This is a genomic window from Barrientosiimonas endolithica (genome assembly GCF_030296655.1).
Classification (GTDB): domain Bacteria; phylum Actinomycetota; class Actinomycetes; order Actinomycetales; family Dermatophilaceae; genus Barrientosiimonas; species Barrientosiimonas humi.
On record NZ_AP027735.1, the window covers coordinates 1,410,480 to 1,466,891 of the forward strand.

47 protein-coding genes, 1 tRNA gene, 9 pseudogenes and 1 other annotated feature (2 of these 58 running past the window's edge) are annotated in these 56,412 nt (G+C 72.2%); of the genes and pseudogenes, 33 read left to right on the forward strand and 24 right to left on the reverse strand.

The genetic code is table 11. The annotated features are described in order from the left end of the window. Together dxs and QUE40_RS07140 are read left to right on the forward strand one after the other, a co-directional pair. Positions 1-465 carry the 3' portion of a 1-deoxy-D-xylulose-5-phosphate synthase gene (gene dxs, locus QUE40_RS07135; protein WP_289232722.1) on the forward strand. It extends 1,410 nt beyond the left edge of the window, so only the last 465 of its 1,875 coding nucleotides appear in the window; its start codon lies off the left edge, out of view; its stop codon occupies positions 463-465. A gap of 516 nt (positions 466-981) precedes the next feature. After that, a complete protein-coding gene (locus tag QUE40_RS07140) occupies positions 982-1,494 on the forward strand; it encodes a phosphotransferase (protein ID WP_289232723.1) in 513 nt (170 codons plus the stop codon). 61 nt (positions 1,495-1,555) lie between these two features. On the opposite strand, the gene QUE40_RS07145 is transcribed toward QUE40_RS07140, so the two are convergent. Beyond that, positions 1,556-1,909 (reverse strand): hypothetical protein, encoded by a 354-nt coding sequence (locus QUE40_RS07145; protein WP_236022289.1) that lies wholly within the window; start codon positions 1,907-1,909, stop codon positions 1,556-1,558. 209 nt (positions 1,910-2,118) lie between these two features. Between QUE40_RS07145 and QUE40_RS07150 the strand changes: the two genes are divergently transcribed. Both QUE40_RS07150 and QUE40_RS07155 read left to right on the forward strand, forming a co-directional pair. Further along, the gene (locus QUE40_RS07150) at positions 2,119-3,408 is read left to right on the forward strand and encodes an HNH endonuclease signature motif containing protein (RefSeq protein WP_289232724.1); all 1,290 of its coding nucleotides are present in this window, start codon (positions 2,119-2,121) and stop codon (positions 3,406-3,408) included. A gap of 15 nt (positions 3,409-3,423) precedes the next feature. After that, positions 3,424-4,667 (forward strand): IS3 family transposase gene (locus tag QUE40_RS07155; protein ID WP_289232390.1). Its coding sequence is split into 2 segments (ribosomal slippage): positions 3,424-3,712 and positions 3,712-4,667, totalling 1,245 coding nucleotides; the frame shifts between segments, so codons are not numbered across the junction. Further along, positions 3,711-3,839, forward strand: a sequence feature (AL1L pseudoknot). It overlaps the preceding gene by 129 nt. A 250-nt stretch (positions 4,668-4,917) precedes the next feature. On the opposite strand, the gene QUE40_RS19025 is transcribed toward QUE40_RS07155, so the two are convergent. The 5 genes and pseudogenes from QUE40_RS19025 to QUE40_RS07175 form a co-directional block, all read right to left on the reverse strand. Then, positions 4,918-5,103 (reverse strand): glycerophosphodiester phosphodiesterase family protein, encoded by a 186-nt coding sequence (locus tag QUE40_RS19025; RefSeq protein ID WP_350227093.1) that lies wholly within the window; start codon positions 5,101-5,103, stop codon positions 4,918-4,920. Between the two features lie 226 nt (positions 5,104-5,329). Continuing rightward, positions 5,330-5,656: pseudogene (locus QUE40_RS19030) on the reverse strand (glycerophosphodiester phosphodiesterase); the annotation flags it as partial. 84 nt (positions 5,657-5,740) lie between these two features. Beyond that, positions 5,741-7,270, reverse strand: coding sequence for a helix-turn-helix domain-containing protein (locus QUE40_RS07165; protein ID WP_142005065.1), 1,530 nt, complete (start codon positions 7,268-7,270; stop codon positions 5,741-5,743). Positions 7,271-7,503: 233 nt separating this feature from the next. Then, positions 7,504-9,609: a 3-hydroxyacyl-CoA dehydrogenase NAD-binding domain-containing protein gene (locus QUE40_RS07170; protein WP_289232725.1), complete on the reverse strand. Its 2,106-nt coding sequence runs from the start codon at positions 9,607-9,609 to the stop codon at positions 7,504-7,506. Beyond that, entirely contained in the window at positions 9,609-10,901 is a 1,293-nt protein-coding gene (locus QUE40_RS07175) for a thiolase family protein (RefSeq protein ID WP_289232726.1), read from the reverse strand. Before QUE40_RS07175 ends, QUE40_RS07170 begins: the two co-directional genes overlap by 1 nt. Before the next feature lie 166 nt (positions 10,902-11,067). Here QUE40_RS07175 and QUE40_RS07180 point away from each other — a divergent pair, with 166 nt between their 5' ends. Further along, positions 11,068-11,652 (forward strand): NADPH-dependent FMN reductase, encoded by a 585-nt coding sequence (locus tag QUE40_RS07180; RefSeq protein ID WP_289232727.1) that lies wholly within the window; start codon positions 11,068-11,070, stop codon positions 11,650-11,652. Between the two features lie 4 nt (positions 11,653-11,656). Here the strand turns inward: QUE40_RS07180 and QUE40_RS07190 are convergent. The 3 pseudogenes from QUE40_RS07190 to QUE40_RS07200 form a co-directional block, all read right to left on the reverse strand. Beyond that, positions 11,657-12,861: pseudogene (locus QUE40_RS07190) on the reverse strand (HRDC domain-containing protein). A 274-nt stretch (positions 12,862-13,135) separates the two neighbouring features. Further along, a pseudogene (locus QUE40_RS07195) lies at positions 13,136-13,724 on the reverse strand (DUF3000 domain-containing protein). 69 nt (positions 13,725-13,793) lie between these two features. After that, positions 13,794-16,174, reverse strand: a pseudogene (locus tag QUE40_RS07200) (ATP-binding cassette domain-containing protein). 94 nt (positions 16,175-16,268) lie between these two features. Between QUE40_RS07200 and hemE the strand changes: the two are divergent. Continuing rightward, positions 16,269-17,314 (forward strand): annotated as a pseudogene (gene hemE / locus QUE40_RS07205) (uroporphyrinogen decarboxylase). 133 nt (positions 17,315-17,447) lie between these two features. Here the strand turns inward: hemE and yczE are convergent. Next, positions 17,448-18,122: a membrane protein YczE gene (gene yczE, locus QUE40_RS07210; RefSeq protein ID WP_289232730.1), complete on the reverse strand. Its 675-nt coding sequence runs from the start codon at positions 18,120-18,122 to the stop codon at positions 17,448-17,450. Between the two features lie 61 nt (positions 18,123-18,183). On the opposite strand from yczE, the gene yczR reads away from it, so the two are divergent. The 3 genes from yczR to hemQ are packed head-to-tail and all read left to right on the forward strand — an operon-like array spanning position 18,184 to position 21,805. Continuing rightward, positions 18,184-19,605 carry a MocR-like transcription factor YczR gene (gene yczR, locus QUE40_RS07215; protein ID WP_289232731.1) on the forward strand — a complete coding sequence of 474 codons (1,422 nt, stop codon included), beginning with the start codon at positions 18,184-18,186 and terminating at the stop codon, positions 19,603-19,605. A 57-nt stretch (positions 19,606-19,662) separates the two neighbouring features. After that, on the forward strand, positions 19,663-21,048 hold the full coding sequence (gene hemG, locus QUE40_RS07220) for a protoporphyrinogen oxidase (protein WP_289232732.1): 1,386 nt from the start codon (positions 19,663-19,665) through the stop codon (positions 21,046-21,048). Positions 21,049-21,070: 22 nt separating this feature from the next. Continuing rightward, on the forward strand, positions 21,071-21,805 hold the full coding sequence (gene hemQ / locus QUE40_RS07225) for a hydrogen peroxide-dependent heme synthase (RefSeq protein WP_289232733.1): 735 nt from the start codon (positions 21,071-21,073) through the stop codon (positions 21,803-21,805). A 78-nt stretch (positions 21,806-21,883) separates the two neighbouring features. Here the strand turns inward: hemQ and msrB are convergent, their stop codons facing one another. From msrB to QUE40_RS19830, 4 genes and pseudogenes are all read right to left on the reverse strand, one after another. Then, positions 21,884-22,309 carry a peptide-methionine (R)-S-oxide reductase MsrB gene (gene msrB, locus QUE40_RS07230; RefSeq protein ID WP_142005076.1) on the reverse strand — a complete coding sequence of 142 codons (426 nt, stop codon included), beginning with the start codon at positions 22,307-22,309 and terminating at the stop codon, positions 21,884-21,886. Between the two features lie 82 nt (positions 22,310-22,391). Beyond that, the gene (locus QUE40_RS07235) at positions 22,392-23,243 is read right to left on the reverse strand and encodes a serine protein kinase RIO (protein ID WP_289232734.1); all 852 of its coding nucleotides are present in this window, start codon (positions 23,241-23,243) and stop codon (positions 22,392-22,394) included. 196 nt (positions 23,244-23,439) lie between these two features. Continuing rightward, positions 23,440-24,066 (reverse strand): endonuclease/exonuclease/phosphatase family protein, encoded by a 627-nt coding sequence (locus QUE40_RS07240; protein WP_289232735.1) that lies wholly within the window; start codon positions 24,064-24,066, stop codon positions 23,440-23,442. Between the two features lie 434 nt (positions 24,067-24,500). After that, positions 24,501-25,826 (reverse strand): annotated as a pseudogene (locus QUE40_RS19830) (DUF8508 domain-containing protein); the annotation flags it as partial. Between the two features lie 154 nt (positions 25,827-25,980). On the opposite strand from QUE40_RS19830, the gene QUE40_RS07250 reads away from it, so the two are divergent. The 12 genes from QUE40_RS07250 (at position 25,981) to QUE40_RS07305 (ending at position 35,373) form a co-directional block, all read left to right on the forward strand. Then, positions 25,981-27,324, forward strand: coding sequence for an MFS transporter (locus QUE40_RS07250; protein ID WP_289232736.1), 1,344 nt, complete (start codon positions 25,981-25,983; stop codon positions 27,322-27,324). 10 nt (positions 27,325-27,334) lie between these two features. After that, a complete protein-coding gene (ligD, locus tag QUE40_RS07255; RefSeq protein ID WP_289232737.1) occupies positions 27,335-28,360 on the forward strand; it encodes a non-homologous end-joining DNA ligase in 1,026 nt (341 codons plus the stop codon). Between the two features lie 70 nt (positions 28,361-28,430). Beyond that, positions 28,431-29,324 (forward strand): tyrosine-type recombinase/integrase, encoded by an 894-nt coding sequence (locus QUE40_RS07260; protein WP_289232738.1) that lies wholly within the window; start codon positions 28,431-28,433, stop codon positions 29,322-29,324. 503 nt (positions 29,325-29,827) lie between these two features. Continuing rightward, complete coding sequence (locus QUE40_RS07265; RefSeq protein WP_289232739.1) at positions 29,828-30,109, forward strand: hypothetical protein; 282 nt, start codon at positions 29,828-29,830, stop codon at positions 30,107-30,109. Continuing rightward, on the forward strand, positions 30,106-30,387 hold the full coding sequence (locus tag QUE40_RS07270; protein ID WP_289232740.1) for a hypothetical protein: 282 nt from the start codon (positions 30,106-30,108) through the stop codon (positions 30,385-30,387). The genes QUE40_RS07265 and QUE40_RS07270 overlap by 4 nt, the downstream gene beginning before the upstream one ends. Then, positions 30,387-30,728, forward strand: a complete 342-nt coding sequence (locus QUE40_RS07275) for a hypothetical protein (RefSeq protein WP_289232741.1) — start codon at positions 30,387-30,389, stop codon at positions 30,726-30,728. The genes QUE40_RS07270 and QUE40_RS07275 overlap by 1 nt, the downstream gene beginning before the upstream one ends. Further along, entirely contained in the window at positions 30,725-31,087 is a 363-nt protein-coding gene (locus QUE40_RS07280; RefSeq protein ID WP_289232742.1) for a hypothetical protein, read from the forward strand. The genes QUE40_RS07275 and QUE40_RS07280 overlap by 4 nt, the downstream gene beginning before the upstream one ends. Beyond that, the gene (locus QUE40_RS07285; protein WP_289232743.1) at positions 31,080-32,489 is read left to right on the forward strand and encodes a hypothetical protein; all 1,410 of its coding nucleotides are present in this window, start codon (positions 31,080-31,082) and stop codon (positions 32,487-32,489) included. Before QUE40_RS07280 ends, QUE40_RS07285 begins: the two co-directional genes overlap by 8 nt. After that, positions 32,486-32,827 (forward strand): hypothetical protein, encoded by a 342-nt coding sequence (locus QUE40_RS07290; protein WP_289232744.1) that lies wholly within the window; start codon positions 32,486-32,488, stop codon positions 32,825-32,827. The genes QUE40_RS07285 and QUE40_RS07290 overlap by 4 nt, the downstream gene beginning before the upstream one ends. 82 nt (positions 32,828-32,909) lie before the next feature. Beyond that, entirely contained in the window at positions 32,910-33,536 is a 627-nt protein-coding gene (locus QUE40_RS07295; protein ID WP_289232745.1) for a hypothetical protein, read from the forward strand. Positions 33,537-33,696: 160 nt separating this feature from the next. After that, complete coding sequence (locus tag QUE40_RS07300; RefSeq protein ID WP_289232746.1) at positions 33,697-34,533, forward strand: phage major capsid protein; 837 nt, start codon at positions 33,697-33,699, stop codon at positions 34,531-34,533. Between the two features lie 516 nt (positions 34,534-35,049). Beyond that, complete coding sequence (locus QUE40_RS07305) at positions 35,050-35,373, forward strand: hypothetical protein (RefSeq protein WP_289232747.1); 324 nt, start codon at positions 35,050-35,052, stop codon at positions 35,371-35,373. A gap of 222 nt (positions 35,374-35,595) precedes the next feature. On the opposite strand, the gene QUE40_RS07310 is transcribed toward QUE40_RS07305, so the two are convergent. The 4 genes and pseudogenes from QUE40_RS07310 to QUE40_RS07325 all read right to left on the reverse strand — a co-directional run bounded on the left by QUE40_RS07310 (position 35,596) and on the right by QUE40_RS07325 (position 38,363). After that, on the reverse strand, positions 35,596-35,841 hold the full coding sequence (locus QUE40_RS07310; protein WP_289232748.1) for a helix-turn-helix domain-containing protein: 246 nt from the start codon (positions 35,839-35,841) through the stop codon (positions 35,596-35,598). Between the two features lie 446 nt (positions 35,842-36,287). Further along, positions 36,288-36,587 (reverse strand): hypothetical protein, encoded by a 300-nt coding sequence (locus tag QUE40_RS07315; RefSeq protein ID WP_289232749.1) that lies wholly within the window; start codon positions 36,585-36,587, stop codon positions 36,288-36,290. Continuing rightward, positions 36,584-37,102, reverse strand: coding sequence for a hypothetical protein (locus tag QUE40_RS07320; RefSeq protein WP_289232750.1), 519 nt, complete (start codon positions 37,100-37,102; stop codon positions 36,584-36,586). The genes QUE40_RS07315 and QUE40_RS07320 overlap by 4 nt, the downstream gene beginning before the upstream one ends. A gap of 203 nt (positions 37,103-37,305) precedes the next feature. Then, positions 37,306-38,363 (reverse strand): annotated as a pseudogene (locus QUE40_RS07325) (ATP-dependent DNA ligase). Positions 38,364-38,422: 59 nt separating this feature from the next. Here QUE40_RS07325 and QUE40_RS07330 point away from each other — a divergent pair. The 6 genes and pseudogenes from QUE40_RS07330 to QUE40_RS07355 form a co-directional block, all read left to right on the forward strand. Continuing rightward, a complete protein-coding gene (locus QUE40_RS07330; protein ID WP_236022294.1) occupies positions 38,423-39,616 on the forward strand; it encodes an alpha/beta hydrolase family protein in 1,194 nt (397 codons plus the stop codon). 10 nt (positions 39,617-39,626) lie between these two features. After that, positions 39,627-40,391, forward strand: a complete 765-nt coding sequence (locus tag QUE40_RS07335; protein WP_289232751.1) for a lysophospholipid acyltransferase family protein — start codon at positions 39,627-39,629, stop codon at positions 40,389-40,391. A gap of 129 nt (positions 40,392-40,520) precedes the next feature. Next, positions 40,521-42,626, forward strand: coding sequence for a RecQ family ATP-dependent DNA helicase (locus QUE40_RS07340; RefSeq protein ID WP_289232752.1), 2,106 nt, complete (start codon positions 40,521-40,523; stop codon positions 42,624-42,626). 29 nt (positions 42,627-42,655) lie between these two features. Next, positions 42,656-43,705, forward strand: a complete 1,050-nt coding sequence (locus QUE40_RS07345; protein WP_289232753.1) for a glucose 1-dehydrogenase — start codon at positions 42,656-42,658, stop codon at positions 43,703-43,705. A 4-nt stretch (positions 43,706-43,709) separates the two neighbouring features. Next, positions 43,710-44,501 (forward strand): annotated as a pseudogene (gene dinB / locus QUE40_RS07350) (DNA polymerase IV); the annotation flags it as partial. Beyond that, positions 44,488-44,718: pseudogene (locus tag QUE40_RS07355) on the forward strand (DinB/UmuC family translesion DNA polymerase); the annotation flags it as partial. The pseudogenes dinB and QUE40_RS07355, both read left to right, overlap by 14 nt. A gap of 383 nt (positions 44,719-45,101) precedes the next feature. On the opposite strand, the gene QUE40_RS07360 reads toward QUE40_RS07355, so the two are convergent. Beyond that, positions 45,102-46,067: a quinone oxidoreductase family protein gene (locus tag QUE40_RS07360; protein WP_289232754.1), complete on the reverse strand. Its 966-nt coding sequence runs from the start codon at positions 46,065-46,067 to the stop codon at positions 45,102-45,104. Positions 46,068-46,149: 82 nt separating this feature from the next. Next, positions 46,150-46,761 (reverse strand): L,D-transpeptidase family protein, encoded by a 612-nt coding sequence (locus QUE40_RS07365; RefSeq protein ID WP_289232755.1) that lies wholly within the window; start codon positions 46,759-46,761, stop codon positions 46,150-46,152. 774 nt (positions 46,762-47,535) lie between these two features. Here QUE40_RS07365 and QUE40_RS07370 point away from each other — a divergent pair. After that, a tRNA-Leu gene (locus QUE40_RS07370) sits at positions 47,536-47,621 on the forward strand. 99 nt (positions 47,622-47,720) lie between these two features. Here the strand turns inward: QUE40_RS07370 and QUE40_RS07375 are convergent. Beyond that, the gene (locus QUE40_RS07375; protein WP_289232756.1) at positions 47,721-48,740 is read right to left on the reverse strand and encodes an NADPH-dependent curcumin/dihydrocurcumin reductase; all 1,020 of its coding nucleotides are present in this window, start codon (positions 48,738-48,740) and stop codon (positions 47,721-47,723) included. A gap of 104 nt (positions 48,741-48,844) precedes the next feature. On the opposite strand from QUE40_RS07375, the gene QUE40_RS07380 reads away from it, so the two are divergent. The 4 genes from QUE40_RS07380 (at position 48,845) to QUE40_RS07395 (ending at position 54,709) form a co-directional block, all read left to right on the forward strand. Continuing rightward, positions 48,845-50,185, forward strand: coding sequence for a DUF4241 domain-containing protein (locus tag QUE40_RS07380; protein ID WP_289232757.1), 1,341 nt, complete (start codon positions 48,845-48,847; stop codon positions 50,183-50,185). Between the two features lie 21 nt (positions 50,186-50,206). Beyond that, positions 50,207-51,727: an ATP-dependent DNA ligase gene (locus QUE40_RS07385; protein ID WP_289232758.1), complete on the forward strand. Its 1,521-nt coding sequence runs from the start codon at positions 50,207-50,209 to the stop codon at positions 51,725-51,727. An 84-nt stretch (positions 51,728-51,811) separates the two neighbouring features. After that, positions 51,812-53,311, forward strand: a complete 1,500-nt coding sequence (locus tag QUE40_RS07390; protein ID WP_289232759.1) for a serine/threonine-protein kinase — start codon at positions 51,812-51,814, stop codon at positions 53,309-53,311. A 57-nt stretch (positions 53,312-53,368) separates the two neighbouring features. Then, entirely contained in the window at positions 53,369-54,709 is a 1,341-nt protein-coding gene (locus QUE40_RS07395) for a M20/M25/M40 family metallo-hydrolase (RefSeq protein WP_289232760.1), read from the forward strand. Between the two features lie 22 nt (positions 54,710-54,731). On the opposite strand, the gene QUE40_RS07400 is transcribed toward QUE40_RS07395, so the two are convergent. Then, positions 54,732-54,917, reverse strand: a complete 186-nt coding sequence (locus QUE40_RS07400) for a DUF5703 family protein (RefSeq protein WP_142005093.1) — start codon at positions 54,915-54,917, stop codon at positions 54,732-54,734. A gap of 103 nt (positions 54,918-55,020) precedes the next feature. Here QUE40_RS07400 and QUE40_RS07405 point away from each other — a divergent pair, with 103 nt between their 5' ends. Next, the gene (locus QUE40_RS07405) at positions 55,021-55,368 is read left to right on the forward strand and encodes a hypothetical protein (RefSeq protein ID WP_289232761.1); all 348 of its coding nucleotides are present in this window, start codon (positions 55,021-55,023) and stop codon (positions 55,366-55,368) included. Between the two features lie 22 nt (positions 55,369-55,390). On the opposite strand, the gene QUE40_RS07410 is transcribed toward QUE40_RS07405, so the two are convergent. Both QUE40_RS07410 and QUE40_RS19035 read right to left on the reverse strand, forming a co-directional pair. After that, positions 55,391-56,326 carry an aldo/keto reductase gene (locus QUE40_RS07410; protein WP_289232762.1) on the reverse strand — a complete coding sequence of 312 codons (936 nt, stop codon included), beginning with the start codon at positions 56,324-56,326 and terminating at the stop codon, positions 55,391-55,393. Between the two features lie 57 nt (positions 56,327-56,383). Then, positions 56,384-56,412 carry the final stretch of a magnesium and cobalt transport protein CorA gene (locus tag QUE40_RS19035; protein WP_350227095.1) on the reverse strand. Its footprint extends 550 nt past the window's final position, so 29 of the gene's 579 nt are visible here — the last part of the coding sequence; the start codon falls outside the window, past its right edge; it ends in the stop codon at positions 56,384-56,386.

A 56,412-nucleotide genomic window follows, 5' to 3' on the forward strand; every position in this document is an offset into this window, starting at 1 on the left:
ATCCGCTTCCCCAAGGGTGACGTCGCCGACCCGATCGAGGCCGCGCGCCGCGACGGCACGGTCGACGTGCTGGTCGACTGCGACGACGAGCCCGAGGTGCTGGTCGTCGGCGTCGGGTCGATGTGCTCGACCGCTGTCGACGTCGCGGGCAAGCTTGCGGCACAAGGACATTCGACGATGGTGGTCGACCCGCGGTGGGTGCTGCCGGTGAGCGACGACCTGCTGCGGCTCACCCGCCGCGCGCAGCACGTCGTGGTCATCGAGGACAACCTGGTGGTCGGCGGCATCGGTTCGTCGGTGACCAGCGCGATGCGCGAGCAGCGTCAGGAGCAGCCGGTGCACTGCTTCGGCATCCCCAAGCGCTTCCTCGACCACGCCTCGCGCGGGCAGGTGCTCGAGGAGATCGGCCTGACGGCCGACGTCGTGAGCACCGCCATGGTCCAGCGGCTCGGGCCGCGCGACTGAACGCCGCGTGACGCGCCGCGACGACGCCCCCGCACCGCTGCCCGGATCCGACCGCTTCGGCCCGGCGAGCGAGGTCTGGGACACCGACGCCTGGCGCTGGGAGGTCACCCGCTGGTTCGACGACGTGCTGCCCCGCCGCGGGATCACCCGGAACCCGACGACGCCACGCCAGCCGCGCGTACGTCCGTGGTCGACTCAGCTGGTGATCGAGACCGACCAGGGGCGGGGCTGGTTCAAGGCGAACGTCCCCGAGTCGTCGCCGGAAACCCTTGTCTACGAACGTCTTTCGCGAGTCGCGCCGGATCTTCTGTCGCCTGTGTGGGTGAGCGACGCGGAGCGTGAGTGGTTCGTCTGTCCCGACCAGGGGCGCACCCTTCGGCAGGTCGCGAACGCCGACACCATCACCAGCCTGTGGTCGGCCGTGCTGCGCAGGTATGCCCGGCTCCAGCGGGCGTCGGCCGGCGTGGTCGACGCGCTGGTCGACGGGGAGTGCCGAGGTGGGGGTCGCACGCCCTGGTGTCGGCGTGGGTGGCGCGCGGGCGGCCGGAGGAGAGGATCGCCGACGAGGCGCTGCGAACGGCTGCGGACCGGTTGGAGGCGCTCGGGCTGCCCCCGACCATCGAGCACGGCGACCTGCACGCAGGCAACGTATTCACCTGCGCCGCAACGAGTTCGGCGATGCAGGAGGCGAAGATCTTCGACTGGGGCGACGCCTACGTCGGGCACCCGTTCGGTTCGCTGCTCATCGCGCTGCGCAACCCGGAGTACCACTTCGGCCTGGCGGCAGATCCCGAGCGTGACCAGCGGCTGATGCGGGCCTACCTGTCCGGTTGGGCCGACGTACGTCCGGTGGCCGAACTCGAGCGCGTGGTCCCCGATGCGATGCTGCTCGCCCGGGTCGCGCGGATCGTCAGCTGGGACCGGGCCCTGACGCGCGCGACCGACGCCGAGCGCGCCCAGTGGCAGCCGCAGGGCGACGGGTGGGCGCAGGAGATCGTCCGGATCGCCTCACCCCGCTCGGCCGAGTAGCCCGCCCCGTCATGCTGGTCGAGTAGCCCGCGAGGCACGAGCGGGCGTATCGAGACCCCGGCTACCAACGCTTCATCCGCTCGAACGGCAGCCGTCCGACGACCGCGACGAACAACCCGTACGCGGCGCACGCGGCGAGCACCCCGGTGCTGACTTCGTGATCCCCCGGCCGCAGCAGCAACCATCCGGCGAAGACCATCGGGGCGAGCGACAGCAGACCCGCGAGCACCGCCGCCCTGCCCACCTCGTCGTTGGCCCGGGCCCGCAGCTCGGGGTCCTGACGCACCCGGTCGGGGACGTCGTACCCGTCTCCCGGGGTGCAGACCTGCCCTCGGTGCGCGGTGAGGCCCATGAGGACGGACACGACGAGCATGGCCCCGAACGCGACGAGCAGGAAGACGGCGGCGACGCTCATGCGGGCCAGCATGCCAGCGGGCGCAGATCAAGGTGAAACCCGAGTACGCCCGTCCCCATGCTGGTCGAGTAGGCCGAGGGACGAGGCCGTATCGAGACCCTGGTTCACCGAGATTTCCCCGGTATGGCGCGGGTTCGGGGGCTTGTCGGTGGCCGGGTCTAGTGTTCCTGGTATCGAGCATCAGTGCGATTCACCAGGGGGTGAAGGCCATGACCGCGACCACGGTGGAACCGGCGACCGGGGGTGTTGTCCCGGAGCGTTTGACGGTGGCGGCGGCGTTGGCGCAGCTGCACGCGACGTTGGACGCCCTGGGTGATCAGCCGGACGCGACGGTGGTCGCCGAGGCGGACGCGGTCGGGCGGGCGGTCTCGGAGGTGGAGCGTCTGTCCCGGCGGGTGGCCTCGTTGCGGTTGCGGTTGGTGGCGTGCGCGAACCGGTCTCAGGTCGCGCGCCGGTCGGGGTACTCCACCACGGGTGCCTGGCTGGCGCAGCAGACCAACAGCACTGGCGGCGCGGCGACCCGGGAGGCCGACCTGGCTGAGACGTTGGAGTCGGTGCTGCCGGCGACGGGGCAGGCGCTGGCCGAGGGGGCGGTGTCGCCGGAGCACGCGGCAGTGATCGCGTGGGCGATCAAGCAGCTGCCCGAAGGTTTGACCGCGGAGCAGGTGGCGCGGGTCGAGGCGTCACTGGTGGGTGAGGCGGCCCGGATGAGCCCGGCCCGGTTGCGGGGTGCGGCTCGGCGGGCGCTGGCCGTGGTCGAGCCCGATCAGCAGGCGGTCGATGAGCACGAGGACCAGGTCCTGCGCGGGGAGGAAACCTCGGCGTTGGGCCGGTGCCGGTTGAGCATGCATGACAACAGGGACGGCACGGTGTCCGGGTCGTTCGTGCTGCCCCGCCTGGCCGGGGACATCCTGCGCAAGGCCGTGCAACAGCTGGCCGCACCCCGCCGCGGCAACACCACCGGCACCGGCGCGGCCTCGGCCACCGGCGCGTCGGCCTCGGCCGTGGACGGTCGTGCTGGGCGGGGGTCGTGGGTGGGGGTGGACTGGCCGCACCGGTACGGCCTGGCGTTGGTGGAGCTGTTGGAGCATCTGCCGACCGATCGGTTGCCCGGCAAGGTCGCCGCGACCGTGGTGGTGACGATGACCCGGGAGCAGCTGGTGGCGGATCTGGCCGCGGCGCATCTGGACACCGGGCACGACATCTCCGCGGGGGACGCGCGCCGGTTGGCGTGCAACGCCGGGATCGTGCCGGTGGTGCTGGGCGGGGCGTCGCAACCGTTGGACCTGGGCCGGGCGAAACGGTTCTTCAGCGAGGCGCAACGCACCGCGCTGGCTACGAAGTACGACCAGTGCGCGGTGCAGGGGTGTGACAGCCCGTTCGCCTGGACCGAGCTGCACCACGAGCAACCCTGGTCCCGAGGCGGGGCCACCGACCTGGACCACGCGGTCCCGTTGTGCGGGCGTGAACCGCCCCGGGATGTCTGGAGACTTCATTAGTTGGAGGATGAAGTCATGGCACGTCCCAGCAAGTACCCCCGGGAGTTGCGAGAGCGCGCTGTCCGGGCGGTAGCCCAGGCGATGGCGCAGGGTGAGTACCCGAGCGAGTTTGAGGCGATCCGAACGATCGCCAGGAAGCTTGGCATCGGGTCGCCCGAGACGCTGCGCAAGTGGATCAGGCAGGCCGAGGTGGACGGCGGCACGCGTCCAGGGAAGACGACCCAGGAGCTGGCCGAGATCCGGGAGTTGAAGAAGGAGGTCGCCGAGCTTCGGCGGGCGAACGAGATCCTCAAGACCTCCTCGGCTTTCTTCGCGGCGGAGCTCGACCGCCAGTCAAGGTTCTGATCGACTACATCGACGAACACCGCGAGGAATTCGGGGTCGAGCCGATCTGCCGGGTGCTCAGCGAGCACGGCGCCAAGATCGCCCCGTCTACCTACTACGAGGCCCGTAGCCGCAAGCCGTCGAAGCGCGCCCTGCGCGATGCCGACGTCAGTGAGCTGATCCGCGCAGCGCGCGAGCAGCGGTTCGTGGCGAGGTTCGGTGCGCGCAAGATGTGGCTCTACTTACGCCGGCAAGGGCACGAGGTGGCCCGATGCACCGTGGAGCGGCTGATGACAGCGAACGGCTGGCAGGGCGCGCTGAGGGGCAAACGAGTGCGGACCACGATCCCCGACCCGAGGGATGCCCGGGCCGCTGACCTGGTCGACCGGGACTTCACCGCGACCGCACCGAACCAGCTCTGGGTCGCCGACTTCACCTACGTCGCGACCTGGTCGGGCACGGTCTACGTCGCGTTCGTCTTCGATGTCTTCTCACGGATGATCGTGGGCTGGCGGGCGGCTACCAGCATGACCACCGAACTCGTGCTCGACACTCTTGAGCACGCGACGTGGTCACGCCGACAGCAGGGGATCGAGGACCTGACCGGCCTGGTGCACCACAACGACGCCGGCAGCCAGTACACCTCGTTCGCGTTCACCACGCGCCTGCTCGAGGCCGACGTGGACGCATCGGTGGGTTCGGTGGGCGACGCCTACGACAACGCCCTAGCCGAGTCCCAGATCGGGATTTACAAGACCGAACTGGTCCGGCCCGAAGGACCCTGGCGCGACGTCGAGCACGTCGAGATCGAGACCCTGCACTGGGTTCACTGGTTCAACCACGAGCGGACCCACGAATCGGTCGACGATCTCACACCGATCGAGGTCGAGGCCGCGCACTACGCTGCAAGAAACCGTCTCGTCCCGACCGGGTAGAGACACAACCAGAAGCCTCCGGAAACTCCGGGGCGGTTCAGGCGAGACCACCGCGACATCCACAAACCCGGCACCCGAGCCACCATCACCACCGGCCCCGACGGCCGCAAGACCATCCAGATCCACCGACGCGAGTGAATGATGCGCGCACCGGATCTCACGCGCCCGAGGGGCTGCCCAGTCACCTCCTGAGGCGACTGCTCGTCGCGCTCGAACACGCTGGTCACCAGCCGCGCTCCGAACGCGTTGGTCACCAGCCGCGCTCGGCCCATTCGCCGCGCTCGGTCAGCACCTGGCGCAGCAGGTCCGCGCGGTCGGTGATCAGTCCGTCGACGCCCAGGTCGAGCAGTCGGCGCATCTCGTCGGACTCGTTGACGGTCCACACGTGCACCTGCACCCCGACGGCGTGCGCGGCCGCGATGGTGCGCGGTGTCACGACGGGAATCCCCTTGCGACACCGGAACCTGCAGGCAGTCGACCCCACGCAGCGCGGCGCGGACCGCTCCCGGGACCCGGCTGTTCGCGGCCAGCACGAACGCCGTCGTCACCGACTGGCCGCCCGAAGTGGCCACCGGCTTCGACAGTCGGCGCAGCGCTGCTCGCCGGCGTCGGTCGGAGAACGACGTGACGCACACCCGGTCCCAGGCGCGGTGCCGCTCGACGCACTCGACCAGCGGCAGGACCGCCGGCTCGGACTTGATGTCGATGTTCACCCGCAGCCGCGGCCAGGTCTCGAACAGCTCGTCCAGCGTCGGGATCTGCTCGGTGCCGCCGATGCGCGCCTCACGCACCCGGTGCCACGGCTGGTCCCAGATGCTGCCGGCGCCGTCGGTGACCCGGTCGAGGGTCTCGTCGTGGAAGGCCAGCAGCACCCGGTCGGCCGTGGCGTGCACGTCGGTCTCGACGTAGCCGAAGCCGAGACCGACGGCCGCCTCGAACGCCGCCATGGTGTTCTCGAGCCCGTCGGTGGAGAAGCCGCGATGAGCCATCGCGATCGGACCGTCGTGCTCGAGGTATGCCGTCCGCGCCACGCGTGCGCCCCGTCGCCCTGCGATGTCGCCCGGCAGGCCGGGTCAGTCGCGGAACGTCTGGATGTTGGCACCCAGCGCGTTGAGCCGGGAGTCCAGCTCCTCGTAGCCGCGGCTGATGACGTAGATGTTGCGCAGCACCGACTCGCCGGGCGCGGCGAGCATGGCGAGCAGCACGACCATGGCCGGGCGCAGCGCGGGCGGGCACATGACCTCGGCCGGGCGCCAGCGGGTCGGGCCCTCGATGAGCACCCGGTGCGGGTCCATCAGCTGCACCTTGACGCCGAGCGGGGTGAGCTCGGTGAGGTAGATCGCCCGGTTCTCGTAGACCCAGTCGTGCAGGGTCGTCTGCCCCTCGGCGACCGCGGCGATCGCGGCGAAGAACGGCAGGTTGTCGATGTTGAGCCCCGGGAAGGGCATCGGGTGGATCTTGTCCTTCGGCGCCTTGAGCGGGCCGGGGATCGTGCGCAGGTTCACCAGGCGGGTGTGGCCGTTGTTGGAGGTGTACTCCTCCGACAGCTCGTACTTCATGCCCATGTCGGCGAGCAGCGTCAGCTCGATCTCCATGAACTCGATCGGCACCCGGCGGATGGTGATCTCCGACTCGGTGACGACGGCGGCCGCGAGCAGCGACATGGCCTCGATCGGGTCCTCGGAGGGGTAGTACTCCACGTCCTGGTCGATCTCGGCGACACCGGTGACGGTGAGCGTGGTGGTGCCGATGCCCTCGATGGTCACGCCGAGCTTCTGCAGGAAGAAGCACAGGTCCTGGACCATGTAGTTGGGGCTGGCGTTGCGGATCACCGTGGTCCCGGGGTACTTCGCGGCGGCGAACAGCGCGTTCTCGGTGACCGTGTCGCCGCGCTCGGTGAGGATGATCGGCTTGTCCGGGTGGCGGTCGGCGTCGACGGTCGCGTGGTAGTAGCCGTGCGAGGCGACGACGTTGAGCCCGAACGAGCGCAGCGCGTGCAGGTGCGGCTCGACGGTGCGCGAGCCGAGGTCGCAGCCGCCGGCGTTGGGGAGCTTGAACTCCTCGAACTCGTGCAGCAGCGGGCCGAGGAACATCAGGATCGTGCGCGTACGCCGGGCGGCGCCCTCGTCCATCGCGTCCAGGTCGATGCGCTCGGGCGGGGTGATCTCCAGGTCGCTGCTGTCCGGCAGCCAGCGGGTCTTGACCCCGATGGAGTTGAGCACCTCGGTGATCCGGTTGACCTCTTCGATGCGCGCGAGGTCGCGCAGGGTGGTGCGGCCCTTGTTCAGCAGGGCGGCGCACAGACACGCCACGGCGGCGTTCTTCGACGTGCGGACGTCGATCTCGCCGGACAGCTTGCGGCCGCCCTCGATGCGCAGGTTCACAGGTGCGTTCGATGTCACGGTGGTCACGATCTCCGAGTCGAGGGCCTCGCTGATGCGGGCCAGGGTCTCCAGGCTGAGGTTCTGCTTGCCTTGTTCGATGCGGGCGACGGCACTCTGGCTGGTGCCGAGGGCGGACGCCAGCTCGGTCTGCGTCAGCTGGCGCTGGCGACGGGCGTCTCTGATGAGGTTGCCCACGCGAGTGAGTTGGTCGTTCGTCACGCGCTCCACTGTAGATCACATATGAGATATGAACAGGGTTGTGGCGGTGTGTCGTGCAGCACGCGGTGAACAGCGAACGTACCTCATGTGTCGGCGGAGACAAACGACGTGCGGCGAGAGACGAACGATGTGCCGCCGGTGCCGAACGCACGAGGCGGCCGGGCGTCGATCGACGCCCGGCCGCCTGCGCGGGAGGTGCTGCCCGGCTCAGACCACGGTGCGGTCCTGTCGCCTCAGGCCTGCGGCACCGAGGCCGCGCCACGCTCGAGGAAGCGCTGCCCGGTGACGCGCTCGGCGATGCCGGTGCGGTCCAGCAACGGAGTGACCCCGCCGTTCCAGAACGGGAAGCCGGCGCCGGTGATCATCGCCAGGTCGATGTCGCGCGGGTCGGCGACCACGCCCTCGTCGAGCATCCGGCGGGTCTCGTCGGCGAGGGCCTCAAGGGCCCGGGTGCGCACCTGCTCCTCGGTGAGCTCCACCGGCTCGGCGGCCGGCTCGAACAGGTCGAGCACGGCCGGGTCGAGGGCGCCGTCGCTGCCGTAGAAGCTCGGGATCTTCGCCTCCACGACCTTGGCGAGGTTGGGGGAGACGTAGAACCGGTCGGGGAAGGCGCCGTGCAGCGTCTCGCTGTTGTGCAGCGCGATGGCCGGGCCGACCAGGCTGATCAGCATGAACGGCGGCATCGGGGTCACGCCGGCGAACGCCTTCTCGACGACCTCGAACGGCGTGCCCTCGTCGGCGATCCGGCCGGCCTCGCCCATGAACCGGCCGAGCAGCCGGTTGACCACGAACGAGGGGGAGTTCTTCACCAGGATGCTGGTCTTCTTCAGGCCCTTGCCGGTGGCGAACGCCGTGGCCAGGGTCGCGTCGTCGGTCGCGTCGCCGCGGATGATCTCCAGCAGCGGCATGACGGCGACCGGGTTGAAGAAGTGGAAGCCCACGACCCGCTCGGGGTGCTGCAGGTCCTCGGCCATCTCGGTGATCGACAGCGAGGAGGTGTTGGTCGCCAGGACGCACTCGGGCGAGACGACCTGCTCGACCTCGGAGAACACCTTCTGCTTGACGCCCATCTTCTCGAAGACGGCCTCGATGACGAAGTCGGCGTCGCCGAACGCGGCCTTGTCGACCGACCCGGTCACCAGACCCTTGAGCCGGTTCGCCTTGTCGGGGTTGACGCGCCCCTTGGCGAGCAGCTTGTCGACCTCGTCGTGGACGTACTGCACACCCTTGTCGACGCGGTCCTGGTCCAGGTCGGTGAGCACCACGGGCACCTCGAGGCGCCGGGCGAACAGCAGCGCCATCTGGCTGGCCATCAGGCCGGCGCCGACGATGCCGACCTTGGTGACCGGACGGGCGAGCGACTTGTCCGGGGCTCCGGCGGGACGCTTGGCGCGCTTCTGCACCAGGTCGAACGCATACAGCCCCGACCGCAGCTCGTCGGTCATGAGCAGGTCGGCCAGGGCCTCGTTCTCGGCCTCGAACGCCTCCTCGCGGCTCGCGGTGCGAGCCGCCTGCACCAGGTCGAGCGCGCGCAGCGGCGCCGGGGCGGAGCCGCCGGTCTTGGCGAGCACCTGCTGGCGAGCGGCCTCGACGGCGCCGTCCCACGCCTGCGCGGAGGTGTCGACGGCCGTGCGCGCGGGAGACTCCTCGCCGCGAATCACCTTGCCGGCGAACGCGATCGAGTCCTCGAGGAAGGTCACCGGCTCGATGAGCTCGTCGGCCACCCCCAGCTCGAAGGCCTGCTTGCCGTTGATCATCTTGTTGTTGGCCAGCGGGTTCGCGACGATCAGGGTGAGCGCGTTCTCGACGCCGATCAGGTGGGGGAGCAGATAGGTGCCGCCCCACCCCGGGACCAGGCCGAGGAAGCACTCGGGCGTGGCGTAGGCCGGCACGCCCGAGGAGATCGTGCGGTGGTCGGCGTAGAGCGCGATCTCGACGCCGCCACCCATCGACGCCCCGTTGACGAACGCGAAGGTCGGGACCGGCAGGTCGGAGATCTTCTGGAAGGTCTCGTGCCCGAGCCGGGCGATCTCCAGCGCCTGCTCGCGCGTGGCGATGGCGGGCACCCCGGTGAGGTCGGCGCCCACGGCGAAGATGAACGGCTTGCCGGTGATGCCGACGCCGACGATCTCACCGGCCTCGGCGCGGCGGTGCAGCTCGTCGAGCACCCCGGCCAGCTCGGCCAGGCCCTGCGGCCCGAAGCTGTTGGGCTTGGTGTGGTCGAAGCCGTTGTCGAGCGTGATCAGCGCGAACGTGCCGGCCCCGCCGGGCAGCGCGACGTCCTGCACGCGCGCATGCGTGACGACCTCGTCGGTCGCCGGGAGCGTGGTCGTGGTCATCAGGAGGCGCCCTTCTCGTCGTCGGTGCTGTCGCTGGAAGGCGTTGTGGCAGAAGGGTTCTCGCCCTTGCCGCCCTGGGTCCCGGAATAACCGGCGTAGTCGGGGTGGTGCGGGTTCTCCCAGATCACCGCGCTGCCCATGCCGATGCCGATGCACATGGCGGTGAGGCCGTAGCGCACGTCGGGGTTCTCCGCGAACTGCCGCGACAGCTGGGTCATGAGGCGCACGCCGGAGGAGGCCAGCGGGTGGCCGGTGGCGATCGCGCCGCCCCAGGGGTTGACCCGCTCGTCGTCGTCGGCGATGTCGAAGTGGTCGAGGAAGGCCAGCACCTGCACGGCGAAGGCCTCGTTGAGCTCGAACAGGCCGATGTCCTCGATCGTGAGGCCGGCCTTGCCGAGCGCCTTCTCCGTCGCGGGGACCGGGCCGATGCCCATGACCTCCGGCTCGACGCCCACGAAGGCGTACGACACCAGGCGCATCCCGACCGGGAGCCCGAGCTCCTCGGCCGCCTGCTCGGAGGCGAGCAGGCACGCGGTGGCACCGTCGTTGAGGCCCGCCGCGTTGCCGGCGGTGACGTTGCCGTGCGGGCGGAACGGCGTCTTCAGGTCGGCCAGACCCTCGACGGTCGCACCCGGGCGCGGCGGCTCGTCGGCCGTGGCCAGGCCCCAGCCGCGCTCGTCGTGGCGCGTGGCGACGGTGACCAGGTCGGGCTGGATCTTGCCGTCGTCGTACGCCTTCGCCAGCTTGCGCTGGCTGCCCACCGCGAACTCGTCGGCCCGCTGCTTGGTGATCTCGGGGAACCGGTCGTGCAGGTTCTCCGCCGTGGACCCCATGACCAGCGCCGAGGGGTCGACCAGCTTCTCGGCCACGATCCGCGGGTTGGGGTCGACGCCCTCGCCCATCGGGTGCCGGCCCATGTGCTCGACGCCGCCGGCGATGGCGACGTCGTAGGCGCCGAACGCGATGCTCGAGGCGGTGTTGGTCACGGCCGTCATCGCGCCCGCGCACATCCGGTCGACGGAGTAGCCCGGCGTGGTCTTGGGCAGGCCCGACAGCAGCGCCGCCACCCGGCCGAGCGTCAGACCCTGGTCGCCGATCTGGGTGGTCGCGGCGATCGCGACCTCCTCGACCTTCTCGGCCGGGAGCTGCGGCTGGCGACGCAGCAGCTCGCGGATGCAGTTGATCACCAGGTCGTCGGCGCGGGTCTGGGCGTAGATGCCCTTCTCGCCCGCCTTGCCGAACGGGGTGCGCACCCCGTCGACGAAGACGACTTCGGACAACGAACGGGGCACGGTGCCTCCCAAGGAGTGGGCCAGTGGGTGTCGAGCGGCACTCTACGTGACCTTGTTACTCGTCAGTACGCCGGCCGGGAATGCCCCCATCCCTTCGGGCGTTCGGATAGTTCGCCTATGTAGATGAGCCGAGGTGGACCAACCTCGTGAGAACAGGAGACCTCCCGTGAACCCCCAGGCCCGAGTCCTGCTCGTCGTCGGAAGCGCCCGCCCGGTGCGCGTCGGTGACCAGCTGGCTGCCCAGATCAAGCCCATCCTCGAGGCTGCCGGGGCCGAGGTGACCGTCGCGGACCTGGCCGAGCTGGGTCTGCCGCTGCTCGACGAGCCGATGATGGCCGCGGCCAGCGGCGGCGACTACGCCCACGAGCACACCCGCACCTGGAGCGGCCTGGTGCGCGACGCCGATGCCGTGGTGTGGCTGACCCCGCAGTACAACGGCGGCTACCCCGCATCGGTGAAGAACGCCGTCGACTACCTGTTCCCCGAGTGGGCCGGCAAGCCGATGCTGCTGGTGAGCTACGGGGCGGGTGGCGGCGGTCTCGGTGGTGCGCAGCTGCGGTCGGTGCTGGAGTTCGTCAAGGGCGACGTGGTGGCCCCCAACGTCGAGATCTCGCTCCCGCCGCAGAGCAGCTACGGCTCCGACTTCCGCCTGGTCGACGCCGCCTCCGACGTCGAGCGGCACCGGCAGGAGCTGGAGTCGGCCGCGCAGACGCTGGTCGCGCACGTGGGCGCGGTGCAGGTGGCGGGCTGACCGCTCAGCTCGCCGGCTCCTCGTCGGGGTGGTCGCGCACCGCGTCGAGCAGCACCGGCACCACGAGGTCGACCTGCCACGGGCGGGCGCCCAGCTCGGTCAGCGCGGCACGGAATCCCCCTCGTCGGCGGGGTCCGGGGGCGTCCACAGCACCCGCCGCAGGCTGTCGGGGGTGAGCAGGTTCTCGACCGGTATCTGTTGCTGCTCGGACACCTCGGTGAGCCGTTCACGGACCACGGCCAGGCGGGCGGCGGCCACCGGCTCGCGGTCGGCCCAGGCGCGCGGCGGCGGGGGAGCGTCGCTGCGCAGGGCCGACGGCGGCAGCTGCGCCTGCGGGAGCTGGTCGGCCCGGCGTACGGCCTCGAGCCACTGCCGCTGATACCTCGCCAGCGACCGGTGCGCCGGCCGGCGTCGACCGCGCTGGCTGACCCCGCCCGACGACGACAGCGCCGTGAGGTCCTCGCCCGTGCGCGGGTCGCTCGCGGCCAGCTGCACGATCAGCGCGTCGGGCAGCACCCGCCCGGGCGCGAGGTCACGCTCGCGGGCGATGTCGTCGCGCGTCTGCCACAGCTCGCGCACCCGCGCGAGCGCGCGCCGGTCGCGCAGCCGGTGCATGCCCGACGTGCGGCGCCACGGGTCGGTGCGCTGCGGCGGCCCGGTGAACCGGGTGAGCGCGTCGAACTCCTGGGCGGCCAGCTCGGCCTTGCCCTGCTGCGCGAGGTCGGCGGCCAGCCGGTCGCGCACCTCGGCGAGCACCTCGACGTCGAGCGCGGCGTAGCGCAGCCACGGCTCGGGCAGCGGCCGCGTCGACCAGTCGACCGCCGAGTGCTCCTTGGCGAGCGAGAGCCCCAGGTAGTGCTCGACGACCGCCGACAGCCCCACGCGGGGGAGCCCGGCGAGGCGCCCGCCCAGCTCGGTGTCGAACAGCGCGGCCGGGCGCATGCCGACCTCGGCCAGGCACGGCAGGTCCTGGGTGGCGGCGTGCAGGATCCACTCGGTGTCGCCGATCGCCTCCTGCAACGGGGCCAGGTCCGGCACGGCGATCGGGTCGATCAGCCACGTGCCGGCGCCGGCGCGGCGCAGCTGGACGAGATAGGCGCGGTTGCCGTAGCGATACCCACTGGCCCGCTCGGCGTCCACCGCGACCGGCCCGGTGCCCGCCGCGATCGCCTCGGCGGCCCGCAGCAGGTCACGCTCGGACTCGACCACGGGGGGACGCCGTCGGCCGGCTCCGCGAGCACCGGGTAGGACGGCTCGGCCTCAGGCTCGTCGGCCACAGGCTTCTCGCCCCCAGCGGTCTCCGCCTCCGAGCCAGCGGCCGGCAGGTCGGGCTCCGTGGCGGTGGGGTCGGTCGGTGCCTCGACAGTGGTGTCGGCCGGTGCTTCGACGGCTGCCTCGGTCGGCGCCTCCCTCGGCGCCTCGGTGGTCTCGGCAGGCTCGTCGCGTGGTCGGGGCGGTCCGGCGGCGGAGGTGGCGCGCCGACTCATCGCCGTTGCCCGGGCAGGGCCACGACGCCCTCGGGCAGCGGGGGAGGCCGGCGATCGTGCACAGCAGCGCCCCCAGGCCTGCAGGTGGGCGCCGAAGTCGTCGCCGACGGGGGTCCAGGAGGCCCGCACCTCGATCTCGACCGACGGCGGACGCTCGGACAGCGCGGCGAAGCTCTCGGAGACCACGCGGGTGACGGTGCCGCCCTCGGCGGCGAACGCGGCGCCGTGCTCGGTGAGGGAGTCGACGAGCCAGCTCCAGCCGACCTCGCCCAGCAGCGGGTCGGAGGCCGTCTCGGGCTCGAGCTCGGCCCGGGCGAACGTCACGATCCGCCAGGTGCCGTCCCACGGCTCGGGCGCGGCGGGGTCGTGCAGCAGCACGAACCGGCCGGACGCCAGCTCGGCGTCGTCGGCGTCGTGGTGGTCGGGGATGACCTCGGCGGTCAGGGCCAGGGAGTGCGGGGCGATGCGGCCGGGGGCCGGCACCTCGGTGAGGCGGACCTCGGGGCGCAGGCGCACAGCGGACAGCTCTCGGGCCGCCGCGTCGAAGGTGGCCGAGGCGTCGCCGTGCAGGCTGCGCGTGCTCACTCGAGCACTGTAGGTCGCGGGTCCGGCCCACGCAGCGCACCACGCCGAGGGGCAGGTGCGAAAGCCGGCTCAGCCGGCACCGACGTACGCCGCCAGATGCTCTCCCGTCGTCGTCGCCCGGCCCTGGACCAGGTCGGCGGGCGTGCCCTCGAAGACGACCCGCCCGCCGTCGTGCCCGGCGCCGGGCCCGAGGTCGATGATCCAGTCGGCGTGGGCCATGACGGCCTGGTGGTGCTCGATGACGATGACCGACTTGCCGGAGTCGACGAGCCGGTCGAGCAGCCCGAGCAGCTGCTCGACGTCGGCCAGGTGCAGCCCGGTCGTGGGCTCGTCGAGGATGTAGACCCCGCCCTTGTCGCCCATGTGCGTGGCGAGCTTGAGCCGCTGCCGCTCGCCGCCGGAGAGGGTGGTGAGCGGCTGGCCCAGGGTGAGGTAGCCGAGGCCGACGTCGGCGAGCCGGTCGAGGATCTTGTGCGCGGCCGGCGTGCGCGCCTCGCCGTCGGCGAAGAACGCCTCGGCCTCGTCGACGGTCATCGCCAGCACCTCGGCGATGTCCTTGCCGCCGAGGCGGTAGTCCAGCACCTCGGGCTTGAACCGTTTGCCGCCGCACTCCTCGCACGGGCTGGAGACGGTCTCCATGAAACCCAGCTCGGTGTAGATCACGCCGGCGCCGTTGCAGACCGGGCACGCGCCCTCGGAGTTGGCGCTGAACAGGCCGGGCTTGACGCCGTTGGCCTTGGCGAAGGCCTTGCGGACGGGGTCGAGCAGGCCGGTGTAGGTCGCCGGGTTGCTGCGCCGCGACCCCTTGATGGCGCCCTGGTCGATCGAGACGACGTCGTCGCGCCGGCCGAGCGAGCCGTGGATGAGCGAGCTCTTGCCGGAGCCGGCGACCCCGGTGACGACGGTGAGCACCCCCAGCGGCACGTCGACGTCGACGCTGTGCAGGTTGTGGTCGTCGGCGCCGCGAATCTCGATGGCGCCGCTCGCTTCTCGCGTGTCGGGCTTCAGGCTCGCGCGGTCGTCGAGGTGGCGGCCGGTGAGGGTGTCGCTGGCGCGCAGCCCCTCGACGGTGCCCTGGAAGCACACCTCGCCGCCGGAGGTGCCGGCGTGCGGGCCGAGGTCGACCACGTGGTCGGCGATCGCGATGGTCTCGGGCTTGTGCTCGACGACGAGCACCGTGTTGCCCTTGTCGCGCAGCTGCAGCAGCAAGGTGTTCATCCGCTCGATGTCGTGCGGGTGCAGCCCGATGGTCGGCTCGTCGAAGACGTACGTCACGTCGGTGAGCGAGGAGCCCAGGTGCCGGATCATCTTGGTGCGCTGCGACTCACCGCCGGACAGCGTGCCGGAGGGGCGGTCGAGGCTGAGATAGCCCAGACCGATGCCGACGAAGGAGTCGAGCGTGTCGCCGAGGTTCTTCAGCAGCGGCCCGACCGACGGCTCGTCCAGGTCGCGCACCCAGTCGGCGAGGTCGCTGATCTGCATGGCGCAGGCGTCGGCGATGCTGATGCCCGCGATCTTCGAGGAGCGGGCGGCCTCGGTCAGCCGGGTGCCGTCGCACTCGGGGCAGGTCTGGAAGGTGATCGCCCGGTCGACGAAGGCCCGGATGTGCGGCTGCATCGCCTCGCGGTCCTTGGCGAGCATCGACTTGCGGATCTTCGGGATGAGGCCCTCGTAGGTGACGTTGACGCCCTCGACCTTGATCTTGGTCGGCTCCTTGTAGAGCAGGTCCTGCAGCTGCTTCTTGGTGAACTTCTTGATCGGCTTGTCCGGGTCGAAGAAGCCGGCGCCGCGGAAGATCCGGCCGTACCACCCGTCCATCGAGTAGCCCGGGATCTTCAGCGCGCCCTCGTTGAGCGACAGCTCCTCGTCGTAGAGCGCGGTCAGGTCGAAGTCGGACACGCTGCCGCGGCCTCGCAGCGCGGGCACATGCCGCCGGTGATGGAGAACTCGCGGCGCTCCTTGAGCTGCTGGCCCTCCTTCTCGATGGTCACCGCGCCGGCGCCGCTGATCGAGGCGACGTTGAAGGAGTACGCCTGGGGCGAGCCGATGTGCGGCTCGCCCAGGCGGGAGAACAGGATGCGCAGCATGGCGTTGGCGTCGGTCACGGTGCCGACCGTGGAGCGCGGGTTGGAGCCCATCCGCTCCTGGTCGACGATGATCGCGGTGGTCAGGCCCTCGAGCACGTCGACGTCGGGGCGCGCCATGGTCGGCATGAAGCCCTGCACGAAGGTGCTGTAGGTCTCGTTGATCATCCGCTGCGACTCGGCGGCGATCGTGGCGAACACCAGCGAGCTCTTGCCCGATCCCGACACCCCCGTGAACACCGTGAGCCGGCGCTTGGGCAGCTCGACGTCGACGTCCTTGAGGTTGTTCTCGCGGGCGCCCTGCACCCGGATCAGGTCGTGGCTGTCGGCCGCGGCGGGGGTCGACGACGGGGTGGCCTCAGGCATGGGAGTCCCTCCGAGGGTGCGTGGTGACGAGGCGAAGGTACTCGTTTGGGAGGATCCTCGCGTGACCACTGCTCCCGTGCCGCAGACCCTGACCCTGCCCACCCCCGGCGACCCCGCCGACAGCGTGCTGGTGCGGGCGGCCCGAGGGCAGCAGGTCGAGCGCACGCCGGTGTGGTTCATGCGCCAGGCCGGTCGCTCGCTGCCGGAGTATCGCGAGGTCCGCGCGGACGTGCCCATGCTGCAGGCCTGCCGCACCCCCGACCTGGTCACCGAGATCACTCTGCAGCCGGTGCGCCGGCACGGCGTCGACGCGGCGATCTTCTTCAGCGACATCGTCGTCCCGCTGCAGGCGGTGGGTGTCGACCTCGACATCGTCGCCGGGGTGGGGCCGGTCGTCGCCGAGCCGATCCGCACCCGCGCCGACCTCGACCGGCTTCCGGAGCTGACGCCCGAGCACGTCACCGATATCGCCGAGTCGGTGCGCCGGCTGGTGTCGGCGCTCGGCGGCACGCCGCTCATCGGCTTCGCGGGGGCGCCGTTCACGCTGGCCAGCTATCTGGTGGAGGGCGGCCCCTCGCGCAACCACGAGAAGACCAAGGCGCTCATGGCGGGCGACCCGCAGCTGTGGCACGACCTGTGCGCGCGGCTGGCGCAGATCTCGGGGAGTTCCTGCGCGTCCAGGTCGAGGCGGGGGCCTCGGCGGTGCAGCTGTTCGACTCGTGGGCGGGCGCGCTGTCGCTGGACGACTACACCCGCCAGGTGCAGCAGCACTCCGCGAAAGCCCTTGCCACCGTTGCAGACTCGGGCGTGCCCCGCATCCACTTCGGCGTCGGCACCGGCGAGCTGCTCGGGGCGATGGCCGACGCCGGGTGCGAGGTGATCGGCGTCGACTTCCGAGTGCCGCTGGCCGAGGGCGCGCGGCGGGCCGGCGGACGGCACGCGGTGCAGGGCAACCTCGACCCGGCGCTGCTGTTCGCGCCGTGGGAGCCCGTCGAGCGCGCGGTGCTGGAGACGTTGGAGTCCGGCGCGCAGGCCCCCGGCCACATCTTCAACCTCGGCCACGGGGTGCTCCCGCAGACCGACCCGGGCGTGCTGACCCGCGTGGTCGAGCTGGTGCACGAGCGCACCCAGCGCGCCTGACGGCCAGCGCGCCTGACGGGGCTGAAACGCGGTTCTAGCGGTTTGACTCCGCTGCAGCAGAGTCGAAGCGCTACAACCGCGTTTCAGCGCACGGCGCTGCGCGGGAACCGCGTGTCGGCGGCGGGTGCGGGACTCAGCCCGGACGCGTGGCGGCGGCGTCGGGGGCGGTGTCGAAGATCCGCAGGAAGAGCTGGGCGAGCGGGCCGACCGTGAGCGCATACATGAGCGTCCCCACCCCGACCACGCCACCGAGCGCGAATCCCGTTGCCACCACGGCGATCTCGATCCCGGTGCGCACGAGCCGCAGGCTCCAGCCCGTACGCGCGTGGAGGCCGGTCATGAGCCCGTCGCGCGGTCCGGGACCGAGCCGTGCGCCGATGTAGAGGCCGGTCGCGAGTCCGTTGAGCACCACCCCGGCGGCGGCCAGGGACAGCTGCGCGACCAGTGCCCCCGGCGACGGCAGCAGGTGCAGCGTGACCGTGGCCGCCGGCCCGACCCATACGGCGTTGACCACGGTGCCGATGCCCGGGCGCTGACGCAGCGGCAGCCACAGCAGCAGCACCACGAAGCTCACCAGCACGATCACCAGCCCGACGTCGGCCCCCAGGCGTCCGGCGAGACCCACCTCGAGCACCGACCAGGGCATCGTGCCCAGCCCTGCCTCGATGAGCATCGCGACGGAGGCGCCGTAGAGCGTGAGCCCGAGCAGCAGCCGGGCGCTCCGGCTCACCGGACCGTGCAGCTGCGCCGGGCGGGGGAGCGGGCGATGGTCGCGACGAGCGGTGTCGCCCAGGTCGGTGCTGTCCATGCCAGCAGCCTCGTGCACCAATGGCCTTCTCATAAAGAGCCACTTGCGACAGAGTGGCCTGGTGGACCACCCCGCGAACTCGACGCTGACCGCCGCCCGGCTCGTGCGCCTGCTCGGCCCGCCCGACCCGGGCGTTCCGGCGTACCGCTGGCTGGCCGACACGCTCCGCGGCCTGGTCACGGACGGGCTGGTGCTGCACGGCACCCGGCTGCCCAGCGAGCGGGCGCTCGTCGCTGAGCTCGGTCTGAGCCGCACCACCGTCACCCGTGCGTACGCCGCCCTGCGCGAGCGCGGATACGCCGAGGCGCGGCAGGGCTCCGGGACGCGAGCGGCCCTGCCGGGCGGCCCGGTGACCGGCGGAGGGGAGCCGCTGCCCGACGTCGTGCCGGGTCGGCCGGCTCCTTCGGACGCGATCGACCTGACCTCCGCGGCGCCGCCGGCGATCCCCGGACTGGCGATGGCCTACGTCCGGGCTGCAGAGAGCGTCGCCCGCTACGTCTCGGGCATGGGCTACTACCCCTACGGCCTGCCCTCGCTGCGGGCGGTGCTCGCCCAGCGGTTCACCGAGCGGGGTCTTGCGACCGACCCCGAGCAGATCATCGTGACGACCGGTGCGCTCGAGAGCGCCGCGGTCGCTGCTCGGGCGCTGCTCGGACCAGGCCGGCGCATCGCGGTCGAGACGCCCACCTATCCCGGCCTGCTCGCCGCGGTCCGCCCGGAGGCCTCCCGTGTGGTGCCCGTGCCGGTCAGCGCAGAGGGGATCGACCCCGCGGCCTGGCGCTCGGCGCTGTCGTCGAGCGGGGCGCAGGTTGCCTCGGTGATCGCCGACTTCCAGAACCCCACCGGGAACCTGCTCGACGCGCAGGCTCGGCAGGAGCTGGGCCGCGCCTGGCGGGCGTACGACGTCGTCGGGCTGATCGACGAGACCCTCGTCGACGTCGTGCTCGACCCGGTCGAGCTGCCGCCGCCGATGGCGGCGTTCGCCCCACGAACGGTGACCGTGGGCGGGGTCAGCAAGTCGATGTGGGGCGGCCTGCGGATCGGCTGGATCCGGGCCTCGCGCGAGCTGCTCCCGGGGCTGGCGCGGGCGCGACTGAGTCTGGGTCTGGGCGCGCCGGTGCTGGAGCAGCTGGTGGTCGAGGACTGGCTCACGGGCGACTGGGGCATGGCGAATATCGAGCATCTGCAACGGATCCGGCAGCAGAGGGACGTCCTGGTGGAGGCCGTCAGGACGGCGCTGCCCGAGTGGGCCTGCGTGGTGCCGACGGGCGGGCTGTCCTTGTGGTGGCACCTGCCTCGGTCCCGCTCCACGGTCCTCGCGCAGCGGGCGCGCGACGAGGGTCTGCTGCTGCCGCCCGGCTCGGTGTTCGCGGCCTCCGGCCGCGGCCTCGAGCCGTGGATCCGCACGCCGTACGTCCTCCAGGCCGAGACCCTGCGGGTGGCCGTGGACCGCCTCGCGAGGGCCTGGGCGCGCGCCGCCTGACGGGACTGAAACGGGGTGCGGGGTGGCCGCGCGCTCCCCGGGTGCCAGGCTGGGGGCATGGCATCGGTCGTGGTCGTCGGGGGAGGGGTCGCCGGGCTCGCGGCGGCATGGGAGCTGAGCGGTGCGGGGCACGAGGTGACCGTGCTCGAGGCGACCGACCGGGTCGGCGGCAAGCTGCGCAGCGCCGCGGTGGCCGACCGCTCGATCGACGTCGGTGCGGAGTCGGTGCTGTGGCGCCGGCCCGAGGCGCGCACCCTGCTCGGCGAGCTGGGTGCCGACGTCACCCATCCCGCGCGGGTGCCGGCCGCGATCTGGAGCCGCGGCGCGCTGCACCCGATGCCGAGCGGCACGCTCATGGGCATCCCGGCCCACCCCGAGGCGCTCGAGGGGCTGCTCACGACCGGTGAGGTCGCGCGCGCCACGGCCGAGCAGCCGGTCGAGGTCGACGGCGACGACGCGCCCCTCGGCGAGGTCGTCGCGGCGGCGCTGGGCGAGGCCGTGGTCGACCGGTTGGTCGAGCCGCTGCTCGGCGGGGTCTATGCCGGTCACGCCCGGCTGCTGTCGGCGCGCGCGGTGCTTCCGGTCGTGAACGATGCTGTGCGACAAGGGAACTCGCTGATCGCCCTGGCACAAGGTGCGGCTGCGGCGGCGGCCTCCGGGCGCGGCGAGCCGGTCTTCGCGACGGTCCCCGGCGGGCTCGGCACCCTCCCCGGGCTGCTGGCCGAGCGGCTCGCCGAGCGGGGCGTACGCCTGCGCACGGGCGCGGTCGTCCGTCACCTCGAGCGGGGCCCCCGCGGCTGGCGGCTGACGCTCGGCGACACCCGCAGCCCCGAGCCGGTCGAGGCCGACGCCGTGCTGCTGGCCACCCCCGCGGCCCCGACCGCGCGGCTGCTGGCCGACCTCGCGCCCGACGCCGCCGACGCGCTCGGGCAGATCGAGTACGCCTCGATGGTGCTGGTGACCTACGCCTTCCCCTCGCACGCGGTCCCCGCCGGGCTGACCGGGCGCAGCGGCTTCCTCGTGCCGCCGGTCGAGGGCGCCGACATCAAGGCCTCGACGTTCAGCAGCAGCAAGTGGCCCTGGCTGGCCGAGCAGCACCCCGACCTGGCCTTCGTGCGTGTCTCGCTGGGCCGGCACCGCGAGGCGGCCACCCTGCAGCGCCCCGACGCCGACCTGGCCGCGGCCGGCCTCGCCGACCTGCAGCGGATCGTCGGGCAGCGGCTGCCCGAGCCGGTCGACACGCACGTGCAGCGGTGGGGCGGCGGCCTCCCGCAGTACGCCGTGGGTCACCTCGACCGCATCGCCGTCGCCCGGTCCGCGATCGGCCAGGTGCCGGGCCTGGAGACGGCGGGCGCGGCGTACGACGGGGTCGGGATCCCCGCCTGCATCGGCTCCGGGCGGGCCGCCGCGACCCGGCTGGGCACCCACCTCCGGGGCGCCTGAGCCCGCGACAGACAATGAAGGCATGAGCCAGCCGAACGCCGACAGCACCGCCCCCCGCGCCGTCCGCCCGGGGGCGCAGCGGATCAACGAGATCAACGACACGATCCGCTACACGATGTACTCCGCGTTCAAGGCCGAGCGCCCGCTCCCGCAGGAGCGCGCGGGGCTGATCGAGGAGGCGCAGGGCTTCCTCGACGGGCTCGCCGAGCAGGGCGTCGTCGTGCGCGGCGTGTACGACATCGGCGGGCTGCGCGCCGATGTCGACCTGCTCGTGTGGTGGCACGCCGACGCGATCGAGCCGCTCCAGGCGGCCTACCGCGGGTTCCTCGCGACCGAGCTCGGCCGCCACCTTGACGCGGTGTGGTCCAACGCCGCGGTGCACCGCCCGGCGGAGTTCAACCGCTCGCACGTCCCGGACTTCCTGGTCGACCCCGACCCGAAGAAGTACCTGTGCCTCTACCCGTTCGTGCGCTCCTACGAGTGGTACCTCCTGCCCGACGACGAGCGCCGCACGATGCTCAAGGACCACGGCCTGGCCGCACGCGACTACCCCGACGTGCGCGCCAACACGGTGCCGGCGTTCGCCCTCGGTGACTACGAGTGGCTGCTGGCCTTCGAGGCCGACGAGCTGCACCGCATCGTCGACCTGATGCGCGACCTGCGCGCCACGGAGGCCCGGCGGCACGTGCGCGAGGAGATCCCGTTCTTCACCGGTCCGCTGGTGCAGCTCGGCGACCTGGTGGCCCGGCTTCGCTGACGCGGGCCGCAGCACGAGATCGAGGCCAGGCGCACCGCGCCTGGCCTCGAGCTCGTCCGCGTCCGGTGACGCCCGGCGTCAGCCCTTCGGCTGCAGCGTCAGGCTCACCGAGTTGATGCACCACCGCTGGTCGGTGGGCACGTCGTAACCCTCGCCCTCGAAGACGTGCCCCAGGTGCGAGCCGCAGCTGGCGCAGCGCACCTCGGTGCGCACGCGGCCGAGCGAGCGGTCCTCGATCAGCTCGACGTTGTCGTCCTCGGTGGGGGCGTAGAACGACGGCCAGCCGCAGCCGCTGTGGAACTTGGTGTCGCTGGTGAACAGCTCGGCGCCGCACGCCTTGCAGGAGTAGACGCCCTCGGTCTCGGTGTCGGTGTACTCACCGGTGAAGGGCCGCTCGGTGCCGGCCTGACGCAGCACGTCGTACTCGGCCGGGCTCAGCTCGGAGCGCCACTGCTCGTCGGTCTTGGTCACGGGGTACGCCTGCTCGGCGCGCTGGTCTGCCATGTCAGGTGCAACGAGTGACCGCGGCCGGCGATTCCGCGCCCGGCGATCCTGGACCCGGTCGATCCTGCGGAAGCCACGCGGGTCACCACGCCTGCGCCACGAGCTCGCCGAACAGCTCCTGCTCGTCGACCTGCAGCCCTCGCCCGGCGAACCACCGGCAGACGTTGGTGCAGTCGCGCAGCAGGAAGTCGTGGGCCTGCAGGTTGCCCGCGAGGTCGACCACCTGCGGCAGGTCGATCACGACCAGCCGCTCGCCCGCGGCGAGGATGTTGTAGGCCGACAGGTCGCCGTGCACCACGCCGGCGCGGACCATGTCGACCAGCGCCCGGCGTACCTGCTCGAAGTAGTGCTCCAGCAGCTCCCGGTCGGGCCGGGTCTGCGCCAGCCGGGGCGCGGTCTGGCCCTCGACCTGGATCCACTCCATGAGGATCTCGGTGCCGTCGACCTGCACCGGGTAGGGGACCGGCAGGCCCAGCTCCCAGAAGCGGGTGAGCATGCCCCACTCCGAGATCGCCCACTCGCCGGCGGCCACGACCCGGCCCCAGGAGCTCTTGCGCTTCAGCGCCCGCTCGTCGCGGGAGCGCTTCATCGAGCGGCCCTCGGTGTAGGTCGCCGACCGGTGGAAGCTGCGGTGGTCGGGATCTCGGTATCGCTTGGCGGCCATCACCACCTGCTGCCGCGGGTCGTGCGGGTCGGCGCGCTCCAGCAGGAAGACGTCGGCCTCCTTGCCGGTCTTGAGGATGCCGAGGTCGGTGTCGATCGCGCCCTGGGAGGTCACGACCCAGTCGGGTCGGGGCTGCGGGCCGCGCTGCAGCGGGTCGACCTCGAGCCAGGTCGACCAGCGCTGGTCGGGGTCCAGGTCCTCGTCGTAGGCCTGGTAGTCGAAGGTGAAACGGGGGTCAATGCCGTCGTCGCGGCACTCCGGTGACGTCACGGTGGGTGCTCCGGTGGGAAGAAGGGGCGGGCTGCTGCACTGCGGGCAGGCAGGGGACAGTCGTCGACATGTCACGACTCCTTCCACCGGGGGGCACGCTCTTCGAGGACGAGCGCGCCCGGGACCGCCAGTCTGCGGCGGTCCCGGGCGGGTGCGCCACCGATTTATCGGCGACGCGGTCGGTTCGACTCGCGGCTCAGCGCAGGCGCACCACCTGCGGGTCGTGGTCGGAGTCCTGGTCCCAGAAGTCGCTGTTGGTGTGCACGATGTCGTACTCGTAGCGCGGCTTGCTGTTGCCCGGGGCCTTCGCGAGGGCCGGGCTGATCAGCGTCTGGTCGAGCACCTGGCTGTTGCCGTCGAAGACGTACGTGTAGCGGTCGTTGGCCGGCAGCGTCCGGGCCAGCGCGGTCAGCTGGGTGTCGCCGCTGCCGACGAGGATGTCGGTGGTCCGGCTGAACTCGAAGTCGTTGAGGTCACCGAGCACCACGACGTTCGCCCTGGGGTCGGCGGCCAGCAGCTTGTCGACGAAGCCGCGCACGACGCGGGCCTGCGCGTTGCGCTGGGTCTCGCTGAACCGGGTCGGCTGCTGCCAGCGCCCGAACAGCGGGTCGTCGCCGCCCTTGGACGCGAAGTGGTTGGCGATGACGAAGTAGGACTGGTTCTTGAACCGGAACTCACCGACCAGCGGCTTGCGCGAGTCGGTCCAGGCGGCGTCGGTCGGCTCGATGCGACCGGGCGAGGCCGACAGGGTGGTCCGCGGGCCGCTGCCGACGACCTGGGTGGCCGTGGTGGCGTCGCCGCCCGGACGGTCGACGAACGACACCCCCGGTCGGTGCGGTAGAGGAAGACCTGTCGGATGTTGCCGCCGGGCTGGCCGCCGTCCATCTTGTCCTGCGGGTCGATCGACCGGGCCTCGTACGCCGGCCCGCCCGCCGCGCGGATCGCGGCGATCAGCTTGTCGGTGGTCTTGTTCGACGCCACGACCCCGTCGTCGGCCGGGCCGCTGTTGTCCTGGATCTCCTCCAGGGCCAGCACGTCGGGGCTGCGCAGGTTGGTCGTCACCTGCGTCGCGAGCCGGGAGAACTTCGTGGCCGGGTCGCTGGGGTCGAGGTTCTCGACGTTGAGCGTCGCGACCGCCAGCTGCTGCTTGTCGGGCGCCGCGGTGACCTCGCGCTGCAGACCGGAGGAGCGGTATCCGGGCACCTGGGTCAGCAGCAGCTTGAAGTTTGCGAAGGAGTAGTCCAGCACGCCGACGCTCTCGCCCGGCAGCACGTCGCCGACGTTGGCACGCGGCATCGAGTCGCGGGGCAGCAGCGGGTCGTCGAGGATGATCCGCTGGGTGTTCGGCTGGTCGTAGCCGCCGTAGACCACGCCCCCGGCGCGGCTGCGGGTCGCGTCGACCTGCTGGCCGGGCACCACCGGCAGCTCGCCGTAGGAGGTGTTGGTGGGGCCGACCGCGACGGCGTCACGCACGGCCGTACGCATGCCCTCCAGCGACTCGTAGAAGTCCAGGGCGTCGGTGGCCGGGGAGAACGGCACGCCCTCGCGCTCGACGTTGCCGGGGTCGCCGGTCTTGACGTTCTGTGCGGGCGCGACCCGGTCCACGCCGAGCACGACCGGCTCGGGCACCGTTTGGCCGGACCCGGTGACGGTGACCGTCGGGCCGGTGATCTGGGTCGTGGTCAGGTTGTCGTTGCCGCTCGCGCCGCCGGGCCGGAACTCACCGACGGTGCCGGCCACGCTGACCGCGTCGCCCACGGCGACGGTCGGTGCGGAGCGGGTGTAGACGTACAGGCCCTCGCTGGTCGCGGGGTCGTCGTCGGGGGTGCTCGACTGCATCCAGAAGCCGTTGCCCGAGCGGGCGGTGACGACACCGGTGACGTCCTTGACCTGCTGGCCCTCGAGCGGAGAGCGGTGGGCGGCGCCCTGGATCTGCGCGATCGTGGCGGTCGTGCCGGCCGGCGGCGGGGTGGTGCCGTCGCACACCGCTGCCGGGGCCGCCGAGCTCTGCGGGGTCGGCGCGCCGGTCACGAAGTCCGAGGCGTTGTTGTCGGTGTCGACGCAGACGTCGCGGCGCGCGCTGGAGGTCGTGTTGCTCGTGCCGGCGGCCGGCGCCCCCTCCGACTCCGACGCGGCGCCGTAGCCGAGGAGGTCGACGACCTGGCCGGCCGGGTTCACCACGGCCACCCGGCCGCTGCTGGAGGACATGGGGATGGTGCCGGTGGCGTCCGGCGTCGGCAGCGGCTGCGCCGCGGTGTTGGCGCCGTCGGCCTGCTTGACGAGGTATCGCGCACCCGGGGCGATGGTCCCGCTGAGCGGGGTGCGCTGCGGCGTGCTGCCGCTCGCCGACCAGTACTGCACGCTCCAGCCGGCCAGGTCGACCGGCTCGGTGCCGCGGTTGGCGAGCTCGACGAAGTCCGAGCGCAGCGGGGCGCCGGAGTTGCCTCCGCCGCCGTAGACCTCGGAGACCACGAGGTTCGGCGACGCCGCGGAGGCGACGGGGGACAGGGCGATGGAGGCGATGACCGCGGAGGCGGCGGTCACGACGCCGGTCAGCCGACGTACGGCGGTGTGGCGGGGCATGGCAGGAAGCCTTCCGAAGGGGCAGGGAGCGACGGGACCTTGTGACTGTATGGACGGGCGGGGCCGGCCGGGGCCGTTGCGCGGTGACGAGTCCGTGAACACCGTCCGAAACCCCTTTGACCGCACACCCGAGGGGAGAGGACGATCACCCCTCGTGCCGTGGTCCACCCGTCTGAGAGCCCTGCGGGTCGACACCACCCCGCTGCGCAGCAGCCGCGACTTCCGGCGGCTGTTCTGGGGCGGCACGATCTTCTGGTTCGGCTCGATGTTCAGCTACGTCGCGCTGCCGTTCCACCTGTACGACCTCACCGGCTCCAACTTCGCCGTCGGTGCGCTGGGCCTGGTCGAGCTGCTGCCGCTGATCGTCTTCGGGCTGTACGGCGGCGCACTGGCCGACCATCTCGACCGGCGCGTCCTGCTGCTGGCGACCTCGCTCGCCCAGGTCGTCCTGGTCGCCGTGCTCACCTGGAACGCCTTCCAGGACGAGCCGCGGCTGTGGCTGATCTACCTGATCGGGGCGCTCCTCGCGGTCGCCTCGGCGATGCAGCGCCCGGCGCGAGAAGCGTTGCTGCAGCAGACCGTTCGGCACGACCAGCTCCCGGCGGCGACCGCGCTGAACGCCCTGGGCCGCGAGGTCGCCATGCTGGCCGGGCCGGCGCTCGCGGGCGTGCTGATCGGGCAGATCGGGGCGGCCTGGGCGTTCGCCGTCGACGGCGCCGCGCTCGGGGTCGCCGTGCTGATCCTGTGGGGCCTGTCGCCGCGGGCCCGCGGCGAGACCGGCGACGCGGCGTCGCTGCGCGGCATCGTCGAGGGGCTGCGCTACGCCGCGTCCCGGCGCGACCTGATGGGCACCTATCTCGTCGACATCATCGCGATGGTGATGGCGATGCCGGTCGTGCTCTGGCCGGCGCTCGCCACCGACGTGCTGCAGCAGCCGGAGTGGCTGGGCGCGCTCTACACCGCCGAGGCCGTGGGGGCGCTGCTCGCGACCGCGACCTCGGGCTGGACCGCCCGGGTGCACCACCACGGCCGCGCCGTCGTCCTCGCCGCCATGGCGTGGGGCGCCGCGATCGCGCTCGCCGGCCTGATGCCGTCGATGATCTGGGTCCTGCTGTGCCTGGTCGTCGCCGGGTCGATGGACATGCTCTCGGGCGTCTTCCGCTCGATCATCTGGAACCAGACCATCCCCGACCGGCTGCGCGGGCGACTGGCGGGCATCGAGATGCTGTCGTACTCCCTCGGCCCGATGGCCGGCCAGGCCCGCGCGGGCCTGGTCGCCGACGCGTGGAGCGTGCGCGGGGCGATCACCTCCGGCGGCGTCGCGTGCGTCGGCATGGTGGCGCTGGCGACCGTGTGGTTGCGCGAGTTCTGGACGTACGACGCCCGCACCGACGTGCACGCCGTCACCGAGCGCGAGCGACGGGCACGGCTCGCCGCGCAGCAGCAGGGCGCGCAGGAGCAGGGCAGGCAGCCGCGAGGCACGGCCGACGCTGGCTAGAGTGCGCGCCATGAGCCCGGCGAAGGCGCAGGTCCTGCAGGTCCCCGGCCCCGAGGGCGAGCGCGAGGTGCGGGTGTCCAGCCCCGACCGCGTGCTGTGGCCGCAGGAGGGCATCACCAAGCTCGACCTGGCGCAGTACGTCGTCGACGTGGCCGAGCCGTTCCTACGGGCCAACGGCGACAGACCCGTTGCGCTGCAACGGTTCCCGACGGGCATCGACGGGGAGGAGTTCTTCTCCAAGAACCCGCCGCGCGGGGTCCCCGACTACACGCGCACGACGATGTGCACCTATCCCTCGGGTCGCCGGCACCCGCAGCTGGTGATCGACGAGATCGCCTCGGCGGTGTGGATGGTGCAGATGAACACCATCACCTTCCACCCGTGGCCGATGCGCGCCGACGACAACGACCGCCCCGACGAGGTGCGCATCGACCTCGACCCGCAGCCGGGGCGCGGTTTCGCCGACGCCGTCGAGGCGGCGCTGCTGCTGCGCGAGGTGATGACCGACGTCGGGCTCACGCCCTGGGTCAAGACCTCGGGCAACCGCGGTGTGCACGTCTACGCGCGCATCGAGCGCGACCGGGAGATCCTCGACGTGCGGCACGGCGTCATCGGCATCGCGCGCGAGCTGGAGCGACGCGACCCCGACCTGGTGACGACGGCGTGGTGGAAGGAGGAGCGCGGCGAGCGGGTGTTCGTCGACTTCAACCAGATGAGCCGCGACCGCACGATCGCCGGCGCCTACTCACCGCGTCCGCTGCCCGGTGCGCCCGTCTCGATGCCGGTCTCGTGGGACCGGCTGCGCGACGTCGCGCCGGGCGACTTCACCGTGCGCACGGTGCCCGGCATCGTGGCCGACGAGGGCGACGCCTGGGCCGGCGCGGACGACGCAGCCGGCAGCATCGATGGCGCAATGGCGTTGTGGGACAAGGACGTTCAGGAGCGAGGCCTGGGCGAGCTGTCCTTCCCGCCGGACTACCCGAAGATGCCGGGCGAGCCTCTCAGAGTGCAACCTAGCCGAAAACGCAAGGACTAGAACAGGTTTCGCGATGTCCAGTTGGTTGTGTGAGCGAGCATAGCGCTTACTCACCTGATAACGTAAGACCGTGGCAGCGGAACTGCAAGCCCTCGCGGCATCCTTCGCTCGGCATCTGCGGGCCGAGGGGAAGGCTGCCCGCACCATCGTCCTGTACGGCCAGAGCGTCCGCTTCTTCGCAGATTGGCTGGCGGTCAACGGGCAGCCCGCCACGCTGGAGCAGCTCACCCGACGCAACCTCACCGACTGGCTGGCCGACCTGCAGGCGGAGCGGAGCCCCGGCACCGTCAAGACTCGCTACCGGGGCATGTCTCGCTTCTGCAGGTGGCTCGTCGACGAGGACGAGGTGGAAGTGCATCCGATGAAGGGCATCTCGCCGCCGACGCTGAGACCCACCCCAGTCCCAGTGCTCACCGACGATGAGCTGGCGGCGCTGTTGGCAGCCTGTAAGGGCAAGACGTTCGAGAATCGACGCGACGAGGTGCTGATCCGGCTGCTGCTCGACTGCGGCCTGCGAGTCTCCGAGCTGTGTGGCATAGAGGCGGAGCAGGTAGACCTCGACGGCGGCATGGTGATCGTGACCGGTAAGGGGTCGAAGGTTCGCCCGGTCTACTTCGGCGCCCGCACCACACAGGCGCTCGACCGCTACCTCCGCATCCGCTCCGGCCACCGCTGGGCATCGTCACCCACGCTGCTGCTCTCACAGCGCGGCCCCCTAACCCCCGACGGGGTGCGAGAGCGGATGAAAGTGCTCGGCGCGCGCGCGGGCGTGGACGACCTCCATCCGCACCGGTTCCGGCACACCTTCGCCCACGACTTCCTCAAGTCCGGAGGTCAGGAGCGTGACCTCAAGCGTCTGGCCGGCTGGACGTCCGACGTCATGCTCGAGCGATACGGAGCCTCTGCTGCCGACGAGCGGGCGCGTGCCGCAGCCAAGCGACTCAGCAGAGGAGACCGGGTGTGAGCGTCGAGTTCGTCGAGGTGGTCTGCCGACGCGGGCACGCTGAGAAGATGGTCCGCCGCTTCGGCCGCGTCGGTGACTCCTGGGAGCCCGTCGTCAAGGCTGATGGTCGCCAGCGGGGAGTCTGGACCGGTTGCGACCCCGCAGGGACGGCCGCGCCCTCCTCGACGAGGCTGACCGAGATTTCGCCAGGGTCGAGTGGGACGACGCCGAGCAGCGGCTCGGCGTGTCTGCGGGACAATCTGGCGACCAGCTCCGGACACGCTGGGACATCGGCTGCGGCATCTGTGGAGACAACGTGAGGGCGAGGTCCGAGCGGCTCGACGTCGTGCTAGACACGCTGGCCGAGCATGGGCTCGGTTCCATCTCCCTGTCCGATGTGCGTGCTACGTTGAACAACGTAGGCCGGACCACGTGAGCCGGACGTTTCAGCCCTCCAGGAAGGGACGGTTTCTCGTCCCCTGGAGGGCATCGTTATGTCCCAGACCCCGGCGAGCGAGCTCCGGATGGCTCGGAGCATCGCCGCACACGAATCGTGGGCCAAGACCGAAGATCGCTCGGCGCGCACGGCGCCGGCGCGGCGCGCGCTCGACCAGAAGTTCCTCGAGCAGGCCGGTGGCGATCCGGTCCGAGCCGAGCACCTTCGCAAGGCTCACTTCCAGCGCCTCGCGCTGAAGTCCGCACAGGCTCGCCGACGCGCGAAGGAAGCGTTGTCGGACGCTCAGGCAGCCGAGGAGGAGCTGTCCTCGCTGGCAACGGGGCCGCACTACGGCGGTGACGCCGCGTGAGGGCCACTGTCACCCCGGGCGGATCGCCCGGGGCCAAGAGTTCGACCCTGCCCACGCACCGCACGTACGTCGAGCACGTCCGTCGCCGGCTGCCCGGCTTGTCCGGCAAGCAGGCGCGTCGGTTGGTCGCTGACTACCTCTCGCGTGCTGAGCGGCCGAATCCTGTTGCGGCTGTTGCGTACTGCCGCGATGCGTTCGGCCCGTCGTGGCACATGCTGCACGGGTTCGACCCGACGGCGCAGACCGCGGTGCGCAACCTGACTGGTGGTGGTGCCTGATGGACCGGGCAAACGAGAGCCGCCCCGCGGAGGCGAACCACGAGGCGGCAGAGCACGTTTCAGCAGGCGACTTCAACGGCGCTTCAAGTATCGCACGGACCACCGACGACCGCGACGATCGCCGCGCGGGCGTGATCCAACTGTCTCGACGTCGAGACTTCTACGTCAGGGTCTACTCGGTCCGCCGTGACGGGATCGTGGCCGTCCAGGTGTTCGCCGACCTCCGCTCGGCCGAGCGGAAGGTCGATCGCGTTCGTGCTGCCGGTCTGGCCTGCCGCCTCGAGTTGATTCGCGTCGTGTCCGTGCAGCCGCTCGACCCCGAGGGCGGTGATCTCCGATGAGCGCAGCCCTGAACGTCCAGATGGACAATGACGTGCCGGTCGACCTCATCAGCAGTTCTGCTGATGAGCAGATGGTGGTTGACCTGGCCTCGCTCTCCGAGGATGCCTGGCGGCTCTGGCTCGACGGCCACAGTTGCGGTTACCGGGCTGGCCTCGAGCGGGGCCGTCAGCTGCAGGATGCCGAGCTGGGCTCGCTGCAGCGGGCCGCAGCGGCGGTCGTCCACCGGGCTGCGGGGCTGCCGGACCTCGGTCAGGACCTCAGTGTCGAGGGCGCCGCGCTGCGCGAGGCCCAGAGCGTTGAGGCGTTCCGTGCCGACCACGCGCGGCGACGCGGGCAGGCGGGTGGTGGCCGTGCTTGAGCACTACGACGGCCCGGTGCCGCCACCAGACGCCCCGGCGAACCTCGCCGAGGCGCACGAGGTGTTCCGCAAGTGGCTCGGCCAGGACTACGACACCGACGCGCTCGACGCGGTGCTGGCGGTCTGCGCGGTCGAACGGATGAGCGGTGACCCGCTGTGGCTGCTGCTCGTGTCCGGGTCGGGCAACGCGAAGACCGAGACGGTGCAAGCGCTCTCAGGTGCCGGGGCGCTACCGATCAGCACTATCAGCGGTGAGGCGGGCCTGCTGTCGGCGACTCCGAAGAAGGACCGCGCCGAGGGCGCCACCGGCGGGCTGCTGCGCGAGATCGGCTCCTCCGGCGTGCTGGTCGTCAAGGACATGACCTCGATCCTGAGCATGAACCGAGACCGGCGCGACGAGGTGCTCGGTGCGCTGCGAGAGGTCTACGACGGCGCCTGGTCTCGGCCGGTCGGTGCTGACGGCGGGCGCCGGCTCACCTGGTCGGGACGGATCGGCCTGGCCGGGGCGGTCACGACCGCCTGGGACAGCGCGCACGCGGTCATCGCCCGGTGCGGCGATCGGTTCGTGCTGGTCCGGGTCGACAGTCACCAGGGCCGGCAGGCAGCCGGGCGGCAGGCGATCCGCAACACCGGCAGCGAGGAGCAGATGCGCGCCGAGCTGGCCGAGGCGGTGACCGCGGTCATCACCCAGCTCGACCCGGACGTGCCGCCAGCGACCGAGGCCGAGATCGAGGTGCTGCTCGCGGCCGCGGACCTGGTGACGCTGGCCCGGACCGCGGTCGAGTACGACTACCGGGGCGACGTGGTGAACGCGCACGCCCCGGAGGCCCCAACCAGGTTCGCCAAGCAGCTCGGGCAGGTGATGCGCGGCGCCGCCGCGCTCGGCCTGGAACGCTCGGCCGCGCTCGCGCTGGCGATCCGGTGCGCCCGGGACTCGATGCCGCCGCTCCGGCTCGCGATCGTCGACGACCTCGCCGAGCACCCTGACTCGACCACGGCCGAGGTGCGCAAGCGGCTGGCGAAGCCGCGCGCGACCGTCGACCGGCAGCTGCAGGCGCTGCACATGCTCGGCGTGCTCGCCTGCGACGAGGAGGAGATCGAGTGGGCCGGGAAGCCGGCGACGCGGTGGCACTACCGGCTCGCCGACGGGATCGACCCGAGCGCACTACAGATCAGTGCCAGAAATGACCAACCAAGCACACGTGCACACCAAGAAGTAGAGGGGAACGTCCCTCGCCCTGGTTTGGACGTTTCTGGAACCGATACGGGCGACACGGACGAGTCCACGCGGTGCGGCCTCTGCTCCCGCCCCATCCGAGGCCCCCGGGCCGCCCCGTTCGAACCGGCTTGCCTCGGCTGCGGCCGACCCGTCCAGCCCCACGAGAAGGAGAACCACCGATGACCGACGCCAAGCTCTGCCCCCGCTGCGGCGGGGAATGGTTGTGGAGCTTCACGTTCCAGCACCGGGTGACCTGCCCGCTGCTGGCCCAGGAGGACGTCACCAAGATCGACGACTCCACCAAGCTGCGCACCCGCTCGGCGTTCGCGCGGCACGCCACCGATGCCGAGCTCGAGCTAGCCGCGGTCTGGGAGCCGGCCGCAGCCCTCGCGCTGGACGGCTCGACCCAGACCGGCGCCGAGACCACGGTGCGCGGCACCCCTCGGTCGTGTTCCGGGTCGTCGTGTTCGAGGCGACCGGCACCACCTACACCGTCGACCCGCGACGCGACCCGCCGGTGACGACCGGTGATGCACCCGAACCGTTCGGACCCCGCCGCGACGGCGGCTGGGACTACCCCTGGTACAGCTGAAGGAGACAGCGATGGAAGACAACAGCAGCATCACCACCGAGACCACCTCGACCGAGGTCGAGGTGGTGCAGACTCCGCACACCCCTGCCGCCACCGAAGACCTCAACCGAAGAACTTCGGTTGAGCAACCCGAGACCGAGCCGGCCGCGGCAGCGACGACCGACACGCCCGTGCTCGATGACCCCGGGACCGCCGACGAGACGACGGGCGAGGAGGCCCCGACCGACTCCCGCCTGGCGAAGGTCCGGCAGGAGGCCAAGGGCCTGCGCGAGCGGTTGCGCGCCAGCGAGAGCGAGGCGGACACGCTGCGCGAGCAGGTGGCCGCGATGCGCCGCGCCGAGGCGGCACGGGCCGCGACCGAGGCCGGCATGGCGGACGGCAACGACCTGTTCCGCGCCGACGGCGACCCGCTCGACCTCGACGACCTGTTCGGCGAGGACGGCACGCTCGACACCGAGCGGCTGACCGAGACGGTCGCCGCGGCCCTGGAGGAGCACCCGCACTGGCGGCGGCAGCAGGCAATGCCCGGACGCAAGCAGCCGCTCGCGAACCTGCGGCCCGGCGCCACGCCGACGGATATCGGTTGGGGGCCACGCTCGATGACCTGGCAGGACGCGCTGCACGGCAGGGGCCGCTGACACCCCGAGGGGGTATATCCTCACTGGTGAGAGCGAGACCCGGCCCGGAGCCGGCCGTTCTCACCAGTGAGGCCCGGGAGGCCGACACCGCGGACGACGCGCCAGGAGCCGTGCACCGCACCCCATCACTTTCGCCTGCCTCCCGAAGGAGCCCAGAACCATGCTCACCACCAGCAACGCCATCGAGATCGTCCCGGACACCCGGGGCAAGTTCCTGATCCAGTCCGTCGTCAACGCCTCCGTCGCAGCCCAGGTCGCGACCGTCGTCAACATCAGCACCCACGACTTCCGCATGCCCGTCGTTACCAAGGACCCGACCGCATCGTGGACCGCCGAGGGCGAGGAGATCACGCCCAGCGACATGACGATGGAGGAGGCGTCCTCCACCCCGAGCAAGGTCGCGGGCCTGAGCATCATCACCCGTGAGCTCGCCAACGACTCCAGCCCCGCCGCCGCCGAGGCGATCGGGCAGGGTCTCGCCCGCGAGATCGCCCGCCAGGTCGACCGGGCCTTCTTCGGCAACCTGGGAGCGCCGGCGCCCAAGGGCCTGTACGCGGTCGCCGATCGCTCTACCGTCGCCACGCTTAACGGCATCACCAGCCTCGACCCGTTCGTCGAGGCGCTGACCGCGGCCGAGATCGTCGGCGCCCAGGTCACCGCGTTCGTGACCAGCCCGCTGACCGCGCTCGCGCTCGCCAAGCTGAAGAAGGGCAGCGACTCCAACGAGCCGCTGCTGGCCGCCGACCCGTCCGTGCCGACCGGCCGGGTGATCTCGGGCGTCCCGCTGTACGTCACCCCGTTCATCGAAGACGGCTCGGTGTGGGCGATCCCGCGGGATCGCGCCTACCTGCTGATCCGGGAGAACGCGCAGATCGAGACCGACCACAGCGCGTTCTTCACCTCGGATCGGGTCGCGATCAAGGGCACCATGCGCGTCGGGACGCTGTTCCCGCACGAGGCCGCGATCGTGCACGTCCCGGCGAGCACGAGCGGCTGACCCAGAGCACCCGCGGGCTCACGACCCGCGGGCACGTCGAGCCGCGGGTGTCTGACCTTTCCGCCCGCCCGACGTCGAGCGGTCCTCCCTCCAGCGATGCGCCTGGGGGAGGACCCACCTCGAGGCCGCCAGCCACCTCCGGCATAGGGCCGACTTCTATCCCTGACCGTTTTTTCGTGCGGCCCGGAACCCCACCGAGGCTCTGTGTGTGCAAGCGGCCCTATGCCGGAGGTGGTCCGGCGGGGTCGGCGGGGGTCACCCCCAGGGGTTCCGTCGCGCTTCGCGATCTTCGCGTACTCCGAAGCTGGGACTCGGGCGACCTCAATCCTGGACCAGTCGCCGCGTCCGGTGAGGTCAAACTGGATGACGACGATCTCCTCGCCGTCATACTTGGCGTCGAAGCGCCGGCACTCATCAGCGGCCTCGAACCGCAGGTCTTCGCCGCCTGGGACAGCGATGAGTACGACCTGACTCGATCCCGTTCTCATGGTCGCCCAGCCTGGCATAACCTGCGGCATGAGCGACGCACAGAGGCACAGAGACGCACTGCACCGCGCGATTGCGCTGACGACGACCTACCTGCTCGAGGAGGGCGTCGATGGCGGCGCCGTCGAGACGCTGAAGTTGGCGAATGCGGAGACACCCGAGACCGCCACTGACACGCTGACCGCACAGACACATCTCATGTCCCGACTGTTGAAGCACATCGTGAATCTCGATCGAGTGATGCGAGACGAGAGCATCGAGGTCGACCACGGCTTCGAAGGGCCCGTGACGCCGCAAGCGATGCTGCAGGCAATCGCGCGGCAGATCATCCAAAGCGAGGCCGAAGACGGCTGAGCCACTGGGCGGCCAGCACCCGTCAGGCGAGCCTGATCGCCTGGCGCTGAGCCTCCTGCCTCGCGCGCGCGGAGTAGCCGCGTGTCCAATGTGGACACGTTCGCCGGACCGCTCGCTGCCTCGCGCGCGCAGCGACGTGGGGAGATTCCCCACGCCGATCGACACACCGACTCTCTCGGGCGGCAGCAGCTCGCTTGCGTCGAGTCGAGAGCCCGGGTGGAACTACTTCCCCAGCCAGGACCGCACGGTCATCCGCGCGATCCCCGCGGCCTCGGCGATCTGGGTCTCCGGCATACCCGCGCCGGCCGCCGCCAGGATCGCGTCACGCAGCCGCTGCTCGACGTCCGCACGGTCCTCGCGGAGCCGGATCAGGGTGGCGCGGTGCTCGGCATCGTCTCGCGACGAACCGTCGGACGTCCCGAGCAGGGTCATCCGCCGGTTGCACTTCGGGCAGATCGCGTCCGTCATGCACGAACGGTACGTGCGCGCGGAGCGGGCTGTCAGGAATCTGACACCTGCTGGTGATCAAGAACGAACGGTACGCGCGCGGGGCGCGGGGTCTCACCGACCTCAACCGAAGAACTTCCGGTTGAGCAGCCGCCCTCCCGCGCGCGAGGGGTCCTCACGAGCCAGGTGAGTCATATGACTCACCTGCAACGCGCCCTCCCGCGCGCGAGGGGTCCTCACCGCCACCGAGGGTGTCCACGGCCGTGGACGCCCGCTCTCCCCGCGCGGGCGGGCACGCGCTCAGCGCGTACCCGAAGGGTCCTCACAATCTGAGGACCCTTCGAGCCGACCGGGGGTCTCAACATTCCTGAGACCCGTAAACGTCGAGCGGCCCGGCCACCGTGCTGGTGACCGGGTCGCTATTACCGGATCCGTCATTACCGGGTCCGCTAGTACGGGACCCCGTACTAGCGGAACTGCTTCTCAAGCTCCTTCAGCTGGCTGTTGACCCAGCGGCGATCCCGCGCGTCCAGCACCGCCTGGCACCGCTTGCAGTCGTTGGGGCGAGAGACCGGGCGCAGCGGATCGCTGGAGACGTACTCGCTGGTGATCCTCAGCCGGACAAGGCCGCACACGCTGCGCACCGTCGTGGCCCCGGCGGCGAGAGCGCGCAGGCTGTCCGCCTCCCAGTACCAGTGCAGAACGCGCTTGCGGCCCTTGCGCTGCGGCTCGGTCTCGACGGCCTCGGAGTGCTCGACGGTGCTCACCGCCCCGCCTCCGGTCCGTCGGTGGACGACTCCAACCTGGACACGTCCCTCCCGCTCAGCAGCGCCTCCGCGGCAGCGAGCAGCGCCTTCGCCAGGTCCAACGCCTCGGCGGGCGTCAGCTCCTGGCAGCTGCCAGCGACGGTCAGGGTCGGCTGGTCGCCGGTCGGTTCGCCCGCGGGCCAGGTCGCCTCGCACAGCCAGACCTCAGTCGGCTGGTCCTTGTCGACGGCGCCGTGGTGCACGAGCTGCCCCTCCATCCCGGCCAGCTCGGACGCGTGCTGCTCGTGCGGCGTGGTGCACCGGGCTGGGCAGACGAACCTCGGCAGATTCCCACGATCGTGGGAATCCGACAGACCTGTCGAATCCGCCGGCCAGACCTCGGTGCTGGCCTCCGGGCAGGTCTCCGAGTGCGCCTCGGTCAGGTCACCGGCCGCGACGTAGCGCAGCGGCTCGGTCTCCCAGCCGCAGACGGTGCAGCGGCCGACGTACAAGGTCGGGGTGTTGGTGGTGGTCATGGCTGCCTCTCGTATCTCACCGGATAACCTCGACCACAGTGCTTCTACTGAGTCGGCGGTGTGACGCGAATCCCGTTCTCCTGCATAGCGTTCAGCGGGGCGGCACCCCGAAGATGCCGGGCGAGCCGCCGCGCGTGCAGCCGAGCAAGAAGGTCGCCAAGCACTGGGACGAGGGCGGCAACCGGGTGGAGAAGTAGTCGCGCCTACTCCGCGAGCACCGCGTCCAGGTCGTACGCCGGCGCCCGCTCGACCTGCTCGAGCAGGCACGACTCCGGGTCGCGGTCGGGGCGCCACCGCAGGAAGCCGACGGCGTGCCGGAAGCGCGACCCTCGAGCTGGTCGAACTTCACCTCGACCACCCGCTCGGGCCGCAGCCGCACGAACGACACGTCCTTGCTCGCGCTGAACCGCGACCGGTCGGTCTCGCCCGTGACGGCCTCGCCGCCGTCGTCGCGCACCACCAGGTCGGCGAGCTCGTCGATCAGCTCGCGTCGGCGCTTCATGGTGAACGCGGAGATCCCGCCGACGCCGCGCAGCCGGCCGGCGTCGTCGTACATCCCGAGCAGGATCGAGCCGACGCCCTCGCCGCTCTTGTGGATCCGGTATCCGATCGCGACGGCCTCGGCGGTGCGCGAGTGCTTGATCTTCAGCATGGTCCGCCTGCCCGGTTCGTACGTCCCGTCGAGCGGCTTGGCGATCACGCCGTCGAGCCCGGCGCCCTCGAAGCGGGTGAACCAGTCCTGCGCGACGTCGGCGTCGCCGGTGACCCGGGTGACGTGGAACGGTGCGTCGCCGAGGTCGGACAGGGCCGCGAGCAGCGCGGCACGCCGGTAGCGGAACGGACGGTCGAGGAGCGACTCGTCACCGAGGGCCAGCGCGTCGAAGAAGATGACCTCGGCGGGGGTCTCCTGCGACAGCCTGGTGACTCGCGACTCGGCCGGGTGGATGCGCTGACCGAGAGCCTCGAAGTCGAGCCGCTGGGAGCCGGGTTCGCCTGAGCGCACGACGATCTCGCCGTCCAGCGCGCACTTTATGGGCATGTGCTCGCGGGCCGCCTCGACCAGCTCGGGGAAGTAGCGGGTGAGCGGCTTGGACCCCCGGGAGGCCAGCTCGACCTCGTCGCCGTCGCGCAGCAGCACGACCCGGAAGCCGTCCCACTTCGGCTCGTACGACAGCCCGCCCGGCACGCTGTCGGCGGCCGGCACCCCCGTGGTCGCCTTCGCGAGCATGGGCGTGACGGGCAGTTCGATCGGCAGGCGCATGCGGCTCATTCTGACCTGAGACGATGCCGCCTGTGACGAACAGGGGAGCAGCTCGCATCGTGGCCGCCGCGACGTCGGTGGTCGGCGGTCTCGCCGCGGTCACCGGCCTGGCGTCGGTGGGTGCCGCGTCGTACTTCGCCCGTCGCGTGGTGACGCCCGAGAGCGAGCGGCCCGACGACGCCCTGGTGACGGCGCTCGACCGTGCGGCCGACCCGCCCACCGTGACCTTCCGCGCCGACGAGTGGTCGACCGCGCCGGGGCGGTACGGCCTGTGGTTCGCCGCCGACACCGGTCACGCGCGCATCGGCGACGTGCTGTCCCGCGACGACGACCGGGGCGAGGTCACCCGTGAGCTGCACGGCGTCGACCAGGGCGACCTGGCGCCCGGGCCGGCCCGCTGGAGCGGCTACTACTTCTCCGGGCCGCCCGACCGATCGCTCGGCCTGGACCACGAGAACGTCCGGATCGCAGGCGAGCTCGGCGACAACCCCGCCTGGGTCGTCCCCGCCGGGGACGGCGAGCGCTGGGCGGTGCTGGTGCACGGGCGCGGCGCGACGCGCGAGGAGACCCTGCGCGCCGTCCCCGTCCTGCACGAGCTCGGCATCACCGCGCTGGTCGTCAGCTACCGCAACGACACCGACGCGCCCGCGAGCCTCGACGGGCGCTACGGGCTCGGTCTGCACGAGTGGCGCGACGTCGACGCGGCGATGGCGTACGCCGTCGGCCGGGGCGCGCAGGAGCTGATCCTCTTCGGGTGGTCGATGGGCGGTGCGATCGTGCTGCAGACCCTCGAGCAGTCGCGCGGCAGCGACCGGGTGAGCCGCGTCGTGCTGGACGGGCCGGTGGTCGACTGGGCCGACGTCATCCGGCACCAGGCGGCCATCAACCGGGTGCCGCGTCCGGTGGGGGCGCTCGGGCAGATGCTGCTCGGCGGCAAGGTCGGCCGCCACCTCATCGGGCTGCACGAACCGCTCGAGATCGGCCTCACCGACTGGGTCGCGCGCGCCGACGAGCTGCGCCACCCGATCCTGCTGATCCACTCCCAGGACGACGGCTTCGTGCCCTACGGCCCGTCCGCGGCGCTGGCCTCGGCCCGTCCCGACCTGGTGACCTACGCCCGCTGGGAGGTCGCAGAGCACTGCCGGGAGTGGAACACCGACCCGCAGCGCTGGGAGCGGCTGGTGCACGACTACTGCGCGGGCCCCGACCCACGTGCCGGACGCGAGGCCCTCGCGGCGGCGACCCGTCAGTAACCTGAGCCGCATGGAACCCGTCTACACGCCCGTCATCGGGTTCGCCCTCACGGTCTTCCGCGCGCAGGGACTGCGCTTCACGATCACCGGCAGCGAGAACGTCCCGCGCCAGGGTGGCGGTGTGGTCGTCATGAACCACCTGTCCTACTTCGACTACGCCTACGCCGGCCTGCCCGCGCGCGAGCAGGGTCGGATCGTGCGCTGGATGGCGAAGAAGGAGATCTTCGACAACCCGGTGATGGGGCCGCTGATGCGCGGCATGAAGCACATCCCCGTCGACCGCAAGGCCGGCGTCGGCGCCTACCAGGAGGCGGTGTCGGCACTGCGCCGCGGCGAGCTGGTCGGGGTGTTCCCCGAGACGACGATCTCGCGGTCGCTGGAGCTGCGCGAGTTCAAGACCGGCGCCGTGCGCATGGCGCTGGAGGCGGACGTCCCGATGATCCCGGTCGTCGCCTTCGGCAACCATCGCGTCTGGACCAAGGACCAGCCCAAGCGCCTCGGCCGCAGCAACGTGCCGATCCACATGGACGTCGGCACGCCCATCCACGTGCCCGAGGGCGCCAACGCGGTCGAGGAGACCCACCAGCTGCGCGAGACGATGACCGCCATGCTGCACCGGCTGCAGGAGGCCTACCCGCCGCTCGGACCCGACGAGCAGGGGTACGTCCCCGCTCGCCTCGGCGGCAGCGCCCCGACTCCCGAGCGGGCCAAGGAGCTGGAGGCGCAGGAGGCGCAGCGTCGCGCCGCGAAGCGCAAGCCGGTCGAGCAGCCGTAGGCCCAAGCCGGTCGAGTAGCCGTAGGCCCAAGCCGGTCGAGTAGCCGTAGGCCCAAGCCGGTCGAGTAGCCGCGAGGGACGAGCGGCGTATCGAGACCCCTGTCAGACCCGTCACCTACCGTGCCTGGCATGACGGATCTGCAGACCTCGACCGACCTCGACCAGGTCGCCGATCGGGTGCTCGCGGCGCTGGCCGGCCCCGGCGCGACGCTGCGCGACGACCAGCGCACGGCCGTCGAGGCGCTCACCCGGCCGGGCGCGCGAGCCCTGGTCGTCCAGGCCACCGGCTGGGGCAAGTCCGCGGTCTACTGGGTCGCGACCGCGCTCAGCCGGGCCCGCGGCGGCGGCCCGACCCTCGTGGTCTCTCCGCTGCTGTCGCTGATGCGCGACCAGGTCGCGGCCGCCGGCCGCGCGGGTCTGCGCGCCGCCACGATCAACAGCTCCAACATCGGCGACTGGTCGGCGATCGAGGACGACCTGCGCTCGGGTCGGCTCGACGTGCTCCTCGTCTCGCCGGAGCGGCTGGCCAACCCCAGCTTCGGCCAGCGGGTGCTCGACGGTCTCGCGGGCCGGCTCGGCCTGCTGGTCATCGACGAGGCCCACGCGGTCTCCGACTGGGGGCACGACTTCCGGCCCGACTACCGCCGGGTGTCCGACGTGCTGCAGCAGCTCAACCCCGACACCCCCGTGCTCGCCACCACCGCGACCGCCAACGCCCGGGTCACCGACGACCTCGCCGCCCAGCTGGGCGAGCAGACCACCGTGCTGCGCGGGCCGCTCGCGCGCTCGTCGCTGCAGCTCACCGTGCTGCCGCGGATGGACCCGCTCTCGCGCTACGCCTGGGTCGTCGAGCACCTGCCGAGCCTGCCCGGAGCCGGCATCGTCTACACGCTGACCGTCGCCGACGCGCACCGGCTGACCGAGGCGATCCGCGCCCGGCACGGCGACGACCCGGCGCTGCAGGTCGCGGCCTACACCGGGCAGCTCGAGGCGGGGGAGCGCGAGCGGCTCGAGGAGGCGCTGCGGGCCAACGAGGTCAAGGCACTCGTCGCGACCTCGGCCCTCGGCATGGGGTACGACAAGCCCGACCTGGGGTTCGTGGTGCACGTCGGGGCTCCGCCGTCGCCGGTGTCCTACTACCAGCAGGTCGGACGTGCCGGGCGCGCGATCGACCACGCCGCGGTGGTGCTGCTGCCGTCGGCGGGCGACGACGGCGTCTGGGACTACTTCGCGACCGCCACGATCCCCAAGCCCGACCGGGTCGAGAAGCTGCTGGCCGCGCTCGACCAGCACGACGAGCCGGTCAGCGTTCCGGCGCTGGAGGCCGAGACCGGGCTGCGCCGCACCGCCGTCGAGCTGATGCTCAAGCAGCTCGCGGTCGACGGGGTCACCGACCGCACCAAGGACGGCTGGGTGCGCACCGGCGCCGAGTGGAGCTACGACCAGGAGCACTACGACGGCGTCCTGGCCACGCGCCGCCGCGAGGCCGACATCATGCGCCGCTACGTCGTGGGCGAGTCGTGCCTGATGCAGCTGCTGCAGGAGTCGCTCGACGACCCTGACGCCGCCCCGTGCGGCCGGTGCTCGGTCTGCCTGGGTCACCTGCCCGAGCCGTTGCAGGCCGAGGCGTCCGACGACGTCGTCGCCGGCGTGCGCCGCGTGCTGCGCACCGAGACCCACGTGCTCGAGCGCCGCAAGATGTGGCCGGGCGGGGCGTTCGGCGCGCGCGGGCGCATCCCGGCCGAGCTGTCCGCCGACGACGGTCGCGTCATCGTCCACGCCGACGCGCCCGAGTGGGCTCAGGAGCGCGAAACCGTTCTGGCACAAGACGGTTCGCCCACCGACGACCTGCTGGAGGCGGCCGTCGGCACGCTCGCCCGGTGGAAGGACGACTGGGCCGAGCGCCCCGAGGTGGTGCTGCCGCTGGCGGCCAGCGGGCTGCCCGAGGTGGTCTCCGGGGTCGCGGCCCACCTGTCGCAGGTCGGGCGGCTCGACCTCGCGCCGCTGTGGCAGCCCGCGACCCGGGTCGACCCCGACCTGCCGTCGTCCGACGAGGCCGCGGGCTGGCGCGAGAGCCTCGACGCCGGCGGCGTCGCCGACCAGGTGCGGGGCCGTTCCGTGCTGCTGGTCGTCGACGCGACCCGGTCCGGCTGGGCGGCGACCGTCGCCGCCGCCACGCTGCGCGAGGCGGGTGCCCGGCGGGTGCTGCCGCTCGTCGTGCACCGCGTGGTGTGAGCGCGAGCCCGAGCAGTAGCGTCGGAACCATGCGTGCACTCACGGTCGCCCCCGGGCGCAAGAGCTCCCTCGCCGTCGTCGACATGCCCGAGCCCGACCAGCTGCTGGGCGACGTGCTCGTGCAGGGCCTCGCGCTCGGCGTGTGCGGCACCGACCGCGAGATCGACCAGGGGCTCTACGGCGAGGCGCCGGCCGGCAGCGACCGGCTGATCCTCGGTCACGAGTCGCTCGGCCGGGTGATCGAGGCGCCCGAGGGCAGCGGCTTCGCGGCGGGCGACCTGATCGTGGGCATCGTGCGCATGCCCGACCCCGAGCCGTGCGGTGCGTGCGCCGCCGGCGAGTGGGACATGTGCCGCAACGGCCGCTACACCGAGCACGGCATCAAGGCGCTGCACGGCTTCGGCTCCGAGCAGTGGCGGGTCCGCTCCGACCACTCGGTCAAGCTCGACCCCCAGCTCGGCGACCTCGGCGTGCTGCTCGAGCCCACCACGGTCGTGGCGAAGGCCTGGGAGCAGGTCGACCGCATCGGCGACCGCGCGTGGTTCGAGCCCCGCTCGGTCCTGGTGACCGGCGCGGGCCCGATCGGGCTCCTCGGCGCCATGATCGGGGCCCAGCGCGGCCTCGACGTGCACGTGCTCGACCGGGTCGAGGACGGCCTCAAGCCGGCCCTGGTGCGCGAGCTGGGCGGCACGTACCACACCGGTGACGCGGCCGAGGTGATGCGCACGGTCCGCCCCGACGTGGTCATCGAGGGCACCGGCGCGGTGCCGGTGATCGCCGGGGTGCTCAGCGAGAACGTCCCCTACGGCATCGTCGTGCTCACCGGCATCTCCAGCCCCGGCGTCGCCGACGGCTTCGACCTCGGCGCCGTCAACCGCGACCTCGTGCTCGACAACGGCGCCGTCGTCGGGTCGGTCAACGCCAACCTGCGCCACTACGAGGCGGGGGCTGCCGCCCTGGCGCAGGCCGACCGTGACTGGCTCGCGCGCCTCATCACCCGCCGGGTGCCGCTCGAGGACTTCGCGGCCGCCTTCGCCCCGCAGGACGACGACGTCAAGGTCGTCCTCACCCTGGCCTGACCGGGTGCGCTCCGAGCCGAGCATCCTGCACCTGGACCTCGACGCCTTCTTCGCCGCGGTCGAGCAGCGCGACAAGCCCTCGCTGCGGGGGCGCCCGGTCGTCGTCGGCGGCATCGGGCCGCGCGGCGTGGTCTCGACCGCGTCCTACGAGGCCCGCGCGTTCGGCGCCCGCTCGGCCATGCCCACGCACGAGGCGCGCCGGCGCTGCCCACCCGGGACCGCCTTCCTCGGCGGCCGGTTCGCCGCCTACCGCAAGACCAGCGCGGTGGTGATGTCGCTGCTGCGCGAGGTGTCGTCCGTCGTCGAGCAGGTGTCGGTCGACGAGGCGTACGTCGACCTCGCCGCAGGCGAGCAGCGCGACCTGTCGGCCGACGGCGTACGCCTGCTCGGCGAGGAGCTCCTCGAGCGCATCGAGGCCGAGACGGGCGGGCTGACCGCCTCGGCCGGGATCGCCTCCTCGAAGATGCTGGCCAAGATCGGCTCCGACCTGGAGAAGCCGCGCGGGCTCGTGGTGGTGGCGCCCGGCCGTGAGCTCGACGTGCTCGCGCCGCTCAACGTGCGCGCGCTCGGTGGTGTCGGGCCGGCCACGGCCGACCGGCTGCGCACGTTCGGCGTCGAGACCGTGGAGCAGCTGCGCCGGCTCGCGCTGCCTGACCTGGTGAGCATCTTCGGGGAGGCGCACGGCAACGGGCTGCACCGGCTCGCGCGCGCCCAGGACGACCGGCCGGTGGTGGTCGAGCGCGAGACCAAGAGCATCTCGGCGGAGGAGACGTTCGAGACCGATGTGGCCGACCGGGCCCGGCTCGAGTCGGAGATCGCGCGGCTCGCCGAGGGTGTGCCGGCGGCTCGTCGCCGCGTCGGCCTTCGCCCGCACGGTGACGGTCAAGGTGCGCCACCCCGACTTCAGCCTGCAGACCCGCTCGGCCACGCTGCGGCACGCCACCGACCAGGCGGGCGCGGTCACCGACCTGGCCACCCGGCTGCTGCACGGCGTCGACGTCAGCTCCGGCCTGCGGCTGATCGGCGTGGGGGTGTCCGGACTCACCACGCACGCCCAGGTCGAGCTGGACCTGGAGCTGGCCGGGCTCGGTCGCGTCGAGCCCGCCCCGGAGTACGAAGCCGTCGCCGCCCGCGTCGAACCAGCGCCGGCCGGCATGGTCACCGAGGCCACGCCCGCAGTGGCGTGGCGGACCGGCGCCGACGTCGTGCACGCCGAGCACGGTGCCGGCTGGGTGTGGGGAGCGGCCGCGGCCGGGTCACGGTCCGGTTCGAGGGGCCGCTCACCGGGCCCGGGCCGGTGCGCACGTTCGCGGTCGACGACCCGCAGCTGGAGCCCGCGGACCCGCCCGACTGGCGGCCCGAGCCGGTCGCGTGAGCCCCGCGCGTCCCTCGGCTCTCAGCGGGTGAGGACGATCTTGCCGGCGGTCCGGCCCTCGATCATCGCGGCGAACGCCTCGGGCGCCTGCTCCATCGGCAGCTCCAGCCCGACCTGCGGGTGCAGGTCGGCCGTCTCGCACAGGGTGAGCAGGTCGGCGAGCTCCTGCCGGGTGCCCATCGTCGACCCGATGACGCGCAGCTGCAGGAAGAAGATCCGGGTCAGCTCGGCCGAGTCCGGCTCACCCGTGGTGGCGCCGCAGGTCACCAGCACGCCACCCGGCTTGAGCGACTTGATCGAGTGGCTCCAGGTCGCCTTGCCGACCGAGTCGAACACTCCGTCGACCCGCTCCGGCAACCGCGCCCCGGGCTCGAACGTCGCGTGCGCACCCAGCTTGCTCGCCAGGTCGCGCTTCTCCTGCGAGCTCCCGGTCACCCAGACCCGCAGGCCGGCCGCGACGCCGAGCGTGATCAGCGCGGTCGACACCCCGCCGCTCGCGCCCTGCACCAGCATCGTCTGACCGGCGTGCAGCCCCGAGCGGGTCGTGAGCATCCGGTAGGCCGTGAGCCAGGCCGTCCCGAGGCACGCGGCCTCGGCGAAGCTCAGCGAGGTCGGCTTGGGCAGCACGTTGGCCTTGGGCACGACCACCCGCTCCGCGAAGCTGCCCTGCAGGTCCTCGGTCAGCATCGAGCGGCGCGGGTCGAGCGTGCGGTCACCGCCCCAGTCGGGGTCGTTGACCACGGGGTAGACCACGACCTCGCTGCCGTCCTCGAGCGTGCCCGCGGCGTCCATGCCGAGGATCATCGGGAACTGCTCGGCCTTGATGCCGACCCCGCGCAACGTCCAGACGTCGTGCATGTTCAGGCTCGCGGCACGTACGTCCACGGCCACCTGCCCGGGACCGGGCTCGGGATCGGGTCGCTCACCCACGACCAGGGCGTGCAGCGGTGCGTCGGGCGAGGGGCGGTCGGCGTACACGGCGCGCATGCCGCCCAGTGTGCCGCACGCCGCAGGAACGACCAGGCCCCCGGCGCGTTCGCCGGGGGCCTGGTGGGTGATCAGTGCTCGATCAGAAGACGGTGACCTTGGTCGAGCCGACCTTGGCGTTGCCGCTGGACCACAGCCAGTCCATGCCCGCGTTGGTCACCCGGATGCAGCCGTGCGAGGCGGGGGTCGGGGGGACGCTGGGCGAGCCGTGGATCGCGATGCCGCCGGTGATGTACTTCGGGCGGTACATCGTGCCGAGCTCGAGGGTGGACTTCCACAGCTCGTCGCGCTCGTTGTAGAGCGTCCAGGTGCCGGTGGGCGTGGTCGCCTTGGCGGTGTGGGTGACGGTCTTGCCGTCGTCACCCTTGACCGGGTAGGTGAAGGTCTGGCCGTTGCCGGACGAGGCGTTCATGACCTTGATCGGGCGACCGTTCTGCACGACCACGAGGATCTGCCGGCGCAGGTCGATCTCGATGCCGGTGCTGATCCGGGTCTGCGGCTTGACGCCGCGGGCGATGGCGCCCTGGGTGGCCTTGTCGATCTCGCCGGTGCGCGGGAGGCCCGCGACCTTCTGGATCGCGTAGACGGCCTGCCGGGTGCCGCCGCCGTAGGAACCGTCGACGGCCGGGACGAAGTAGCCGAGGGACTGCAGCCGCTCCTGCGCCGCCTTGACCTTCGGGCCGCTCGCGCCCATGGCGAGCGTCTTGCCGTCGTCGTCGCTGAGCGGCGGCTGGGTCGAGGAGGACGAGGACGGCGAGGGGAGGAGCTCGAGGCGCTCGGCTCGGCGTCGTCGCCCGCCCCGGCGCTGCTGGACGGCGAGGCGCTCGGCGTGGAGCTGGCCGCGGGGGCCGGCTGCTCGGTCGGGCTCTGGCTGTGGGTGCGCGTCGCCGTGCTGGTGCGCGTGCGGGTGTGCGTCGGCTCCTCGGTGGTCGTCTCCGACTCCGAGGTGGTGGTGCTGGGGGTGCTGGACGTGCTGGGCGTCGTCGAGCTGGTGGTCGGCGTGGCGGGGCCCGGGTCGACCGTCGGGCTGGAGGCCGTGCTCGTCGGCGTCGCCGTGGGCGACTCGGAGGCGACATCCTGGGCGCCGCAGGCGGCGAGCAGCAGCGCGGCGGTCGCGGCCGAGACGGTCGCGGCGGCGCGGGTGCGGCGGGTCGTCATACGCATGTCAGTCCTTCGAGCAGCCGGTCAGGGGAGGTGCGGTCCGGATCGATCACGGTCCCGCCATCGGGGCAGGTGGACGCGCTCCGACGAGTCAGGGTATAGGCAAAGTGGACGATTCACCCATTCGGCGCGCCGGGGTGTCGGCCCCGCCCGCGGGGGTGGGTGGCGAGACGGCACGCTCCCGGCCGGCTCCGGCGGACCCCGGTGGCCGCGCGGCCGCAAGGCCTGGCCGATTCGGGCAGCACCGCTCCTGCGTGCTACTGTCTGCGACGCCGTCAGGGCCTCCCCAGGGCCCGCAGGCACACCTCGTCCGGGTGGCGGAATTGGCAGACGCGCTAGCTTGAGGTGCTAGTCCCCGTCAAGGGGGTGGGGGTTCAAGTCCCCCTCGGACACCGACACCAACAGCCCCGAAGCGATCGCTTCGGGGCTGTTGGTTTTCCGGTCCCGCCCGACGTACGCCCGTCGCCGGACCGCGCGCCGCTCGCCGGGCGGCTACTCGGCGACCTTGATCACCAGCTTGCCGAAGTTGTCGCCGCGCAGCAGGCCGCGGAACGCCTCGACCGCGTTGTCCAGCCCGTCGACGACGTCCTCGCGGTAGCCCACCGATCCGTCGGCGACCCAGCCGGTCATGTCGCGCACGAACGGCTCGGTCAGCCGCTCGACGAACTCGGTCTGGATGAAGCCGCGCAGGGTCAGGCTCTTGCGCAGCACGGTGCCCATGAGCGCGGGCGTGCGGTCCGGGCCCTCCGGCAGCGAGGTTGCGTTGTAGCCCGCGACCAGCCCGCAGACCGGCACCCGCGCGAAGGTGTTGAGCAGCGGGAAGACCGCGTCCCACACCGCGCCGCCGACGTTCTCGAAGTAGACGTCGATGCCGTCGGGGCAGGCGGCCGCGAGGTCCTCGCGGAACGTGGGGGAGCGGTGGTCCACGGCGGCGTCGAAGCCCAGCTCGCGCAGGTAGGCCACCTTCTCGGGTCCGCCGGCGATGCCGACGGCCCGGGCGCCCTTGACCTTGGCGATCTGCCCGACGGCGGACCCGACCGGTCCGGTCGCGGCCGCCACGACGACCGTCTCGCCCGGCTGCGGGCGACCGATCTCCAGCAGCCCGGCGTACGCCGTGAAGCCCGGCATGCCGAGCACGCCCAGCGCGGTGCTCACCGGCACGGGCGCGTCGGTGTCGAGCCGGCGCAGGTGGGCGGCCTTCTCGAGCGAGTGGGTCTGCCAGCCGCCGTACCCGAGCACCACGTCGCCCTCGGTGAGCGAGGGGTCCTGCGACTGCAGCACCCGGGAGACCGTGGCGCCGACCATGGTGTCGCCGACCTGCACCGGCGGGGCGTACGACGGCGCGTCGCTCATCCGGCCGCGCATGTAGGGGTCGAGCGAGAGGTAGAGCGTCTGCAGCAGCGCCTCACCGGACTGCGGCTGGGCGAGCTCGACCTGCTCGGTGCGGAAGTTGTCCTGCGTGGGTTCGCCGTGCGGGCGCGAGGCCAGCACGATCCGAGTCGATGTCGTCACCTCGCCACACTAGGTCGCCGCCGCAGCACCCGAAGATCCGTGTCACCGACCGCTGGTCGATCTACGCTGGGCGCGACCGGCTGACGACCACGGGGGGACGTGACATGGCCAGCGAACCGGCAGCGCGCGTACGCGCCTTCATCGACGACTGGTACGCCCGCTGGGGCGCCACCGCGCCGGTGTTCGAGGCATCGGACCAGGAGTCGGGCGAGGCGCGCGGGGACGCGCAGGTCGACGCCTTCGAGGTGTGGCGGTCGGCGCTGCAGGGTGTGGCCGAACGCCACGGCGTGCCAGGGGTTCTCGCGCTCCCGGACTCCTCGTTCGGACCTCCCGTGCACACCCCGGACGAGCAGATCGTCGCCGAGCGGGTCACGGGCGACTCGGCCGTCGTGCAGACGGTCCGCCGCGACGAGCTCCTCGACGAGCACTTCGAGTACGACCTGCGCCGGCTCGACGACGACTGGCGGATCGAGCGGGTCGTGGAGTATCTCGACGACCCCGACGACCCGATCATGCCGCCCGAGGCGCTGCGCGACGCGCTCGCCGGCACCTCGCCGGACGCGCCGTTCGCCGCGCTGCACCCGGTCGAGGCCGAGCTCGACCACGGGAGCCTGTTCGTCCCGCGCGACATCACCGACGAGGCGGGCGAGACCAGCCGGCTGCAGGTCCAGCGCGTCGGCACGTTCCGCTGCGCCTCCGGGGTGCTCGCGGCCTTCGACCTCGGATACCCCGACATCAGCCCGTTCCTGCGCGCGGTGCCGCCCGGTGACTACGCCGTGGAGACGTCCACGGCGTTCGGCCGCAACGCCGCGGTGCGCGTCGTGCTCGGGCCGGGGGAGCCGATCGCCTGGCGGCCGGCGGAGCGGTTGGAGGGCGGGCACGGTGTCGGCGTCGACGCGGGCAACGTTGCGATCGTCGACCTCGCGGCGCTCGGCTCGGTGACCGTGCGCGACCGGGAACGGGCGTTCGCGCCGCTGGCCGTCACGCGGGGCCCGTTCGCGCGGATGCTGACGTTCGGCGGGGAGACACCGGTCGGGGCCGTGGTCGAGTCCGGCTGGGGCGACGGGAGCTACTTCGCGTTCTGGGGGTTCGACGAGACGGGCGCGCTGGTGCAGCTGGTCGTCGACTTCATGCTCGCCGCCACCATGGACGACCCCGAGCCGATCGACCTGCCGTGGGGCGCGTTCGACGACCCGACGCTCGAGGGGTGGTCGCTCACCGTCGGCCTCGAGGGCTCGCCGCTGCGGCTGGTCGTCGACGACCCGCACGACGAGCTCGCCGAGGTCGCGCTGCTCGACGCGGCCGGCGACCCGGTGCCCGGCTTCGACGCCGACGAGCACGAGCTCGACGAGGACGACCGGATGCACTACGCCCTGCCCGGCGGGTCGCGCGACGGCTGGCTCGTGCGGCTGCTCCCCTCGACCGGGGTGCTGCGGCTGCGCTGAGCCGGACGCCACACTGAGCCCATGCAGCTGCACCGGCTCGTCGAGACCTCCCGCGAGGTCACCGCCACCTCCTCGCGCACCGCGAAGACGACGCTCGTCGCGACCCTGCTCGCCGAGGCGGAGCCACAGGAGGCCGGCCTGGTCGCGGCCTACCTCGCCGGCGTGCTGCCCCAGCGCCGCACCGGCATCGGCTGGCGCACCCTGTCCGCCGAGCGCCCCGCCGCGGCCGCGCGCCCCACGCTGGAGGTGGCGCAGGTCGACCGGCGCATCCAGGAGCTCGCCGACCTCGCGGGCAGCGGCTCCTCCGGCCGCCGCCGGGAGCTCCTGCGCACGCTGTACGCCGACCTCACCGACGCCGAGCAGCGTTACGTCACCGGGTTGTTGAGCGGCGAGCTGCGCCAGGGCGCCTCCGACGGGGTGCTGCTGGCCGCGATCGCGCAGGCGGCCGACGTGCCGGCCGCGGACGTGCGTCGCGCCGTCATGCTCGCCGGGTTCACCGCCCCCGTCGCCCAGGCCGCGCTGACCGACGGGGCAGCCGGGCTCGCGCGCATCTCGCTCGAGCCGGGCCGCCCGCTCCGGCCGATGCTCGCCGGGTCCGCCCCGGACGTACCAGCCGCGCTGGACGGGACCCCGGTGCGGCTGGACCGCAAGCTCGACGGGATCCGCATCCAGGCGCACAAGGTCGGCGAGGACGTCCGGCTGTTCACCCGCAGCCTGGAGGAGGTCACCGAGCGGCTGCCCGAGGTCGTCGAGCTCGTCGCGGCGCTGCCGCACGACACCGTCGTGCTCGACGGCGAGGTCATCGCGCTCGCTGCCGACGGGCGTCCCGAACCCTTCCAGGTGACCGGGTCGCGCACCGCTTCCGCAGGCTCGCCCGAAGCGCTGCGCGCGTCGACCCCGCTCACGACGTTCTTCTTCGACCTGCTCCACCTCGACGGCGAGGACCTGCTGGATCTGCCTCTCGCGCAACGGTTCTCACGGCTCGCCGACCTGGTGCCGCCCGACGCCCTGGTGCCCTCGATGGTCACCGACGACACCGAGGAGGCACAGCGCTTCTTCGCCGAGACCGTCGAAGCCGGTCACGAGGGCGTGGTCGTCAAGCGGCTCGACGCGCCCTACGCCGCCGGCCGTCGCGGCGCCGGCTGGGTGAAGGTCAAGCCGCGGCACACCCTCGACCTCGTGGTGCTCGCGGTCGAGCGCGGCAGCGGCCGCCGCCGCGACTGGCTGTCGAACATCCACCTCGGCGCGCGCGACCCCGACACCGGTGGCTTCGTGATGCTGGGCAAGACCTTCAAGGGGATGACCGACGAGACCCTGCGCTGGCAGACCGAACGCTTCCGCGAGCTCGCGACCGACGACGACGGCTGGGTCGTGACCGTGCGCCCGGAGCAGGTCGTCGAGATCGCCTTCGACGGCGTACAGCGCTCCTCGCGCTACCCCGGCGGCGTCGCGCTGCGCTTCGCCCGGGTGCTGCGCTATCGCGACGACAAGTCCGCTGACGAGGCCGACACCATCGCCGACGTACGAGCGCTGCGGGGCTGATCCCGCGCCCGCCGTGCGACCATGGTCGGGGGAGCACCGGGGGGAGCACCCGAGAGCATGGGGAGAGCACGAGGGGGATGCTCGATGGGGGAGCAGGCGCAGCGGCTTGCCCACTACCGGCTGGACCGGGTGCTGGGCAAGGGCGGCATGGGCAGCGTGTTCGTCGCGTTCGACGAGCGGCGCGAGCGCGAGGTCGCGCTCAAGGTGCTGCCCGAGGACCTCGCCGACGACCCCGTCTTCCGCGACCGGTTCCGCCGCGAGGCGCGCATCGCCGCCGACCTGGAGGACCCGCACGTCGTGCCGATCCACGACTTCGGCGAGATCGACGGGCGGCTGTTCATCGACATGCGGCTCGTGCGCGGCCGCGACCTGCGCGCCATCATCCGCGAGGACGGCCCGCTGTCGCCCGAGCTCGCGGTGTCGCTCGTCGACCAGGCCGGTCAGGCCGTCGACGCGGCGCACGCGCGCGGCCTGGTGCACCGCGACGTCAAGCCCGCCAACATCCTGGTCACCCGCGGCGACTTCGCCTACCTCGCCGACTTCGGCATCGCGAGCCGCGAGGGCGAGACCCGGCTGACGCACACCGGCATCACCGTCGGCTCGTTCACCTACATGGCGCCGGAGCGGTTCGACACCCGGGCCAGCTACGACGAGCGCATCGACGTCTACGCCCTCGGCTGCGTGCTGCACGAGGCGCTCACCGGCGAGCCGCCGTTCCGTGGCACCACCCTCACCGAGCAGATGGCCGCCCACCTGCACGCCCCGCGCCCGCAGCCCTCGCGCAGCCGTCCCGACCTGCCGCCCGGCCTCGACGACGTGGTCGCCCGGGCGATGGCCGTGGACCCCGGTGACCGGTTCGCGACGTGCGCGGAGCTGAGCCGGGCGGCCCGCGCGGCCCTGGCGGGCGGGCCCGCCACCAGCTCGGTACGCCTGCCGCGCCCCACGCAGGTCATCTCGCCGGCGCAGCCGCGCCCCGCACGAGCCGACCCGGCGCAATCCCGCGCCGCCCGACCCCGACCCGCCGGCTCGCACCCCGCCGGCGCTCGACCGGCGACCCCCGCACCAGCCGGACCGTCAGCACCGGCCGCACGGGCGGCACCTGCCGGGCGCCGGCGGACGAAGCGACCGGTGGCCATCGCCCTCGCCACGGTGCTGCTGGTCGTGGGCGGCTGGGTGGCGCTCACCCAGCTGCAGCCCGACCGCCCGGCCACGCTGCTGCCCGACGCGAGCCCGACGAGCGCCGCGCCGCAGACCCCGCTCGACCCGCAGGAGGCGCCGGCGGAGGCGCGCAGCACGGTCGTCGTGCCGGCGGTCGCGCGCTACTGCGCGCCGCGCTCCGACCTCGGGGGCCTGCGCGTCTACGTCGCCTACGACGAGGTGGCCGACCCGTGCGGGTGGGCCCTGGAGGTCGCGACGGCGGTGCACGACAACGGCGACCGGTCGAGCCCGACGATGAGCGTCTACAGCCCTGCCCGTGGCGACTACGCCACGGTCACGTGCGGCGCCGGCCCACCGATCCGCTGCCGCAGCGACGGCACGGCCACCGCCTGGGTCGTGCGGCCGGACGAGGACGTACGCCGCTAGCCCGGCCGCGCCCGCCTGCCCCTCGGGCGGGCACCCGCCGCGTGGCACAGTGGGCGCATGGCTGACGAGCGCACGAGCACCGAGGACACGCGGCCCGAGGACGAGGTCGTCCGCCTGTGCCAGGACCTCATCGGGATCGACACCAGCAACTACGGCGACGGCAGCGGCCCGGGTGAGCGCAAGGCCGCCGAGTACGTCATGACCGAGCTGACCGAGGTCGGGCTCGAGCCGGAGATCGTCGAGAGCGAGCCGGGCCGGGCCAGCGTGATCGTGCGGGTGGAGGGCGAGGACTCCGAGCGTGGCGCGCTGTGCGTGCACGGGCACCTCGACGTCGTGCCCGCGAACGCCGACGACTGGCAGGTGAACCCGTTCGGCGCCGAGATCAAGGACGACATGATCTGGGGCCGCGGCGCGGTCGACATGAAGGACATGGACGCGATGATCCTGGCCTGCCTGCGCGACCTCGCCCGCACCGGCAAGAAGCCCCCGCGCGACATCGTCTTCGCCTTCTTCGCCGACGAGGAGGCCGGCGGCGTCAAGGGCAGCGGCTGGCTGGTCGACAACCGTCCCGAGCTGTTCGAGGGCGTCACCGAGGCGATCAGCGAGGTGGGCGGCTACAGCGTGACCGTGCCCGACGCGCAGGGGCAGCAGCGCCGGGCCTACCTGCTGCAGACCGCCGAGAAGGGCATCCTGTGGCTGCGGCTCACCGCGCACGGCCGGGCCGGCCACGGGTCGGTGCCCAACCACGAGAACGCCGTCGTGCGGCTCGCCGAGGCGATCGCCCGCATCGACGCCCACGTCTGGCCGCGGCAGTACGTCGCGTCCGTGCGCCAGCTGCTCGACGGGCTGTCCGACCTCACCGGCGTCTCCTACACCGAGAACGACGCCAGCGCGCTGCTCGAGCACCTCGGCGGCGCAAGGGGATTCGTCGAGGGCACCCTGCAGGACACCGCGAACTTCACGATGCTCGACAGCGGCTACAAGCACAACGTGATCCCGCAGACCGCGAGCGCCTCGCTCGACTGCCGCTTCCTGCCCGGTCACGAGGACGAGCTGATGAGCACCATCCAGGAGCTCGCGGGGGAGTTCGTCGAGGTGAGCGTGCACCACCGCGACATCGCGTTGGACTCGCCGTTCGAGGGTGCGCTGGTCGACGCCATGAAGTCCTCGCTGCTGGCCGAGGACCCCGAGGCCGTGATCCTGCCCTACTGCCTCTCCGGCGGCACCGACAACAAGGGGCTCAAGCGCCTCGGCGTCAACGGCTACGGCTTCGCCCCGCTGCGCCTGCCGGCCGACCTGGACTTCGCGCCGATGTTCCACGGCATCGACGAGCGGGTGCCGATCGACTCGCTGAAGTTCGGCACGCGCGTGCTGCAGCGGTTCCTGCTGAGCTCCTGAGGTGCGTCGGCGGGAGAGCCGCTCAGGCCGTACGCCGGACGCGGATGATCTTGCGGCGCAACCAGACCCGGCGATGTCCACCGAGGTAGAGCCGGGTGCGGAACAGCTCCCAGTGGCCATACTCCGCGTGGTCGGTCAGGGCCTGGCGGATCTCCGCGCGCTCGACGTCGCGTCGGAAGTCCAGGACGCGGTACTCGTACTCGACCATGGGACCTCATTGTGCGCCCTCGCACCTCGTGCTGGGTGCGCCCCTCCCACCTCGGGCGTGGTGCAGGGCTGCCGAACGCGCCGCGGTTCGCTACGGTCATCGCATGGCTGACCCTCGCGCTTCCCTCTCCGCCCTCGTGACCGCGCTCGAACGCCACCTCGAGGCTGCGGCCGGCCGGCGCGGCGAGAACGACCCGACCGTCGTCGCGGCGTTCGAGGACGTGGCCGACGCGTTCGAGACCTACGACGACGCGCTGCTGGAGGCCTACGGCGAGGTGACGCCGCTGGAGGTCTACTCCGGCGACGAGGACGACGACTACGACGACTCGGACGAGGAAGACTCTGACGACGACGAGGACGACGACCTCGACTTCGACGACGACGAGGACGACGGGGAGTACTCCGGCCTCGACGACGAGGAGTACGACACCGACGGCAGCGCGCGGCGCTGACCGGCCGGCGACGCCCTGAGACTCAGACGTCGCTGACCTCGTCGAGCGCCTCGCGCACCTGCGCGGGGATCTGCAGGCCGGTCGCGCGCAGCAGCGGCGCGAGCTGGGTCGCGGTGCGCGGACCGATGAGCGCGCTGGCCACCGTCGGCTGCGCGAGCACCCACGCCAGCGCGACCTCGGCGGCGGTCACGCCCAGCCCCTCGGCCGCCGTGCTGACCGCCTCGACCACCGCCCGGCTCGTGTCGTCGAGGTAGGGCGCCATCGCCTCGGGCCGCCGGGCGGCGCGGGAGTCGGCCGGCACGGTGTGGCGGTACTTCCCGGTGAGCGCGCCGCGCCCCAGCGGCGACCAGGCCAGCAGCCCGACGCCGAGGTGCTCGGCCGCGGGCACCGTGTCGTGCTGCGCCTCGCGCTGCAGCAGGCTCAGCTCCACCTCGTCGGCGACGAGCGGCACCCGGACCGTCTGCAGCAGCGTGGCCGCGCGCGCCAGCTGCCAGCCGAGGTAGTTGGAGACACCGACGTACCGCGCCTTGCCGGAGGCCACCGCGTGCTCCAGCGCCGACAGAGTCTCCTCCAGGGGGACGTCGTCGGACCAGGTGTGCACCATCCACAGGTCGACATGGTCGGTCCGCAGCCGGCTCAGCGAGGTGTCCAGCTGACCGAGCAGCCCGCCGCGCGAGGTGTCGACGACCCGCCCGCCGGCCGTACGCCCGACGCCGGCCTTGGTGGTGATGACCACCTCGTCCCGGGAGACGACGTCGTCGAGCAACCGGCCGAGCATCTGCTCGGCCTCGCCACCGCCGTACACGTGCGCCGCGCTGAACGAGGCGCCGCCGGCGGACAGGTAGGCCTCGGTGATCCGGCGCGCCTCGTCGTCGTCGACCTGGTCGCCCCAGCCGGCGGTGCCGAGGGTCAGCGGTGACAGGTGCAGGCCGGAGCGGCCGAGGCGCGAGCGACGCATGGCCCAGAACCTACCGACCGCAACCGGATTCGGCCGGTGGGCGCGCCTGCTGGTGCCTCAGAGCCAGCCGCTGCGCTTGAACGCCA

Coding starts and splice junctions, on each gene's coding strand:
- QUE40_RS07145 (WP_236022289.1), bottom strand. CDS start 1,909: ATGAGCGTCGCCGCCGTCTTCCTGCTCGTCGCGTTCGGGGCCATGCTC.
- QUE40_RS07150 (WP_289232724.1), top strand. CDS start 2,119: ATGACCGCGACCACGGTGGAACCGGCGACCGGGGGTGTTGTCCCGGAG.
- QUE40_RS07170 (WP_289232725.1), bottom strand. CDS start 9,609: ATGACCACGACCACGCTCCCGGCGACCGACGAGGTCGTCACGCATGCG.
- yczE (WP_289232730.1), bottom strand. CDS start 18,122: ATGGACAGCACCGACCTGGGCGACACCGCTCGTCGCGACCATCGCCCG.
- hemG (WP_289232732.1), top strand. CDS start 19,663: ATGGCATCGGTCGTGGTCGTCGGGGGAGGGGTCGCCGGGCTCGCGGCG.
- hemQ (WP_289232733.1), top strand. CDS start 21,071: ATGAGCCAGCCGAACGCCGACAGCACCGCCCCCCGCGCCGTCCGCCCG.
- msrB (WP_142005076.1), bottom strand. CDS start 22,309: ATGGCAGACCAGCGCGCCGAGCAGGCGTACCCCGTGACCAAGACCGAC.
- ligD (WP_289232737.1), top strand. CDS start 27,335: ATGAGCCCGGCGAAGGCGCAGGTCCTGCAGGTCCCCGGCCCCGAGGGC.
- QUE40_RS07265 (WP_289232739.1), top strand. CDS start 29,828: ATGGCTCGGAGCATCGCCGCACACGAATCGTGGGCCAAGACCGAAGAT.
- QUE40_RS07275 (WP_289232741.1), top strand. CDS start 30,387: ATGGACCGGGCAAACGAGAGCCGCCCCGCGGAGGCGAACCACGAGGCG.
- QUE40_RS07280 (WP_289232742.1), top strand. CDS start 30,725: ATGAGCGCAGCCCTGAACGTCCAGATGGACAATGACGTGCCGGTCGAC.
- QUE40_RS07290 (WP_289232744.1), top strand. CDS start 32,486: ATGACCGACGCCAAGCTCTGCCCCCGCTGCGGCGGGGAATGGTTGTGG.
- QUE40_RS07295 (WP_289232745.1), top strand. CDS start 32,910: ATGGAAGACAACAGCAGCATCACCACCGAGACCACCTCGACCGAGGTC.
- QUE40_RS07300 (WP_289232746.1), top strand. CDS start 33,697: ATGCTCACCACCAGCAACGCCATCGAGATCGTCCCGGACACCCGGGGC.
- QUE40_RS07305 (WP_289232747.1), top strand. CDS start 35,050: ATGAGCGACGCACAGAGGCACAGAGACGCACTGCACCGCGCGATTGCG.
- QUE40_RS07310 (WP_289232748.1), bottom strand. CDS start 35,841: ATGACGGACGCGATCTGCCCGAAGTGCAACCGGCGGATGACCCTGCTC.
- QUE40_RS07320 (WP_289232750.1), bottom strand. CDS start 37,102: ATGACCACCACCAACACCCCGACCTTGTACGTCGGCCGCTGCACCGTC.
- QUE40_RS07335 (WP_289232751.1), top strand. CDS start 39,627: ATGGAACCCGTCTACACGCCCGTCATCGGGTTCGCCCTCACGGTCTTC.
- QUE40_RS07340 (WP_289232752.1), top strand. CDS start 40,521: ATGACGGATCTGCAGACCTCGACCGACCTCGACCAGGTCGCCGATCGG.
- QUE40_RS07345 (WP_289232753.1), top strand. CDS start 42,656: ATGCGTGCACTCACGGTCGCCCCCGGGCGCAAGAGCTCCCTCGCCGTC.
- QUE40_RS07360 (WP_289232754.1), bottom strand. CDS start 46,067: ATGCGCGCCGTGTACGCCGACCGCCCCTCGCCCGACGCACCGCTGCAC.
- QUE40_RS07365 (WP_289232755.1), bottom strand. CDS start 46,761: ATGGGCGCGAGCGGCCCGAAGGTCAAGGCGGCGCAGGAGCGGCTGCAG.
- QUE40_RS07380 (WP_289232757.1), top strand. CDS start 48,845: ATGGCCAGCGAACCGGCAGCGCGCGTACGCGCCTTCATCGACGACTGG.
- QUE40_RS07385 (WP_289232758.1), top strand. CDS start 50,207: ATGCAGCTGCACCGGCTCGTCGAGACCTCCCGCGAGGTCACCGCCACC.
- QUE40_RS07390 (WP_289232759.1), top strand. CDS start 51,812: ATGGGGGAGCAGGCGCAGCGGCTTGCCCACTACCGGCTGGACCGGGTG.
- QUE40_RS07395 (WP_289232760.1), top strand. CDS start 53,369: ATGGCTGACGAGCGCACGAGCACCGAGGACACGCGGCCCGAGGACGAG.
- QUE40_RS07400 (WP_142005093.1), bottom strand. CDS start 54,917: ATGGTCGAGTACGAGTACCGCGTCCTGGACTTCCGACGCGACGTCGAG.
- QUE40_RS07405 (WP_289232761.1), top strand. CDS start 55,021: ATGGCTGACCCTCGCGCTTCCCTCTCCGCCCTCGTGACCGCGCTCGAA.
- QUE40_RS07410 (WP_289232762.1), bottom strand. CDS start 56,326: ATGCGTCGCTCGCGCCTCGGCCGCTCCGGCCTGCACCTGTCACCGCTG.